The following is a 57,450-nucleotide window of genomic DNA, read 5'->3' as shown; positions in this document are numbered from 1 at the left end:
CTTGGCCGGGTCTACCAGCTTGCCGCGCTTGCGCCGGCGTCGTTTTTCGGTGGCGCAGGTCTGCTCGTAGATCAGGATCGAAACGCCCTTCACCTCGCGCAGCTGTTTCTGCACCGCATCCAGCGCGCTGCGGTCATGGAAGGCCACGCCGTCCGGGAACTGGTCGCGCTGCCGGGTCCATTTCTCGATGGTGTCCGACAGCACCACGATGGTCTGGATGCCTTCGGCGCGCATCTGCCGGGCGATGTCCGGCACGCTCAGCGGGCCGTCCACCGGCTGGCCGCCGGTCATCGCCACCGCGTCGTTGTAGAGGATCTTGTAGGTGATGTTGACCCCGGCGGCGACCGATTGGCGGATCGCCAGCGAGCCGCTGTGGAAATAGGTGCCATCGCCCAGGTTCTGGAACACGTGCGGGGTATCGGTGAAGGCGGCCTGGCCGGCCCAGGTCACCCCTTCGCCCCCCATGTGGGTGAAGGTGTCGGTGCTGCGGTCCATCCAGGTCACCATGTAATGGCACCCGATGCCGCCCAGCGCGCGCGAGCCTTCCGGCACGGTGGTGGAGGTGTTGTGCGGGCAGCCGGAGCAGTAATGCGGCACGCGCGGGAAGTTGGCGCGCGGCAGGGCCAGCTCGGCTTCCTTCTCCTGCATCCACTGCAGGCGTTGTTCGATGGAGTCGTTGTTGAAGAACCTCTGGATGCGCCGGCCGACCACCCCGGCGATGGTGGCCGGGGTCAGCTCGCCGGTGGACGGCAGGATCCACTCGCCTTCCTCATCGTACTTGCCGACGATGGACGGCCGCGGGCCCCAGCTGGCCGGCCAGTTGAAGAACTGCTCCTTCATCTGGCGCTCGATGAAGGCCCGCTTCTCTTCCACCACGATGATGTCTTCCAGTCCCTGCGCGAAGCGGGCGATGCCCTGCGGTTCCAGCGGCCAGGTCATGCCGACCTTGTACACGCGGATGCCGATGTCGGCGCAGGCCGCCTCGTCCAGGCCCAGGTATTCCAGCGCCTGCAGCACGTCCAGGTAGCTCTTGCCGGTGGTGACGATGCCAAGCCGCGCGCGCGGTGAATCCAGCACGGTGCGGTCGATGCCGTTGGCACGCGCGAACGCCTGCGCGGCCTTGACCGCATAGCGGTGCAGGCGCATTTCCTGGTCCAGCGGCGGGTCCGGCCAGCGGATGTTGAGGCCGCCGGCGGGCAGCTCGAAGTCCTCGGGCAGCACGATGCGTCGTGCCAGCGGGTCCACGTCCACCGATGCCGACGATTCCACTGTCTCAGCGATGGTCTTGAAGCCGATCCAGCGCCCGGTGTAGCGGCTCATCGCCCAGCCCAGCACGCCCATGTCCAGGATGTCCTGCACACCGGCCGGGTTCAGCACCGGCATCATCGCGCTGACAAACTCGTCCTCGCTGCCGTGCGGCAGGGTGGAACTGCGGCAGGCATGGTCATCGGCCGCCAGCGCCAGCACGCCGCCCAGGCGCGAGGTGCCGGCTGCGTTGGCGTGCTTGAAGACGTCGCCGCAGCGGTCCACGCCCGGCCCCTTGCCGTACCACATGCCGAACACGCCCTGCACCTTGGCACCCGGGAACAGGTTGGTCTGCTGCGTTCCCCAGACCATGGTCGCGCCGAGATCCTCGTTCAGGCCGGGGGTGAACTTCACCCTGGCCGCGTCCAGATGCTGGCGCGCACGCCACAGTTCCAGGTCGAAGCCGCCCAGCGGGCTGCCGCGGTAGCCGCTGATGAAGCCTGCACTGTCGATGCCGGCGGCGGCGTCGCGCAGCCGCTGCATCAGCGGCAGCCGGACCAGCGCCTGCACACCGCTCAGGTAGATCCGCCCGGTTTCGCGCGCGTACTTGTGGTCGAGCGTGTAGTCGCGGTCGAGCTGGTCGGCAGAATCGGGTGACGTGAGCTGGGCGGTACTGGTCATGGCTGGCCTGGTTCGGATCGGCTGGCGCCGGCTGCGCTGGCGCAGGACCGGAGGGCGCGGATTGTAACAGTGGCCCGGTCGTCGGCCGGTACTCGCTTCTGGTACCGCACTGCGGTTAGGATCAGGAAGTGGGAGGTTGTTGTTGCAACCTGGGGAAAAATCGATGTCACTTGTTAGACAGTTCCTTGCCAGCCTGGTGCTGGTATCGGGGACAGCCGCTGCATGGGCTGCCCCCCTCCTGCCTGCGCCGCAGGAGTTCTATTTCGATCCTGATCCCGCTGCCGTTCCGGTGGTGGTGGTACAGGCCGAGGGCGATGAGCTGGTCAGCCAGCTGCTGCGCCAGCGCGAACGCGGGCGCAAGTCGCTCGAGGCGACCGTGCAGCTGGCCGGTGTGGCCATCGCGCAGGGCCGCACCGAACTTGGCCAGCAGCTCTACACCGAAGCGCTGCAGGCCACCGCGGCCAATTCGCCGTCGGGCCGGATGGTGCGCTGGAACCATGGCTGGGACCTGTTCCGCCAGGGCCAGCCTGAGGCGGCGCTGGAGCAGTGGCATGCCGCCGCCAGCGCGTTGCGCGGCAATCCGTCGTGGATTCCGCCGACCTACGCACTGGCCCTGTGGGAGCTCGGGCAGAAGGAGGAAGCGGTCAAGTGGTATGCCGCCGCCGTCCGCACCGAACCCGGCCAGTGGAGCAGCTCGACGAACTACCCCAGCCTGTTGCCGACGTGGCGCGACAGCGAGCGCGCCACGCTGGCGCAGGTGCAGCAGGCCTGGGCCGCGCAGCCGCCGAAGTGGCCGTGAGCGGGCATGCCGCGCCAGGCCGCCGGATGGCACGCCCGGCGCCGGGCATCAATCGTCGGCGTTGACCGTGCGCGCTGCGGCCCACTCGCGCAGCGCCTGGACCTGTTCGGCCATCAGCACCGACAGCGGGCGGCTGCCGCGGATTTCCGCCATCAGCACGTCGGTATCCAGCGCCCGCTGGTCGGCATGGGCGGCGTACAGGCCGGCGACGATGGCCTGTTCGATCTCCGCGCCGGAAAAACCATCCGCCGCGGCCGCCAGCGCCGGCAGTGCGAAATCATCGGCATTCAACTGACGACGTGCCAGGTGCAGGCGCAGCAGTTCCACGCGGACATCCGGGCCGGGCAGGTCGACGAAGAAAATCTCGTCGAAGCGGCCCTTGCGCAGCAGTTCGGCGGGCAGTTCGTGCACCTGGTTGGCGGTGGCCACGATGAATACCGCTGCCTTGCGCTCGGCCATCCAGGTCAGCAGCGTGCCCAGCACGCGGCGTGATACGCCGCCGTCTTCGCCGCCGGTCGCCAGGCCCTTCTCGATCTCATCGATCCACAGCACGCACGGCGCCAGCTGTTCGGCCGATGCCAATGCCTGGCGCAGGTTGGACTCGGTTTCGCCGTGGTACTTGTTGTACAGCGCGCCGACATCCATGCGCAGCAAGGGAACGCCGAACCCAGCGGCGGTCGCCTTGGCCAGCATCGATTTGCCGCAGCCCTGCACGCCCAGCAGCAGCATGCCGCGCGGCGGATCCAGGCCGGCCGGTGCGGCGCCGGCCAGGAACGCGATCCGGCGCTGGTTGACCCAGCGCTTGAGCCGGTTGGCGCCGGCCACGTCGGCAAAGCGCGCGGTGTCGTACTCGTACATCAGGTGGCCGCTGCGGTTGAGCAGTTCGAACTTCAGCCGCGCCAGCTGCGGCAGGTCGTTGTCACCGAGCGCGCCATCGGCATAGATCAGCTGGCGGGCGATCCGCCGCGCATCGACCAGGCTCAGGCCCTGCAGGTTGCGCAGGATCTTCTTCACCGCCTCGCTGTCGACCTCGACGCGGCGGCCGCCGTGCTCGCGCGCGTAACCGGCCGCTTCCTCGCGCAGCATCTTCAGCAATGCGTTGGCGTCGGGCAGGCGCGGGTTGAACCGCGTCGCCAGCGCTTCCAGTTCGGGTGGCAGGGTCACTTTCGCGCCGATCAGCACCAGCACGTGCGGCTGGCTGTGGCGGCGCTGGATGAGGTCGCGCAGCGCGCGCTGGTGGCTGGCGTAACCCAGGTAGGGATGGAAATCGAGCAGCAGGTAGATGCCGCGCTGGTCGGCCTGCTGGATCATCTGCAGTGCCGCGCTGGCATCGGGCGGGCCGACCGCATCGTCTTCACGTTCCAGGTCGATGCGGCGCAGTCCTTCGGTGATCGACCAGCGATGCAGTGCCCGCCATACCTGCAGCAGGGTCTGCCGGAACAGTTCGATGATCCGACCCTCATCCTGGGTCTCGATCACGATCAGGGGCGTATTGGCGCGTATCAGCGCGCTGAGGTCCTGCAGTTCGCTCATGACGGTTCGATCCTTCGGGGGCGCCACGATAACAAAGCCATCGCCCGAGCGGTTCAGCCGCGCGACTATCACCCTCACCTGCACCGGTGTACGCTCGGGCAACGTTCTCCCGGAAGCGAGGCCTGCATGAAGACCATCCTGGTGGCCGGTTCCAAGGGTGGGGTGGGCAAGACCACCCTCGCCACCCACCTGGCCGCACATGCGGCACTGCAGGGCCGGCGTACGGTGATTGCCGACGCCGACCCGCAGGGCTCCAGTACCCGCTGGGCACAGCGCAGGTCCGAGCTGGAAAGCGCGGTGCTGCCGATCGACGTGCACAAGAAGAAGCAATGGGCGCAGAAGCTCCCCGATGGCACCGACACGGTGATCATCGACGCCCCGGCCGGTGCGCTGGCCGACGATATCCTGCATTTCCTCGACGCCGCCGATGCCGTGGTGGTGCCGGTGCTGCCTTCGGCGCTGGACATCGAGGCCATCGTGGGCTTCCTCAACAGCCTGTCCAAGGTGGCCCGGGTGCACAACCGCAAGCTGCCGGTCGGGCTGGTGCTCAACCGCACAAAGCCGTGGACACAGACCTCCCAGCAGGCCATCCAGATGCTGTCCGACTGGCCCTATCCGGTGGTGGCGCAGCTGCGTGACAGCCAGAGTTACGTGGTGATGACCGGGCTGGGACGCAGCCTGTTCGATTACCGATCCGCCCAGGTCCGCGAACACCAGGCCGACTGGGAACCTCTGCTGAAATGGCTGGACAAGGCATGAGCCGCTTGTACCCCTCATCCAATGGAAGACTCCGATGCGTGAACTGATCCTGCTTCGCCATGCCCACGCCGAACCGGCCAGCACCGGCCAGGCCGATCTTGACCGACCCCTTTCGGCGGTCGGACTTGCCGAGGCCGAAGCGGCTGGCAAGTGGCTCAAGGACAACAACCTGCAGCCTGATTGCGTGCTCTGTTCACCGGCACGCCGTACCCGCGAAACCCTGGAGGCGGTCGTCGGCGTCACCGGCTTCTTCGAACACAAGCTGGAAGACAAGGTGTACGACGCCACGCCCGGCACCCTGATCGGGCTCGTCGACGACCGCAACGACGTCGAACGACTGATGATCGTCGGTCATAATCCCGGCCTGGAACGCCTGGTCGCCCTGTTGAACACGGGCGAGACCAGCGACTACCGTGGCATGCCGCCGGCAGGTATCGCGGTGCTGCAGTTCCCCAAGGAAGCCAGCATCGAGCCCGGCGTCGCCAGCCTCAACGCATTCTGGTGGCCGTGACCCGATGAACGCGTGGCAGAGGGGGCTGCTGCTCGGATTGGCCGTGGTTCCGGGAGCGCTGGCCGCGCAGCCGGCGCCGCCTGCGGCATTGCCGGTGTTGCCGCCAGTGCAGGTCGTTCACCGCGCGCCGCTGGTGCTGGATACACAGCGCTCGCGGCTGGGGTTCGAAGTGCGCAGCCGGCTGGGGCAGCGCATCGAAGGCAGCTTTCCGCATTTCGAAGGCCGCATCGAGGTGCTGTCCGATGGGCGCCACCAGGTTCACCTGAAGATGTACACCCGCTCGGTGGAGATCCCCGGCAAGCCGCGCTACACCGGCTGGATGCGCGGGGAAGAGTTCTTCGATGCCGCCCGCCACCCGGTGGTGGAATTCGATTCGCTTCCCTACGACCCCGCCCGGGTGGACCACGGGGGGGACATCGAAGGTCGCCTGATGCTGCGCGGGGTCAGCCATCCGGAAACGCTGCGGGTGGAAAAGGCGGAATGCGCCAGACCCGGCTATGATTGCGATGTCGTCAGCCGCGGGACCGTCCTGCGGGGCCGCTACGGCATGGACAACTGGCAGCTTGCCCTGAGTGATCGAGTGACCTTCGTACTGCGAGCGCGCCTGAGCGAGGCGCCGAAACCGTGAACCTGATGTGCCGCTGGGTGATGCTGGCAGGCCTGCTGCTGCTCGGCGGCTGCGCGTCGCTGTCCAACAGTGAGCGTGAGCGTGCCGCGCGGATCGCCGTGCAGGCCCGCTCCACCGTCGTGGACTGCGACCGCGCTGATCGCTGCGCACAGGATTCACCGCTGCGCGCGCTGGCCGGGCGTGCCTTCACCGCATCGACCCCCGACCAGCCCCGGCATTACGCCACCATCCTGGACGAGGGCGAAGAGGCGCTGGTGGCGCGGCTGAACCTGCTGCGCAGCGCCACCCGCAGCATCGACCTGCAGACCTACATCTTCGACAAGGACGACAGCGCCCGGCTGGTGATCGACGAACTGCTGGCGGCCAGCCGGCGTGGCGTGAAGGTGCGCCTGCTGATCGACCAGTTGTCGGCGATCTCCGACCTGCAGATCCTCGGCGCGCTGTCATCGGCCCACCAGAATTTCGAACTGCGCGTCTACAACCCGACCTTCGGCAAGGCGCAGCTGAACTACTTCGACTACGCAGGCAGCGTGCTGTGCTGCTTCCGCCGCTTCAACCAGCGCATGCACAACAAGCTGCTGGTGGTCGATGATGCGATCGGCGTGGTGGGCGGGCGCAACTACCAGGACGATTACTACGACTGGGATTCGGAATACAACTTCCGCGACCGCGACGTGCTGGTGGCCGGCCCCGAAGCGCGGGTGATGGCGGCCAACTTCGAAGCATTCTGGAAGGCCCCGCGCAGCGTACCGGCCGAACGCCTGAACGATGTCGGGCGGATCCTGCTCGACAGTGGCCCGCCTTCGCTGCCGCCGGCCGTGTATCGACGGCCCGAGCGGGTCGAGCGGGTGCTGGCCGAAGCCATCGATGATGCGTGGATCACCCGTAGCTTCGTCGACACCGCGCTGCCGGTGGCATCGGTGCGTTACGTCGCCGACCTGCCGCGCAAGCATCGCCGCGAAACCGTCGAGCAGCCTCGCAACGGGCAGCATGTCACCGAACCGCAGCTGGACCGGCTGATCGCCGAGGCACAATCCGAAGTGCTGCTGCAGACGCCGTACCTGGTGTTGTCCAAGCCGGCGCGCAAGCTGTTCGCCGATCTGCGCAGACAGACCGATCCGCCGCGCGTGCTGGTGTCCACCAACAGCCTGGCAGCCACCGACAACCCGATCGTCTACGCGCTGTCCTACAAATACAAGCGGCGCAACATGCGCGAGCTGGGCTTCAATATCTTCGAGTTCAAGCCGTTCCCGCTGGATGCACCGGTGGATTACCGCAACCTGCTGCCGGACCCGATCGCCGGCGACTCCCCGGAAGGCGGTCGCGGCGGGCTGCTGGGCGGCAGTGCGGCCGGCAGCAATGCCCGGCCTCCCGGCAGCGGCGGCCGCAACGACGGCACCGCACGCGACGCGGCCCCGCCGCGCAGCAATCCACGCACCGGCAGTGCCTACCAGAACGCACGCGAACGTCGCCGCGCGGCCGGCAGTGAAGTGGAGCGCGACCTGCTGCGCACCGAGACCCGTCCCTCGTTCCTGGGCAGCAAGGCGGTCAATCGCCCGCTGCCGGTGACCCGCCAGGGCGCACGCATGGGGCTGCACGCCAAGTCGCTGGTGGTGGATCGCCGCATCGGCGTGATCGGTACGCACAACTTCGATCCGCGCAGCGAAAACTACAACACCGAAGGGGCGGTGATCATCGACGACCCGGTGTTCGCCCAGCGCCTGGCCGACAGCATCCTGCGCGACATCGATCCGCAGAATTCCTGGACGGTGGCACCGCGCAGCAAGCCGCCGGTGCTGTCCGGGCTGAACTACAGCATGGGCAAGGCCTCCGAAGCGCTGCCGATCCTGGATTTCTGGCCGTGGCGCTACGCCACCGACTACGAGTTCCAGCCGGGCCCGGCCTGCCCCGAGCCGCTGCCGCGGCAGCATCCGGACTTCCATGCCTGTTACACCGCCGTGGGTGACTTCCCCGAAGTCAACGTCGGCCCGAAATTGTTGCTGGTGCGCATGCTGACCGCCTTCGGCGCCGGCCTGGTACCGATCCTCTGACTGGAGTCGTGCCGTGCCTTCCGTATTCCGCCACGCGGTTTCCCTTGATGCCCTCAACGCGCTGAGCGCCGACACGGTGATATCCCAGCTGGGGATCGTCTTCAGCGCGGTCGGCGATGACTGGCTGCAGGCGACCATGCCGGTGGATGCACGCACCCACCAGCCCTACGGCATCCTGCATGGCGGGGCATCGGTGGTGTTGGCCGAGACCCTGGGCAGCAGTGCCGGCAACCTCTGCGTGGACAACAGCCAGCAGGTCTGCGTCGGGCTGGAGATCAATGCCAACCACGTGCGCGCCAAGCGCGAGGGCGTGGTCACCGGTACCGCGCGCGCGGTGCATGTCGGCCGCAGCACGCAGATCTGGGACATCCGCATCGAAGACGAACAGGCCCGGCTGGTCTGCACTTCGCGGTTGACCCTGGCGGTGGTGGCGGCCGGCCACGGTTGAGCGGCGAACTGCAACCGCGGCACCGCCAGGATGCTGCAGAACACAGCGTTGCCGCCGGCTGGCCCATCCGCGCAGCCGCCTTGGCCACCCCGCGCTGGCAGGCGCTGCGGTGCTCGGGTATCGTTCCCGCATGAATTCCCCCACTCCGGCCACCCGTGGCGGCGTGGCGCGTGTGTGCCGTTACCTGTACCGCGTACCGCTGCTGCTCATCCACCTGCTCGTGTTCCTGCCGCTGATCCTCATCGGCATGCTGCCGCCGTGGGGCGAACTGCGCGTGGGCGATGAACCGCTTGGCTACAAAGTGGTCAACTGGTGGTCGGCCGGCCTGATGTGGATCTTCGGCTTCCGCCTGGTGCGCATCGGCAAACCGCTGCACGGCGCGGTGCTGTTCGTGGCCAACCATGTCAGTTGGGTCGACATCTGCGTGCTGCACAGCCAGCGCATGATGGGTTTCGTCGCCAAGCGCGAAATTGCCGGCTGGCCGGTGGTCGGCTGGCTGGCCGGTCGTGGGCAGACCATCTTCCACCAGCGGGGCAGCACCGAATCGCTGGATGGGGTGATGCAGCAGATGGTCGTGCGCCTGCGCGAAGGCAAGGGCGTGGGTGTGTTCCCGGAGGGCCGCACCCGTGGTGGTCATGAAGTGGGGCCGTTCCACGCGCGCATCTTCCAGGCGGCGGTGGAAACCGGCGTACCGGTGCAGCCGGTGGCGCTGCGCTACGGGGCAGGCGGCGACGCACAGACCGTGGTGGCGTTCGGTCCGCGCGAGAGTTTCTTCGCCAACTTCCTGCGCCTGCTGGGCGAGCCGGCCCGTCGTGCCGAAGTGCATTTCCTGGAGCCGATCGGCGGGCAGGACCTGGAAGGTCGCCGGCGCATCGCCGAAACCTCGCGTACCCGCATCATTGCGGCAATGGCCGGCAGCTGAGCCGACGGTGTCCGTCCCCGCACCCGCGATGTCCTTTGATTCCGGTCCGCCCGGACTGCTGACGGCGGCCGATTACCAGCCGCCGCGCTGGCTGCGCAACGCACACCTGCAGTCGATGCTCAGTTCCAGCCGGCTGCGCCTGCGGCGCGGGCAGGAGCTGCTGGCCGCTACCGGTGCGGCACATCGGGAGCTGATCGTGGATGGCGGGCAGGGCGTGCGCCTGCAGGCCTGGCACAGCGCCATCCAGGCACGCGCGCCGCGCGGCATCGCCCTGCTGCTGCATGGGTGGGAGGGCAGCGCCGAATCCAGCTACATGCGCATGACCGCGGCCCGCATGCTGGCCGAAGGCTTCGACGTGGTCCGGCTGAACTTCCGTGACCACGGCAATACCCACCACCTCAATCCCGGCATCTTCCACTCCAACCGCATCGATGAAGTGGTGCATGCGTCCGCTGACATCGCCCGCCGCTGGCCGCAGCTGCCGCTGGTGGCGGCCGGTTACTCGCTGGGCGGCAACTTCGTGCTGCGGCTGGCCCTGCGCGCGCCGGCGGCCGGCGTGCCGCTGCAACGGGTGGCCTCGGTGTGCCCGGTGCTGGACCCGGGCCTGACCATGGACAGCATCGAAAACGGCCCGGCCATGTATGACTGGTACTTCCGCCGCAAGTGGGCCGGATCGTTGCGGCGCAAGCAGGCGGTCTACCCGGAGCTGAGCGACTGGGATGAACGCGTACTGCGGCTGGACATCCGTGCGCTGACTGCCTGGCTGGTCGAGCACCATACCGATTACGGCTCGCTGCAGGCTTATTTCGATGGCTATTCCATCGCCGGCGAGCGGCTGGCGGAGCTGCAGGTGCCAGCGGACATCCTGATGGCAAAGGATGACCCGGTGATCCCGTACACCACTTTCAACGACTGGCAGCTGCCGCGGTCGGCGCGCCTGCAGACCGCCGAATGGGGCGGCCATTGTGGCTTCCTGGAGAACTGGCGCGGCGATGGATTCTCCGAACGCTGGGTGGCCCAGCACCTGGGACAGGCCGCGCGGGACGGTTGAGCGCGGCCGCGCCTGCACGATCGATCAGGGTCGTTACAATGCGGGTTTGCACTCCAGCCGGACCCGTCATGCAAGATCAGATACTCCAAGCCCTGCGTCTTCGCGACGCCGACCAGGCCGTGCAGCTGGCCACCCGCTGGATCGCCGCCGAGCCGCAACAGCCCCAGGCCTACCGCTGGCACGCGCTGGCGCTGCAGCAGCAGGGCCAGTTGGCGGCTGCCGTTGACAGCCTGCAGCGCGCGCTGGAACTCGCCCCGGACGATGCCGACCTGCACCTGCAGCACGCTGGCCTGCTGCTGGCACTGCACCAGTTCGAAGACGCCGAAGCGGCGCTTGGACGCACCACCGGTTTCAATCCCAACGAACTGTCGGCCTACCTGATGCAGGCGCACCTGGCATTGGCGCGCAACGATGTGGGCGAGGCGGAAAAGCAGCTCAAGCTGGCCTCGCGCGTGGATGCCGGGAATCCCGAGGTGGTGGCGCTGTCGGGCATGTTGGCGCTGCGTCGTGGCGCGCTGGATGAGGCGTTGGCCCAGTTGTCCAGCGCCGTGCGGGCGCTGCCGGATGATCCGCGCATCGTGTATGCACTGGGTACGGCCTACCTGCGCAAGGACATGTTGGCCTTCGCCGAACAGGCATTCCGCCGCGTGCTGGTCCTGAACCCGAAGATGACCGCGCTGCATGGGCTGTTGGTGCAACTGGCACTGCGCCAGGACAACCCTGCCGCAGCGGCCGAGATCATCGAGCAGGCCCTGCAGCAGCCCGGGCAGGACAGCGTGGCGATGCGCCGTTTCGCCGCGCAGATGGCCCTGCAGTCCGGCCAGCCCCTGCAGGCACGCGACCACCTTCGCCCGCTGCTGGCCAGCAACGCGGGCGATCCGCAGTTGCTGCAGCTGCTGTTGATGGCCTGGCAGCGACTGGGCCGCGACGAAGAAGCGCGTACCGAACTGGATGCGGTGTTGGCCGACCACGACCAGCTGCACAATCTGTGGCTGGCCCGCCTGTCGGTGGAAGGCGTGGGCAGCGAAGGCGCCGTGGCCGTGGGCGAACGTTGGCTGGCGGCGATGCCGGCGCACCTGCCGGCGCTGGAAACGCGCATGCGCCTGCATGACATGAACGGCGAACAGGACGCAGCCGAAGCGATGGCAGAGCGCATCCTGGCGCTGGAACCAGGCCGTGTCAGCGGCGCCACGCGGCTGGTGGACGGGCTGGTGCGGCGCGATCCTGCGGCCGCTGCAGCCCGTGTGCAGCAGATGGTGGACGCCGCCGAAGGGCGCGCCAAGGAAGACCTGCGCACCTGGCTGGGCGAAGTGCATGACCGTGGCGGCCAGCCGCGCGAGGCCCTGCGTACCTGGCTGGACCTGCATGCCGACAACGTGGCCAACCGCCTGCCGCTGCCGCCGCAGGCCAAGCCACCGGCCAGCTGGCCGGCTCTGGGCGAGGTCGATCCGGAGCTGGCATCGCGCCCGATGTTCCTGTGGGGCGCACCCGGTTCGAACGTGGAAAAAGTGATGAGCGCGCTCAGCGCGGCCAGTCCGCTGGTGCGCGTTGACCGCTTCAGCGCCACGCCGCCGGACGATGCCTTCCAGAACTACAACACGCTGCAGGATCTGGCTTCGGGCAAGCTGACGCCGCAGGCGCTGGTGGACGGCTGGCGTGCGTGCCTGCCGTCGCGCGGTTTGGCCAACGACACGGTGATCGACTGGTTGCTGTTCTGGGACAATGCCCTGCTGTGGGCGCTGCGTCCGGCGCTGCCGCAGGGGCGTCTGCTGGTGGTGCTGCGCGATCCGCGCGACATGCTGCTGGACTGGATCGCCTATGGCTCCGGCGCACAGCTGGCGATCACCAGCCTGCAGGAAGCCGCCGAATGGCTGTCCCGTGCGCTGACCCAGGTTGCCGTCCTGAGCGAGCAGGATCTGTATCCAAACGTGCTGGTGCGCGTGGACGCAGCGGGCAACGATCCACAGGCGATGGCGCTGCTGCTCAGTGAGGTGATGGGCGTGCAGCTGCCACCGGCACCGAACATCGGTCCGCCGCGCCTGCCGAGCGGCCACTGGCGCAACTACCGCGAGGTCATGGGCGCTGCCATCGACCTGCTGACCCCGGTCGCGGTTCGCCTGGGTTACCCGGAGGAATGAGCCACATGCAACTGACCAGCACCAGCCTGATCAACGGCGCACCGATCACGCGCGAGTTCGCCGCCGGCGATGGCGATGGGTTCGCCCCGGATCGCAATCCGCAGCTGGCGTGGAGCGGGGTGCCGGAGGGCACCCGTTCCTTCGCGCTGATCTGCGTGGATCCGGATGTGCCGACGGTTGCCGACACCGTCGGCCGCCAGGACATGACCATTCCGCGCGACCAGCCGCGCTGTGATTTCGTGCACTGGGTGATGGCCGACATTGCCGCGGACGTGCGCGAGCTTGCCGCCGGCAGCTGCAGCGATGGTTTCGTGGCCAAGGGCAAGACCGCGCCGGCCGGCCCGGCGGGCAGCCGCCAGGGACTGAACGACTTCACCGGATGGTTTGCCGGCAATCCGGACATGGCCGGTGACTATCTTGGCTATGACGGCCCGTATCCGCCGTTCAACGACGAGCGCATGCACCGCTACTTCTTCCGCGTGTTCGCGCTGGACGTGGCGACGCTGGAGCTGCCGACGCCGTTTACCGCCAGCGACGTGCATCGTGCGATGCAGGGCCACGTGCTGGCCGAAGCAGCACTGCACGGCACCTACACGTTGAATCCTTCGCTGTAACAAGCAACATCAAAAGCGGAAGAGCTGCTTGTTGGCGGGGCGGGGTGGCTGTGCAGGACACGCCGTGAATCCATCCATGGAGGCTCGCTTTTCGCATTCATGCGAAAAGACGGTCCTGCACACTGTGAGGCAGGAGCCGAACAGTAGCCTACAGGGACGTACTTGCGGCGTGTCCCGGACAGCCCACCCTCCCGTCGCAAATCACGCAGCCGGCTCCTCGCAGCAGCACGCCGCGAGGGGGTCTCACCCGTTCGCCGTCACTTCTCGACAGCCGACTCCACCACCATGTCCAGCACGTACGCCTGCGAGGATGCATCCGCCGGCGGATTGGCCACCTTGAAGCGGTTCACCCGCAGCACGTTGCGGGTGCCGGCCTCGTGGGTGTAGCCCTCGATGCTGTCGTAGAAATTCTCGAACGCGCCCGGCTGACCCTGCTTCAGTCCCTGATCGTCGAACTGAACTTCGCGCACCTGCAGGCACTGCTTGTCCTTGATCAGCGGATGCGGGCATGGCTTGGTCTGTGCGGCCACTTCCAGGAACACGCGCTCACCCGGGCCACCGAAGCGGGTCTCGGCCGTGGGCTCCGGCGCGAACACCAGCACCTCACCCTGGGCGGTGCGCAGGGTCAGCTCGCCGTTGTCGCCCAGTTCGGCCTTCAGCGGGCCCTGCAGGCGGCTGCCCACGGCCTCGTCCAGTGCCATCAGGTCCGGATCGCAGGCCATCCGCGTGGATGCCAGCTGAGACAGCACCAGGTTGCCATCGGCCAGGGTGTAACCGCCGTTCATGCCATTGCAGGTGTTGGCCACCGATACGCGGCCATCGCTGAAGTCCAGCGTCACCGGCTTGTCGGCGCGTGCGAACAGCGCATCGATGCGCTTGCCTTCGGCACCGGTAGCGTCCTTCAGGCGCCAGTGCTGTCCTTGCAGGCGCTGCACGTCCAGATGCGCGACGGTCTTCTGCGCGGCGGCCGCGGCCGGTGCCGGAGCGAGGTCGTCGGCATTGCCGGCCGGGGCCGGGTTCTGGCTGCAGGCCGCCAGCAATGCCAGCGGCAGGGACAGGATCAGGGTGCGCTTCATGTTGGATTCTCCTTGGATTGCCGGATTCAGAACGGATGCGCGCGCCGGGTGGGGTCATGCGCATCCCACCACCTTCAGTTGCCGGCGGGCAACCACAGCAGCAGTCCCGCGCCGAGCAGGATGCGGTACACCGCGAAGGCGGTGAACTTGTGAGACTTGATGTAGCCCAGCAGCCACTTCACTACGACGAAGCCGGTGACGACCGCGGCAAGGAACGCCACGCTCACGTCGGTCCAGTTCTCGCTGGCCAGCTTGCCTTCCTTGGCCAGTTCCAGGAAGGCATACGCGCTGGCGGCGAACATGGTCGGGATGCCGACCAGGAACACGAACTCGGTGGCCGCGGCACGGCGGCTCAGGCCCAGCAGCATGGCCAGGAAGATCGCCGATGCCGAGCGCGACGTACCCGGGAACACACCGGCCACCACCTGCGCGATGCCCACGCCGATGGCTACTGTCCACGTCACCTGGTCACGATCGGGCAGGCGTGCCGTATAGGCCTCCACCAGCAGCATCCAGATGCCACCGATGATCAGCGCCCATGCAACCGGACTCACTGTCTCCGGCAGTTCCCAGCCGGCCAGGCGCACTGGCAGGCCGACCACCGCAGTCACCAGGAAGGCCGTGCCCAGCTTCATCACGTAGTCGCGGTTCTCACGCTGGTGCAGGCCGGTGGCGAGCGTCCACAGACGCTGGCGGAAGACCAGGGTGATGGCGAGGATCGCGCCCGCCTGGATGATGATGTTGAAGAAGTCCGAGCGCGCGCCCAGCCAATGCTGGGCAATCAGCAGGTGCCCGGTGCTGGAGATGGGCAGGAACTCGGTGACACCTTCTAGGATGCCCAGCAGCAGGGCGGAGAGCAGGTCTGACATGGAGGAGGAATCATCGGATGGCAGCAAAGGTGCCGACGAGGATAGACCATCTGCCTACGCACCAAGGCAGTGCGCGGCGCTGGTAACGCACCACCATGGTGCGTTTCGTTGTGCACCATTCAGGCGCACCCTCATGCAAATCAACGGCTTGTGAGGGTCCAGAAGTTGGCACGGAGATTGCTCTGGTAATCCCAGGCATTCAATTCCAACCGAGGTTCCACCCGATGTCCGTTGAAAACGTTGAGAAGCTGGTCAAGGACAACCAGATCGAGTTCGTCGATCTGCGTTTCGTGGACATGCGTGGCATCGAGCAGCACGTCACCTTCCCGGTCAGCATCATCGAAGCGTCGCTGTTCGAAGAGGGCAAGATGTTCGACGGCAGCTCCATCGCCGGCTGGAAAGGCATCAACGAATCGGACATGGTGCTGCTGCCGGATCCGTCCAGCGCGTACGTGGACCCGTTCTACGCCGACCCGACCATCGTCATCAGCTGCGACATCCTCGACCCGGCCACCATGCAGCCCTACGGCCGTTGCCCGCGCGGCATCGCCAAGCGCGCCGAAGCTTTCCTGAAGTCCAGCGGCATCGCCGAGCAGGCCTTCTTCGGCCCGGAGCCGGAGTTCTTCATCTTCGATTCGGTCCGCTTCGCCAACGACATGGGCAACACCTTCTTCAAGGTCGATTCCGAAGAAGCCGCCTGGAACACCGGCGCCAAGTATGACGGCGCCAACAGCGGCTACCGCCCGGGCGTGAAGGGCGGTTACTTCCCGGTGCCGCCGACCGATTCGCTGCACGACCTGCGCGCGGAAATGTGCAAGACGCTGGAACAGGTCGGCATCGAAGTGGAAGTGCAGCACCACGAAGTGGCCACCGCCGGCCAGTGCGAGATCGGCACCAAGTTCAGCACCCTGGTGCAGAAGGCCGACGAACTGCTGCGCATGAAGTACGTGATCAAGAACGTGGCCCACCGCAACGGCAAGACCGCGACCTTCATGCCCAAGCCGATCGTCGGTGACAACGGCAGCGGCATGCACGTGCACCAGTCGCTGTCCAAGGGCGGCACCAACCTGTTCTCCGGCGATGGCTACGGTGGCCTGAGCCAGCTGGCACTGTGGTACATCGGCGGCATCTTCAAGCACGCCAAGGCGATCAACGCCTTCGCCAACGCCGGCACCAACAGCTACAAGCGGCTGGTCCCGGGCTTCGAAGCACCGGTGATGCTGGCCTACTCGGCACGCAACCGTTCGGCCTCGTGCCGCATCCCGTTCGTGACCAACCCGAAGGCGCGTCGCATTGAAATGCGCTTCCCCGATCCGATCCAGTCCGGCTACCTGACCTTTACCGTGCTGATGATGGCCGGCCTGGACGGCATCAGGAACCAGATCGACCCGGGCGCACCGAGCGACAAGGACCTGTACGACCTGCCGCCGGAAGAAGAGAAGCTGATCCCGCAGGTCTGTTCCTCGCTGGACCAGGCGTTGGAAGCACTCGACAAGGACCGCGAGTTCCTCAAGGCCGGCGGCGTGATGGACGATGATTTCATCGACGGTTACATCGCGCTGAAGATGCAGGAAGTCACCAAGTTCCGTGCGGCCACCCACCCGCTGGAATACCAGTTGTACTACGCCAGCTGAGCACGCGCGGCGGTGGCGGAGGATACCCCTCCCACCTTCGTCATCGCCGCATCTTTTCCGGCTGGGGAGCCGGGACGGATGAGCCTGCAACGCGGTAAAAATCGCTCCACCGTTCAGGGGCAAGCAAGACCGGACGCGCGTCATGGGCCTACCTCCCTCCCGCGTCGCTGGCTGTGTTTGGAGAGAGACACAGCCGCCAGGGCCCAGACCACGTTCGGCGCGACAGCCACGGCCACCCTGCGGGGCGGCCCGTGGTTGCAGACGCCACGGCCTGCATCCGCCGTGGACCCATCCACCATCGGGATATGCGCATGAAACTGATCTCCGCCATCATCCGGCCGTTCAAGCTCGACGAGGTCCGCGAGGCCCTCTCCGATGCGGGCGTGTCCGGCATCACCGTGACCGAAGTGAAAGGTTTCGGTCGCCAGAAGGGCCACACCGAGCTGTACCGCGGCGCCGAGTACGTCGTCGATTTCCTGCCCAAGATCAAGATTGAAACCGTGGTGACCGACGAGCGGACCGACGCGGTGATCGAAGCGATCCAGAACGCAGCGGGCACCGGCAAGATCGGCGACGGCAAGATCTTCGTCACGCCTGTCGAACAGGTCATCCGCATCCGCACCGGCGAAATCGGCGCGGACGCGCTGTAACCCACTCGGAGATCCCTCGCATGAAGATTCGACTGTTCGCCGGGTGGCAAGCCCGGTTCCATCTGGTGTGCCTGCTGATGCTGCTCAGTGCGTTGGCCGTGGGTGCGTTCCCCGGCGCTGCGCATGCCCAGGCGCAGGTCACCCCGGTGCCAACCGAAGAAGTGACCGTCGAGCCGCTGGCCGCCGAGCCGGTCGCCGCACCGGTGGCCGAAGCCGCCGCCGCGCCCACCTTCGACCACGGTGACGTGGCCTGGATGCTGACCTCCACGCTGCTGGTGCTGCTGATGGTGGTGCCGGGCCTGGCGCTGTTCTACGGCGGCCTGGTGCGTTCGAAGAACGTGCTTTCAGTGCTCAGCCAGATCCTGGTGGTGTTCTCGCTGGTGATCATCCTGTGGGTGGCCTACGGCTACAGCGCGGTGTTCAGCGAAGGCAATCCGTTCTTCGGCTCCTTCACCCAGTTCGCCTTCCTGAAGGGCTTCTCGCCCGATTCGGTCGGCAACACGCCGATCGCCGGCCTGCCGGATTATCTGTTCGTTGCCTTCCAGTCCACCTTCGCCGGCATCACCACCGCACTGATCGTCGGCGCCTTCGCCGAACGCATCAAGTTCAAGGCGGTGATCCTGTTCTCGATCCTGTGGTTCACCCTCAGCTACATCCCGATGGCGCACATCGTGTGGGGTGGTGGCTACCTGGCCGAACTGGGCGCGATCGATTTCGCCGGCGGCACCGTCGTGCACATCAACGCCGGCGTGGCCGGCCTGGTCGGCGCGTACTTCGTCGGCAAGCGCATCGGCTACGGCCAGACCGCGCTGAAGCCGCACAACGTGGTGTTCACCTACATCGGCGCGATGCTGCTGTGGGTGGGCTGGTTCGGCTTCAATGCCGGCTCGGCCGCAGCCGCCGACACCGTGGCTTCGCTGGCCTTCCTCAACACGATCCTGGCCACGGCCGCGGCGGTGGTGGGCTGGACCCTGGTGGAAGCGATCACCAAGGGCAAGCCGTCCGCACTCGGCGCTGCATCCGGCGCGGTCGCCGGCCTGGTCGGCATCACGCCGGCCTGCGGCACCGTGGGCCCGATGGGCGCGCTGGTCATCGGTGTGGTCTCCGGTGCGCTCTGCGTGTGGGGCGTCACCGGCCTGAAGCGCCTGCTGAAGGTCGATGACACCGCCGATGTGTTCGGCGTGCATGGCATCGGCGGCATCGTCGGTGCATTGCTCACCGGTGTGTTCAGCGCGCAGTCGCTGGGCGGCACCAAGGCCGACCTGGATATCGGCCACCAGGTATGGGTGCAGTTCGTCAGCGTCGCCTTCACCATCGCCTGGTGCGCCGTGGTGACCGCGCTGATCCTGCTGCTGGTCAAGGCGCTGGTTGGCCTGCGCGTCACCGAAGAGGCCGAGCGTACCGGCCTTGACGTGACCTCGCACGGCGAGTCCGCTTACGAGGTCTGATCGACCTGCCTGCTGCAGAACAACTTGTTGATGGCGCCTGCGTGCGCCGTGACCGGCGGTCCGGGGGCCGCCGGTTTTTTAATGGGTACAATCGGGGCATGACGATGATCCGCCACCTGGCCCTGCTGCTTTCCTGCGCGCTGCTGGCCGCCTGCGCCGGTGCGCCGGTAGAAGAGCGCAATCCGCTGGCGACCTGGGTGCCATCGGCCAATCACAACGCGCGCATGCCGGTGATCATCGTGTTGCACCACACCGACCAGCACTCCGTGCAGCAGAGCCTGGATACGCTGCGCAGCGCCAACAGCGGCGGCAAGGTCAGCGCGCATTACCTGATCGGCGCCGACGGCAGGCGCTACCAGCTGGTCGCCGACGATCGCCGCGCCTGGCACGCTGGCCCGGGCCGGTGGGGCACCATCACCGACCTGAACTCCGCATCGATCGGCATCGAACTGGACAACGACGGCGACACGCCTTTCAGTCAGGCGCAGGTCCAGTCACTGATCGTGCTGCTGCAGGACATCAGCACGCGCCTGCGGATTCCGCCCTCGCAGGTGATCGGCCATGCCGATCTGGCGCCTTCGCGCAAACAGGATCCCAGCCGGTTCTTCCCGTGGCAGCAGCTTGCGCAGGCCGGTTTCGGGGTCTGGCCGCGCGCTGCCGACGGACTGCCGCCGGCCGGCTTCGATGCCTGGCAGGCGCTGGCTGCGTTCGGCTATCCGCTGGACGACCGGGAGGCGGCCGTAAGGGCATTCCACCGGCGCTTCCGCGGCAGCGACGACCTGCCCCCGCTGCTGGACGCCGAAGATGCGCGCATCCTGCATTCGCTTCTGCTGCAGCAATAACCAGCGCTCTGAGGCACACTCAGCGCCCTTTTTTCAGATTTCGGGCTGCTGGCCCGGGCAGGACAGTTCATGAACACCCACAAGAAGTATTACAAGCACCCGGCCGAATCGGACCTGGGCAAGGGCAACGTGCTGATGGAAGCCCGCGGCGAAAAGATCCTGCGCCAGGTCGAAGTGTACGGATTGCGCGCGGTGTGGTCCGATGCCACCGGGCAGAGCGATGACCGCTTCCTGCTGGCCGACCAGCCGCTGTCCTTCTTCGATTTCGATGAAGATGACGAGATCAGCGCCCGCGAATTCGAGAGTGCCTGGAAAAAGGCGCGGGACGCCTCGGGCACGCCCTGAACCGCGCCCCCCGATTGTCTGATTGGTGACGGCGGCATGCGCTGATGGGGGCAGCGTCGCCGCCTTGCGAGGCTGGTGGCAGGCAAACGATGCCTGAGACCCCGGACTGCCACCATGCCCTCTCCCGCCGCGCGCTCGCGTTACCTTGGCGTCGCGCTTTTCATCGCATTCCCGCCGGCTGCCGTGCTGGCGGCGGACCAGTCCTTCCTGGTCCACTCCGATACGCAGTACGAGTGGTTCGACGACGGCAAGAATCCGACCCCCGGCCCCACGCTGACGGCACAGACCAAGGCGATCGCGTTATGGCTGTCCCGGCACCCGCCGGGAACGCCTGTCTTCCTCAACGGAGACGTCACGGCTTACGGGCACGGCAAGGAATGGAAATTCATGCTCGCCGACCTCGGTCACCGCCTTGTACCGGATCGATACTGGGGACTGGGAAACCATGACTATGACAACAACATAAGGCAGCCGGATGACTCAGGGTGCTTCAACAATGGGTGCGCGCGCGACTCCATCTACCACCTCGACGCAGCCACGAAAAACTGGGGGCTGGATTCCTTCGATTACCGAACGCATGACGACGGCCTTTTTCGATATCACACTGGCAGCCTCGCCTACAGCAAGACAATCGGCGACATCAAATTCATACAGCTGCACAACCACTATTACTATTCGGTCGAGTTCAAAAGCGAAGTATTCCCGCGGGACTACCTCTTCAAGATCACCCAATCGCTGGACTGGCTGGAGCAGGAACTCAAAAAGGCCAAGGCAGCAGGCCGGTTCATTGTCATCAACATGCACCGCCCACCCATGGGTTACGGCGAAGGTGCCCAGGCAGATGCGGCGCGGGCGCGATTCGCAAAACTGGTAACTGATCATCGCGTGCTTGCGATTTTCCATGGGCATACGCATTCAGCGGGTGTGCGGGAGATGATCGCAGACACGACCAACGTCTTCGATTCCGGCGCGTCCTTCCGGAAGACATTCTTGACTGCGGATATCGATCTCGACGAGAACGCGCTCAGGGTGCACCAGGCCACCGACAACAGGGTATCCAAGCAACCGCTGCGCACGATCGAGCTGGTGAAGGTGTTCGCGCCTGAGGTCGTGGTCAGGCCCACTCCGGCCGGCAAAATCGCCGCGAGCTTCCATTTTGGTGACACGCGACGGGACAAGCCGGTAGGCTGGATCAAAGTCCAGCTCAGTGGTGAGCAATCGCCGCGCGAAGGACGGCCCGGCCAGCAGCTGACCGACCTTGAACCCATGAAAGACTACGGCTACGTGCTTTCCGCCCATGCCGATCGTGACGGTGAGGAACTGGCCACCTTCACTGGCACGTTCAACAGTGGATCCAGCAATCATCCTCCGACCAATCTGTGCCTTGAGGAATGGGACGTGGACAGGGAAAGCATCACATTGCGATGGGAGCGGCCGCTTACCTTTCCGACGCCAGCGTACAGCTTCGTCGAGGGGGCGAGCGTGGACAGTGGTGCGACCTATAGATTCCGCGGACCGAACGACAGCAACCAAGCGAGCACCCGGCAGAAGATTTTCTATACGTCGAACGGCATAACGGACCCGATGCGGGTGGACTACTCGGTCTATTACTGGTCCGCGTCGCACGGCCACACACCTGCTGCGGTGCTTCATGGCAAGGACTTCTTTACGGGTGCAGCCTGCCCGCCGGAATGAGCGTGGTCCGCCGACGGGCGCATCACCGGTGATGCGTTTGTCTATCGAACGGCGGCCACGTCCATCAATCCGCAGTTTTGCACTACATTGGTGCAATGACTGTTTCCCCGCCGCCACCCCTCGTTGAACAGCTCGGTACACCGGTTGCCTGGGCCGATGCCGAGGGGCGCATCACCGGCTGCAACCCGGCGTTTGCGCGCTGGCTGGGGGTCAGCGGGCGTCGACTGGTCGGCCAGCCGCTGGTGGCGTTGGAGGCACAGGGCGATGCACTCGCCCATTTCCTGGCCCGCGACGAGCGCGACAGCCTGCGCCTGCACCGGTTGGCGCTTGCGCTGCCCGGCGAAGGCGCCCGCTTTGCCGAAGGCTGGATGAGCCGGCTGGACGACGGCGGCTGGTTGCTGGAAGCGCACCCGGTGGATGAATTTCCCGGGCTGGACCCGACCCAGGCCCTGCCCAGCGCGCTCAGCGCGGCGCTGAAAGGACTCGCCCACGAGTTGCGCAACCCGCTGGCCGGATTGAAGGGTGCGGCCCAGTTGCTGGCGCGCCGGATAGCCCAGCGCGATGCCGACGAGCGCGAACTGGTGGACCTGATCGGCACCGAAATCGAACGCCTCAACAGCCTGCTCGACCAGCTGCTGACGCCCGCACCGGCCGCCCCGCACGCCGCGCTGAACATCCACGCTGCGCTGGAGCAGGTGCTGCGCCTGGCAGAAAGCGAAGCCGGCTGGGCGGTCAGGTTGCAGCGCGATTACGATCCCAGCATTCCGGAATTCAATGGCGATGCCGACCGCCTCAGCCAGGCCGTTTGGAACCTGGTGCGCAACGCCATCCAGGCCGGGGCGGGCGGCATCACCCTGCGCACGCGGGTGGAGCACGGCGTGCGCATCGCCGAGCAGCTTCACCCGCTGGCACTGCGGCTGGAAATCGCCGACGACGGCCGCGGGGTACCCGAAGAGCTTGCCGAACACCTGTTCCTGCCGCTGGTGAGTGGCCGCGCCGAGGGCACCGGACTGGGCCTGGCGCTGGCCCAGCAGGTGGCGCGCGAACACCGCGGTACGCTGACCTATCGCTCGCGGCCAGGCCATACCGTATTCACCCTGCTGCTGCCGATCCGCGGCGGCGCCCCCCATGAGGTCGTGGCCCATGACTGACGCCCCGCATCCCGCCCACCCCGGCCAACGGGTCTGGGTGGTCGACGATGACCGCGCCGTGCGCTTCGTGCTGTCCACCGCGCTGCGCGATGCCGGTTACCAGGTGGAAGGTTTCGACAGTGCTGCCGCCGCGCTCGACGCGCTCACCCGCCAACCGGTGCCGGTGCTGCTGTTCACCGATGTGCGGATGCCCGGCGACGATGGCCTGGTGCTGCTGGACAAACTGAAGGCAGCCCACCCGCAGCTGCCGGTGATCGTGATGTCCGCCTATACCGACGTCGCCAGCACCGCCGGTGCCTTCCGCGGCGGCGCGCACGAGTTCCTGTCCAAGCCGTTCGACCTGGACGATGCGGTGGCGCTGGCGCGGCGCGCGCTGCCGGGCGCCGAAGCCCTGCTGCCCGACGATCCAGACCCGGGCGATCCCGGCCAAGTGGACCAGACGCCACAGCTGGTGGGGGATACCCCGCCGATGCGGGCCCTGTTCCGCGCCATCGGCAAGCTGGCGCAGGCGCCGCTGGCGGTATTGATCACCGGCGAAACCGGCACCGGCAAGGAGCTGGTGGCCAGTGCGCTGCACCGCGAATCGCCGCGGTCGCGTGCACCATTCGTTGCGCTGAATACCGCGGCCATTCCGGCCGAACTGCTGGAAAGCGAACTGTTCGGCCATGAAGCCGGCGCCTTCACCGGCGCACAGCGGCGCCATGTCGGCCGCTTCGAGCAGGCGGACGGCGGCACGCTGTTCCTGGATGAAATCGGCGACATGCCGCTGGCCTTGCAGACGCGCCTGCTGCGCGTGCTGGCGCAGGGCGAATTCTTCCGCGTGGGTGGCCGCGAGTTGATCCATGTCGACGTGCGCGTGGTCGCCGCCACCCACCAGGACCTGGAAGGGCTGGTGGCGGAGGGGCGTTTCCGCGCCGACCTGCTGCACCGGCTGGACGTGGTGCGCCTGCAGCTGCCGCCGCTGCGCGAACGCCGCGACGACATCGCCCAGCTCGCCACCACGTTCCTGTCCGCGGCATCGCACAAGCTTGATGGCCCGGCCAAGCGGCTGACCGCGGCCGCGCTTCAGGCCCTGCGCGAGCACGACTGGCCGGGCAACGTGCGCGAACTGGAAAACGTGTGCTGGCGGATGGCGGCGCTGGCAGCCAGCGATACCATCGGCGCGGCCGACGTGGAGATGGCGCTGAACCGGGGAGCCGCGCGCAGTGGCCCGCGCGCCGGCCAAGCCGATCCCGGGCAGTGGGAAGCGCTGCTTTCGCAGTGGGCGCGGCAGCGGCTGGCCGAAGGGGCCGAAGGCCTGCATGCACAGGTCCGCGAGCGCGTGGACCATGCATTGCTGGAAGCCGCCCTGCAGATCACCCATGGTCGTCGCGCCGAAGCGGCCGCGCGGCTGGGGCTGGGCCGAAATACGTTGACCCGCAAGCTGGGCGCCGGCCGCCGGCGTGGCAGCCATTGAACCGAAATCCAAAGCTGCCTGTGCACGCTCGACACCTGGCGTTGATGTGTCGTGGACAGGCAGGCCCGTAACGTGCATTGCAAGGAGTCCACGATGTCCTCGATCCGCCTGATCCTGCCGGCTGCTGCCGGCGTGTTGTTGGTTGCCTGCGGTACCACGCCACCGCCGCCCGCTGCGCCGCCGGTGGCGGTGAGCGTGGTGAGTACCGCGCAGATGGCCGAGAGCAATCTGTCGCCCGCTTCGGCCAGCATCGTCAGCGGTCGCCTCGCCCTGGTGCCCGAAGCCGGTGGCGTGCACGTGACCGGCGTGATCGGCGGACTGCAGCCGCTGCAGCAGCCGGCGTTCCACGTGCACGAGCGCGGTGACTGCAGCGCCGTGGATGCCAGCAGCGCGGGCAATCATTTCAACCCGACCCAGCAGCCGCATGGCGCGCCGGGCAGCGGGCCGCACCACCTTGGCGACATGCCCAACCTGCGCGCCGATGCGCAGGGCCGCGCCAACGTCGATATCCACCTGCGAGGCGTCACCCTTGGCGGTGGCGCCGCCAACGACATCGCCGGACGTGCACTGATCGTGCACGCCCAGTCCGACGATCATCGCAGCCAGCCTGCCGGCAATGCCGGCGCACGCATCGCCTGCGGCCTCATCCGCATCACCAAGTAGCCCTTGGGCTGCGGGCCGTGCACCCATCCAATGGAGAACCACCTGATGCGCCTGATCCACACTTCGCTGTTCGTTGCCGTTGCCGCCCTTGGCCTGAGCGCCTGCAACAAGCAGCCGGAAAACGCCGCCGACACCGTCGCCCCGGCCACCCCGGCCGAAGCGACCGCAGCCACCACCCCGGCCGAAGCTCCGCCGCCGATGACCGGCCCGACCGCAGCTGCCGGCGCCACCGCCGTCGCCGAACTGGCACCGACCCAAGGCAATGAAACCAAGGGCTCGGTCAGCTTCAAGCTGGTCGACGGCCGCGTCCACGTCACCGGCCAGGTCAGTGGCCTGAAGCCGGGCAGCGAGCACGGCTTCCACATCCACGAAAAGGGCGACTGCAGCGCACCGGACGGCGCCAGCGCGGGCGGCCACTTCAACCCGGGCACCCAGGACCACGGCAGCGTGGCCAGCGACCCGCACCACGGCGGCGACATGCCCAACATCACCGCCAACGCCGAAGGCGTAGCCACCATCGACGCCCCGGTCTCCACCAACGTCAACATCGGCAAGGGCGACGACTTTGACATCATCGGCCGCGGCCTGATCGTCCACGCTGACGCCGACGACTACAAGACCCAGCCCACCGGCAACGCCGGCGCCCGCCTGGCCTGCGCAGTAATCAAAGCCCCGTAACAGATCAGCTGCACGCAAACAGGAACGCCGGCGAAAGCCGGCGTTCTGCTTTCAACTCCCCCACCGCCGCCGGCACATGAACCCGTCAGAAGAGGCGATGGTCCGGGTCAGGCAGGACCGTCTGTTGCCATGGATGGCAACAGCGAGCCCCCAAGGACGGGTTCACGGCGTGTCCTGCATGCCCCGGACCATCGCCTCACCCGACAAAATCAAAGCGCCGAGCCGCCGAAATTCATCGTTCCAACAACGCCCGCGCATCCTGCCCCGCCTCGCAATGCACGAACAACACCGGCACCCCATGCGCCTCCAACACCGCCGCCATCTGCCGCTGTCGCATCAGGTACTGCTCATACACGCCCTTCAACTGCTCGCAGTCATTGCGCCCGTGCGCGTAGTACGCGCACCAGCCTGCCGGATCGAACAGCGCCATCCGCGCCTCGCCCTGCGTATAACGCAGCAACGGCTCCGGCGCGGCATCCAGCCACTCATCCTGCTCCGGTGCCATGATCGCCGTCTCGATCAGCGGCCATAGAATCGCCAGGCCCTGGTTGTCGTACTGCATCGACATCATCGCGGCGAGATCGTTCACGGTGAAATAGCGTGCATGTTCCACGCGTGCACCAAACGCCTTCTGCGCCAGCAGCGCGGTATCGGCGTGGGCCATGCCCTCGGCCAGCAGCACCGTTTCCAGCGCATCGGATACCGCCGCCGTGGTGGCCGCATCCGTGCCGGTCAGCAGGAACGGCAGCACGCGCAGGCCACCGCCTTTCAGCGTGGCATCGGCCTGGAACGGCAACGGCACATCGCCGTTGGCGTCGGCGCCGAAGGCCAGCAGGCGCGGGCCCTGGCTGCGACCCGGTGCGCGCATCTGCAGCTCTTCCAGGCGGCGGTGGATCGGCCAGCCCGGACGCAGCACTTCGGCCGGGTCGAAATGCGCCGCGGCGAACACCAGGTCCAGCTCGCTGGCCTGTGGCACCAGCTTGGCCAGGTCGCGGCCGATGCGCTCGGCCAGTTCGCCGGATTGGTCGGCGGTCAGTGCGGCCTGCGTGGGCGATTGCCCATCGGCGAGCTCAAGGGCCAGCACGCCGATGGCGTTCATGGCGGGGTCGGTTTTGCTCATGGTTTCACGGTTGGCCCATCACAGGGCGGCAGCTACACTTGGGACCATTATGCCTGCCATGTCGTGCAGGCCATGTTGCAGACACCCTATCCCATGCCAGGTATGTCCATGCCCAACGCCCGACCCGTCGCCATCCTCGGTGGCGTCCGTATTCCGTTCTGCCGCCAGAACACCGCATATTCGGATGTCGGCAACCTTGGCATGTCGGTGCGTACGCTCGGCGCCCTTGTCGAACGGTTCGGCCTGCATGGCCAGCAGCTCGGCGAAGTCGCGATGGGGGCGGTGATCAAGCACTCCAGCGATTGGAACCTCGGCCGTGAAGCCGCCCTGTCCTCGGGGCTGTCCGCGCTGACGCCCGGCATCACCATGCAGCGTGCCTGCGGCACCTCGCTGGACACCATCATCGCGGTGGCCAACAAGATCGCCTTGGGCCAGATCGAATCCGGCATCGGCGGCGGTTCGGATACCACCTCCGACGTGCCGATCGTCTATGGCAAGAAGCTGCGTGCCCGCCTGCTGGCGGCCAACCGGGCCAAGAGCCCCGGCGACAAGATCCGCGCGCTGACCCGCGGTTTCAAGTTCTCTGAATTCAAGCCCGAGTTCCCCGGGGTGGCCGAGCCGCGCACCGGCAAGAGCATGGGCGACCACTGCGAAGACATGGCCAAGGAATGGAACATCTCGCGTGATTCGCAGGATGAGTGGGCGGTTTCCTCGCACCGTAAGCTGGCTGCAGCGTACGAGCGTGGCTTTTTCAACGACCTGATCGCCCCGTTCCGCGGCGTGGAGCGCGACAACATCCTGCGCGCCGACACCTCGCTGGAAAAACTGGCCACGCTCAAGCCGGCCTTCGACAAGGTCTCCGGCCGCGGCACGTTGACCGCCGCCAACTCCACCCCGCTGACCGATGGCGCCTCGGCGGTGCTGCTGGCCAGCGAAGAATGGGCGCGTGCGCACGGCCACGAACCGCTCGCCTACCTGCGTGACTCTCAGGTCGCAGCGGTCGATTTCGTGCACGGTGAGGGCCTGTTGATGGCTCCGACCGTGGCCGTACCCGAGATGCTCAAGCGCAACGGCCTGACCCTGCAGGATTTCGACATCTACGAAATCCATGAAGCGTTCGCCGCGCAGGTGCTGTGCACGCTGCGCGCCTGGGAAAGCGAAGACTACTGCCGCAACCGCTTGGGCCTGGATGCTCCGCTGGGCCGCATCGATCCGGAAAAGATCAACCCGCTGGGTTCGTCGCTGGCCACCGGCCATCCCTTCGCGGCAACCGGTGCGCGGGTGATCGCCACGGCGGCCAAGCAGCTGGCCGAGCGCGGCGGTGGCCGTGCGCTGGTGTCGATCTGCACCGCCGGCGGCATGGGCGTGGTGGCGATCGTCGAACGCTGAGGGGCGTGATCCCGGTAGCGCCGAGCCATGCTCGGCGAGCCGGGAGCCGCGTACGCCGAGCAGGGCTCGACGCTACCTGGATGCTACGGAACGCGCGGGAAACCGTTGTCGTCGCGCGGTTCACCGGCGTCGTACACCGGCGGCACCGGCGCCATCACCTGCTCTTCCACCGTCGCGCGCGGGGCCACCACCACGGCCGGCTCCGGGCGTACCAGCGCGATGCTGTCTTCGCCGCGCTGCTCGCGCAGTGCGTTGGCCAGGCATTGTGCGGCCAGCGTGGTCTCACCGCGGGCGAGCAACGATGCGCCCAGCGCCTCCCACGCCGATGCACCGGCGCCAGCGGCAATCGCCTCGTGCAGCAGCACTTCGGCCTCTTCGTTGCGGCCCTGTGCCAGCGCCACGCGACCCTGTGCCAGCAGCAACGCGGGCGAACCGTCGTGCACCCGGCGCCAGCGCACCAGGTTGGATTCGCGGGTCGCCAGCCGCGATGCCGGCAGGGCGCCGTAGAGCTCCACCAGCTCATCGCTCCAGCGCTGGTCCAGCGCCTGTTCCAGCGCCAGCAGGGCCGGCTCGTCCCAGTCCAGCGCCACCGCACGTGCGGCATAGGCGGACACCACCGCAGGGTCGGCACGCAGGGTCTTCGGCGTGGTCTCCCACTGCGCGGCGAGTGCATTGACGTCGGCCGCTTCCAGCAGCGCCTGTGCCGCCAGCCGGGCTTCCAGCGTGGTCAGGGCATCGGCGGGCAGCACCTTGCTCTGGCGCAGTGCACCCAACTGACCGTACGCCTCGTGTGCACGGCCGGCGCGGGCCAGCGCTTCACTGCGCAGCCACAGTCCGCGCGGCGGCAGTGGCTGCAGGTTGGCCGCATCCAGGGTGTTGATCGCATCCACCGGCAGATCGACGGCGAGCAGTTGTTCGGCGCGCAGCAGCGCCAGGCTGGTGGCATCGGCCGCGCCCAGGCGCTGCAGGTAGGTCTGGCTGGCGGTGTCGTCACCGCGCGCACGCGCACTGCGCGCCGCGTTGGCCAGCGCCACGCCGGTCACTTCCTGGTCCTGGGCCGCGCCGTCGAACAGCTTCTCCGCGCGCTGCCAATGGCCGTGTTCATAGGCCTGCAGGCCATCCACCAGGCGCACGCGGCCCTGCTTGCGGCGATAGCGGCCCCATGCACGGAACGGTGAAGCGATCAGGCTCCACAGCAGCCACAGCACCAGCAGCGTCACCAGCACCAGCAACGCGACCTGCGGCAGGGTGCTTCGGTAATCGGTACCGCCGTAGCGGAAGATCACTTCGCCATACTGGCTGAGCGTGTTGGCGCCCAGCCACTGCGCGCCGACTACGCCCAGCGCCACGGCCAACAGCAGCACGATCAGGGATTGCAAGGGCTTCATAACGGGGTCTCTCCATCGCGCAAAGTACGCAGTTGTTGCAGGGTGCTGCCCAGTTCCGGTGCGCTCAGGCGCAGCGGCGCCGAGCGCAATGCACGCAGTTCAGCACGCTGCCTGCGCAGGTCCGGTGAATCCGGCCACAGCCGGGTCATCCCGTGTTCAATCCGGTCCAGCGCCTGCTGCAGGGCCGTGCTGTCGCCGCGTTCCACCGCAGCGCGGGCGAGGGTCAGCTCCACCTGCAGCGCGTCGGCACCGGCCACGCGCTGGGCATCGGTCAGCGGGCCACTGAGGCGGCTGGGGGTGATCTGCACGAACGGGGCCAATGCGACCTCCCACCACGGTCGTTCGCGTGCGGTGCTGGTCGGCGACGCCGGGGCCTGCAGCGGCAGGGTCTGCAACGCCTGCGCGAAGGTCGCCAGGCGCAGCCGGGCATCGGCCCGCGGCCCGTTGCCGGCAGCATCAAGCACGTTGCGTTCCTGCAGCAGCGCCTGGCGCAGATTCAGCCCGCTGGCGGCCGGCAGGTCTTCCAGCTGGGTGGCGGCAAGTGCATACAGCCTGCGCGCGCCGGCCAGGTCATCGGCGCCATCCAGCCGCTGTGCGGCCTGGGTCAGCAGCAGTTCGGCCTCGTCCGCATGCAGCGCATGGCTGTCCTGGCGGGCGCTTTCGGCGAGCCGCGCCAGGTTCTCTTCGATCAAGGCGCTGCGCTGGCCCAGGCCCAGCACTTCATCACGCAGCACCCGGTTGGTGCTGGCCGCGTCCTGCAGCCGGGCGCTGGACGCGCGCTGGTCGCGACGCAGCGCTTCCACGCTGTCCAGCAGGCCCTGCAGCCGGACCGCATCGGCCTGCGACTGCAGGCGGGCACGCTCCTGCCATTGCTGCACGGCATGCCATCCCCAGCCGCTGGCGGCGACCAGCAGCAGGACAAGGACCAGCGGGACGATCCAGCGCAGCGACCGCTGCGGCGGGGTGGGTGGGGGAGTTTCAGTCATCAGGATAGCATCCCTGTTGCATGCGCCAGCGGCAAGCAGCACAGACAGGGGGTGGGGCCGAGCCATGCTTGGCGGATGTCACCTTGGACCTCGGCATGACCGCCGCTGCGCTCGCCGAGGGTGGCTCGGCGCTACGGGGTCTGCTTCACATCAGCGTGCAGGGCCAGCGCGGCGGTGGCCATCTGGGCGGGAGTCGGTCCGGCGGCCACCCGCACCGGGGCCAGCCCCAACGCCCGTGCCTGCACTGCCAGCCGTTCGCTGGCGACCACCACCGCCATGTCGGCCTGCCAGCGCGCCTGCCACGCCGGCGACAGCTGCGCCCAGACACGCTCCATGGCTTCGCCACTGCTGACCGCCAGCACCCACGGCCGTGGTGATCGCGACAACCGGGCCAGCGTCCGCGCCGGCAGCTGCACTGGCACGCGGCGGTAGACGTCGGCGCGCAGCAGCCGGGCACCGCGCGCCTGCAGATCGGCAGCAATCAATCCGCGTCCGCCGGGTGCCGTGACCAAGCCTATGGTCATTCCCTGCACATCGGACAGTACGGGCAACGCCAGCAGACCCTCGCTGTCCATCCGCGACGGCGCGATGGCATGCTCGATTCCGTGCGCACGCAGGGCGCGCAGCGTGCCTTCACCCACCGCCAGCCAAGGCCGTTCGGGAGCATTCAGGAAACCATCGCCGCAGGAGGCGGCCGCGGCCACCGCGCCGGGGCTGGTGAAGATCACCGCGGCGGCCTGCAATGCCGTGCACAAGGCGCGAGCCCCTGCGGCATCAGGGCAGCGCTGCAGCCGCCACGGCGACAAGGCGACCGTCTGCGCCCCTGAATGGGCCACGGCGGCACGCAGCGCCGCGTGATGCCCCTTCGGGCGCAGCGACACCAATGTCCAACCACACGGTTTCGCATGTTCATCCATTGCCTGCATTATGCGGGCCCGCGTTGTTGCAGGTGTAACCACCGATGTCCGTCGAACCCGTTTCCTCCTCGCTGCTGGTCCTGCAACAGGTGCTCGACAGCATGCCGCCGGTGCGGGCTATGCAATTGCGCCTGGAAAGCTACACCGATGGCCAGCTGCAGCTGACCGCGCCCCTGGCGGTCAACGTCAATGACAAGGGCAACGCCTTCGGTGGCAGCCTGGCCTCGGCCATGACCCTGTCCGGCTGGGCCCTGGTGACCCTGCGCCTGCGGCTGGCCGGCTTCGAAGCGGAGGTGTACGTGGCCGACAGCCAGCTGCGCTACCGCGCCCCGGTGTACGGCGACCTGCATGCACAGGCGCAGATCGACCCGGACAGTGACTGGGACACCTTCCTGTCCACGTTCAAGCAGCGCGGCAAGGCGCGGATCGGCGTGGTCGCGGTGCAGCCCGGGACCGATGGCAAGCCGGCCGCTGAACTGAGCGGTCGTTTCGTTGCCTTCGCCAAAGGGTAGGATGGCAGGCTGATGCCTTGGGGAACAGACCGTTGAAGCACCTGCACATGCGCCGCCTGATCCAGTTGTTGATGCTGTCCAGCCTGCTGGTCGCCTCGTCCATGACGATGGCCGCCGATTTCAGCCGCAAACAGCGCACGATGCTGGAAGAGACCCAGAACGCCTACGGATCCACCATCCGCTGGGGCAGCATGGAAGACGCCGTCGGCTATCTCGACCCCGAACGGCGCAAGACCAACCCGCCCACCGAATTCGAGCTCAACCGCTATTCGCAGCTGCGCGTTTCGGCCTACCGCGAACGCAGCACCGCGTCCCTGCCGGATGGCACGGTGGAGCGCCGTGTGGAAATCGGCGTGATCAACATCAACACCCAGGCCGAGCGCCTGGTGACTGTGGTGGAGCGCTGGCGCTGGGATCCCGAAGGCAAGCGCTGGTGGCAGTTCAATGGCCTGCCGGACCTGTGGCAGGGGCATTGAGGCCCGCTGTGGCCGATCGCCGGCGGCCGGGCTGACGCCGGAAATCGCCGCTGGAATCCCGCGCCCATCGCCTTGTGCGACAATCGGCGCCCGCTTATCGACCCGTGACCTGCGTGAATTACGAAGAGTTGGTGGCCTTTGCAGGCCGAAACCCCATGCTGTCGGCCGCCCTGGTGGGCCTGACCGCCGCGATCATCGTCACTGAAATCCGCCGTCTGTTCCGTGGCTACAAGTCGCTCAAGCCTGCCGAGCTGGTGCAGCTGATGAACGCCGGCGACGCCGTGGTGGTGGACCTGTCTGCCAGCAGCGACTTCGAGAAGGGCCACATCGCAGGCAGCAGGAACGTGCAGGCCAGCCAGTTCGGCCCGGAGCACAAGCTGGTGGCTGCGGCCAAGCAGCGCCCGGTGGTGCTGGTATGCCGTGCCGGCACCGCATCCGAAGCCGCTGCCAAGACGCTGAAGAAAGCCGGTTTCGAGCAGGTTTCCGTGCTCGACGGTGGCTTGCCGGCGTGGCAGCAGGCAGAACTTCCGCTGGTCAAGGGCCGTCATTGACCTGATGGCGCAGGCAGGGGTTGTGCACTGCATGACCCGCCCCCATCGCTGTTGATGCAACATACCGATCAAACATAACGTTCAACGAATAATCTGGAGCAACAGGAAATGTCCGAAGAAAACACCAACGGCGCCGTCGCGCCGGTCGACGCCGCCAACGGCCCCGCGTTCACCGTCGAAAAGATCTACGTCAAGGACGTTTCCTTCGAATCGCCGAATGCTCCGAGCATCTTCAACGACCAGGTGCAGCCGGAACTGCAGCTCAACCTGAACCAGCAGGTTCAGCGCCTGGGCGAGAACGCCTTCGAAGTCGTGCTGGCCGTTACCCTGACCTGCAAGGCCGAAGACCGCACCGCGTACGTGGCCGAAGTGAAGCAGGCCGGCGTGTTCGGCCTGGTTGGCCTGGACCCGCAGTCGATCGACGTGCTGCTCGGCACCCAGTGCCCGAACATCCTGTTCCCGTACGTGCGTTCGCTGGTCAGCGACCTGATCCAGGCTGGCGGCTTCCCGCCGTTCTTCCTGCAGCCGATCAACTTCGAAGGCCTGTACGCGGAAACCCTGCGCCAGCGCCAGGAGCAGGGTGAAGCGTCTTCGCTCGCCAACTCCGAGCCGGCCGGCAACGCCTGATCGGCGTTCTGACCCCGCGCATGAGCGATAACGCTGACAAAGTAGCCGTACTCGGCGCCGGTTCCTGGGGAACCGCGCTGGCCAGCCTGCTCGCCCGGCATGGTCTTCGGACCGTGCTGTGGGGACGCGACGCGGCGATGGTGGAAGCCATCGACCAGCGCCACGAGAACACCCGTTACCTGCCGGGCATCCCGCTGCCGGAGTCGCTGCGTGCGACCACCGACATGGCGCAGGCCGTGGAAGGCGCCGCGTGGATCCTGGTCGTGACGCCGTCGCATGCGTTCAACGAAACGGTGACCGCGCTGGCGCCGCTGCGTCCGGCCGGTGCCGGCGTGGCATGGGCGACCAAGGGCTTTGAACCCGGCTCGGGCCGCTTCCTGCATGAAGTAGCGCGCGAAATCCTCGGCGATGACGTGCCGCTGGCCGTGGTCACCGGGCCGTCGTTCGCCAAGGAAGTCACCCAGGGCCTGCCCACCGCGATCACCGTGCACGGCGACGTGCCCGAGTTCGCCCAGGCCGTGGCTGAAGCCATGCACGGTCCCGCCTTCCGCGCCTACACCGGCGATGACATGCTGGGAGCCGAGTTGGGCGGTGCGATGAAGAACGTGCTGGCCGTGGCCACCGGCGTTGCCGATGGCATGCAGCTGGGCCTGAACGCACGTGCCGGCCTGATCACCCGTGGCCTCAACGAGATGCTGCGCCTGGCCGCGGCCATCGGTGCCAAGCCGGAAACCCTGATGGGCCTGGCCGGACTGGGCGACCTGGTGCTGACCTGCACCGGCGACCTGTCGCGCAACCGTCGCCTGGGTCTCGCCCTGGGTCGCGGGCAGACGCTGCAGGATGCCATCCGCGAAATCGGACAGGTGGTGGAATCGGTGCAGACCGCTGACGAAGTGATGCGCCAGGCGCGTCGTTACGGCATCGACCTGCCGATCTCCGATGGCGTCCGTGCCGTGCTGCACGGCGAACAGACCCCCTCCGAAGGCCTGCGCACCCTGTTGGCGCGTGAGCAGAAGCCGGAGTATCCGGACACGCTGTTCAAGTGACCCGAGCAGGGCTCGCCTGATCTGACCTGACGAACCCCGGCCAACGCCGGGGTTTTTCTTTGCCGGTAGTGCCAAGCCATGCACGGCGACTGCTTGCGGAAAGTTAAAGAGTGGGCGGGATTTTTTTACCTTTTCGTCTCAAAAGTTAAAAAGCCAACCGCTCGATTTCCATACCGGTGCGTCAGGCTCATCAAAGCCAAAAAAAAGAGCCCGACCAAAGGCCGGGCTCCGTGGGCGTGTGGGAGAGAGGTCACACGCCGTTTCGCACTTACCACCACACCATTCTTTCAACTACGTATTACGCACTAACGACAGGCGTTCTTACCAGGTGAAGCGCGGACCGACGAACCACTCGCGGTCACCGGCCTTGGCCAGCTTCACTTCGCCACTCAGGCCCCAGTTCTGGTTGAACTTGGCGGTGGCGCCGACGCGGCCGTAGAACTCGCCGTCCGGATTGATGCCGTGCTTCTCGCTGAAATCTTCGTAGCCGGCCAGCGCATAGCCTTCGATCATCGGGGTGAACGCAGTACGCACGCCGACTTCGGTCGAATAGCCATTGAAGTCCAGGCCACGCTTCGGATCGAACTTCTGGTACGCGACGCGGGCCACCAGGTCGGTGGTCGGCGCGATGCCGTAGTTGTAGCCGACACCCAGGCGCCACTGATCGACGTCAGCGTTGCTGCGCTCGGTTTCCTGCGCGCTGTAATCACCAAAGATGTGGAAGTTCGGATGCACCGCGACCGAACCCTTGACACCCCAACCGTCGGCATCGCCGCCACGGGCGTCGGTGTTCACGTAACCGCCTTCCACGTAGTTGTAGGACAGGCCATCAGCGGCGGAGGCCGCGAACGGCATGGCAACCACGAGACCCAGGGCCAGCAGGGAAATCTTGTTCATCGGGACACTCACACCTTTCTTGTTTTGGTAGATCGGACGAGCCTGAAAAACCCGTTCGACAGGTGTGAATTATCCGTTTGCCACCGCAATCGCTCCTGAATATTGAACTGACTGGTACATGAACTTGGTCCCCGTTCAGGGAACTAAGGCACTGGCTTGTGGGGCGAACACACCCGGAGCAGCGGCCTGGTAGCTACTGCGGGCAGCGTCGGCTGGACCACCGCGATGCGCAGGCACTGTTGGACGGCGAGGAAGCGCGTGCGTTGGTCTGGCGCCGCATGGAGGAGGCTGCGCGGCCATTGATGACGCTGCGAATCCACACATGACGCTGGCGGCACCTTCGTAGCCCCGCGCCATCCCGATTATTCATCATAAGGAATCGAGGCGACAGACAGTAATTCCGTATAGGGAATTATTACGGTGGATTTTCAAGAACGGCGACAACAGGCGTCCCCGTGAGGCCCAACAACTGGATATCGGCCATTTCGCCCAGTTCTACGGGCTGCACGAGCAGGCGTCTGCGTTGATCCGACCCGATGGATATCTTGCCGGGACGTTCGCCCACGATGAGCTCGCCGCGCTTCAGGACCACCTGGACCGATACTGCTGCCACCAAGCAGGTCTGTTTCGTGATCAGTGAGCCCGCTTGGTCTCTTTCACGTCAGCTGATCTATATTCGGCCCCAACAGGCCGCACGCCGCGGCCGGGGCGGGAGATTTCCATGACAAGCGCACGACTGCTGGGCGTTGCATTGACCACGGCGGCACTGCTGGCCGTGGCCCCGGCCTGGGCCGACCCGCCGCATCACGCCAAGGGCAAAGGCCCCCCTGCCCATGCCGGTGGACCGCACAACCGTGAAGCGCCGCCGCCCGGCTGGCAGAAGAAGGCGTGGCGGCGGGGTGAGCGCCTGCAATGGGCGGAGGTGGATCGTCGCTACTGGGTCGACGATTACGCCCACTACCGGCTGCGCGATCCCGGGCGCGGGGAGCGTTGGGTCCGGCAGTCCGACAGCGAGTATCTGCTGGTGGAAATCGCCACCGGCTTGATCATCGACGCCCTGCATCGGTGATCCAACACGCATGAGCGACGAGGCGGCTGGCCGGATCGACGCATCGCTCCGCCCAGCGCCAGGCAGTTCCCTGAAGACACCATCGGCGCGCTCTTTCCGCAACGGCTGCGTTGGCGGATACCGCGCTGGATCCCGCTCGGAGAACCAAGATGAAACGTCTTGCCACGGGTCTATCCGTCCTGCTTCTGTCCGGCTGTGCGGGCTCCGCGCCCAACCCGGTTTCCGCGCCCGCCGCGATGGCCACCGCGCAGGATGCCGCCGACGTCATCTACTTCGGCGGTGACGTCGTCACGGTGAACGACGCGCAACCCACGGCAGAGGCGGTGGCGATCAAGGACGGCAGGATCCTTGCCGTTGGCCGCCTGCAGGACCTGGTCGCCCGCGCACAGGGCACCGGCACGCAGCTGATCGACATGGCAGGAACCACGATGCTGCCGGGTTTCATCGACCCGCACAGCCACTTCCTCAACGCCATGACGATGGAGGACCAGGCCAACGTCACCGCCCCGCCGGTGGGTCCGGCCAGCACGGCCGCCGAGATCGTCGCTGAACTCCAGCGCTTCGCGAAAGCGAAATCCAAGGCGCCCGGTGACCTGGTCATGGGCTATGGGTACGACGAGAACCTGCTTCCCGGCGACCACCCGCTGACCCGCGATGACCTGGATCCGGCGTTCCCGGACACTCCCGTGGTCGTCGTGCACGTGTCCACCCATGGCGCGGTGCTCAACTCGGCCGCGCTGAAGAAGTTCGGTATCACGGCCGCCACGCCCACGCCGCCCGGCGGTATCATCGCGCGCCGGCCCGGCACCCGCGAGCCGACCGGGCTGCTGATGGAAACGGCCTGGATCTCCCTGCACGAACAGATGCCCGTTGCTTCGCAGGAACAGGAGCCGCGCCAGCTCCGCTATGCGCAGGACCTGTACGCCGCCGCAGGGGTCACCACCGCCCAGGACGGCGCCACGATGGCTGCACAGGTGGAGGTGCTGAAGCGCGCGGCGGACCGCGGTGAGCTCTTCATCGACATCATCTCCTACCCCTTCATCGGCGAACTGGAGAAGGTCCTGCAGGCACACCCCGCCAGGACATTCGGTCACTACGACAAGCGCTTCAAGCTGGGGGGCTGCAAGATCATGGCCGACGGTTCGCCGCAGGGCAGGACGGCCTACTTCACCACGCCGTACCTGACCGGCGGCCCCGGCGGCGAAACAGACTGGAAAGGGGAGCCCACCTTTCCGCGGGACATCCTCGATGGCATGTTCAGGACCTGCTATGACCAGGGGCTTCAGGTCATCGCCCACGCAAACGGCGACGCTGCCATCGACACCGTCCTCGGCGCGCATGCGGCCGCCACCGCCGGCACCGCACCCAAGGACCGTCGCACGGTGGTCATCCATTCCCAGTTCGTCCGCCGGGACCAGCTGCAGCAGTACGTGGACCATCAGCTGATTCCCTCGTTCTATACCGAACACACCTTCTTCTTCGGGCAGGCGCACATCAAGAACAGAGGGATCGCGCAGGCATCGTTCATCAGCCCGATGAAGACGGCCATCGCGATGGGGCTCAAGCCGACCAATCACACCGATTTCAGCGTCGCGCCGATCGATCAGATGATGGTGGTGTGGTCAGCAGTGAATCGCCGACTACGAAGCGGAGACATCCTGGGGCCCGATGAACGGATCAGTCCCTTGGACGCACTCAAGGCGATCACGCTCCATGCCGCCCACGCGTACTTCGAAGAAGCGGAAAAGGGTTCGATCGAACCGGGAAAACTGGCCGACCTGGTGATTCTTGACGGCAACCCGCTCACGGTCGACCCGGGCGCGATCAAGGACATCAAGGTGGTCGAGACCATCAAGGAGGGCAGGACGATCTACCGGGCGGGATCATGACCGATCTCCGGGCATCGCCAGCCCCGAACGTGGGTAACACCTGCAACGCTGCACCAGTACCATGACGGAAAAAAAAGGGATCTTGCATGCTCGAGACAGGAAGTGCGCGAAGCAGCCGGGAATGGGTCACCCGCAAGTTCCCCGATCACTCCCAATGGCCGCGCGTAAAGCGTCTGCTGCACCTTGGCGGGATGGTCTGCGTGCTGCATGGCGTGGCATGGGCGGCCTACTACGGCAGTCATGGCATGCTCGTGCTGGCCTGCGTGCTGTGTGCGCTGATCCTGGTGGGTGTGGGGTGCTTTGTCATCGCCAACCGGCGCGACCGGCTGCCGATCGTGCTCATCGCGCACGTACTGCTGCTGATGACCATCTTCGTCAGCCTGGCGGAAACGCCTACCCTGGCGGCGGCACGTTCCACCCACCTGTTCCTGCTGCCGATTGGTGCGGCGACCTTCTTCCTGTTCCGCAGCGAAGGCGTCTACCTGCGCTGGATCCTGCCGACGCTGTGCGTGGTCGCGCTGGCCTGGCTGGCGATCAGCCCGGCCAGCCTGGGTGCCGGCCTGGAACTGCTCTCCGACACCGTGCGCCGGGTCCGCCATGGCCTCAATACGGTGACGGCCATGGCGTTGACCGTCGGGGTGCTGGCGATCTTCCGCGAAGACTTCAGCACCCAGATGGACCAGTATGCCGCGCTGGTGCGTGGCATCGCGCAGCGCGAACTGCGCGGCTACCTGCAGCCGCAGGTGGCGCTCAACGGCCAGGTCGTGGGTGCCGAGCTGCTGCTGCGCTGGGACCGGCCCGGGCACGGGCTGCAGTCGCCCGCCAATTTCATTCCGCTGGCCGAGCAGACCGGGCTGATCCACGAAATCGGGCTGATGGCGCTGCGCCGTGCGTGCGTGCAGCTGGCCGCATGGGCCACGCTGCCGGGCGTCAGTACGTGGGTACTGTCGGTGAACGTGAGTCCGCTGCAGCTGGCCTCGGACAGCTTCGTCAACGACGTGCGCGCGATCTTGCGTGGCACCGGGGCGCCGGCCAACCGGCTGCGCCTGGAGATCACCGAATCCGCTCTCGCCCACGACCACGCGCAGATCGCTTCCACGATGAACGCCCTGCGCGAGGACGGCGTCTCCTGGTCGCTGGATGACTTCGGCACCGGCTTTTCGTCGCTGTCGCTGCTGCAGGTATTGCCGCTGGATGAGCTGAAGATCGACCAGACGTTCGTAAGCGGGATGGGCGGGGACGCCAGCCATCGCGAACTGGTGCGCAAGATCATCGAGATCGCCGCCATCCTGGGGGTGTCCACCGTGGCAGAAGGCGTGGAAACCGAGCAGCAGCGCGCGTGGCTGGCCAGCATGGGTTGCCGGGTGTTCCAAGGCTATCTGTTCGGCCGGCCAGTGCCGGCCGATGACTTCCATGCCGCGCATGTGGCGCCGCTCGTGTGAGCGGCGCTACCCGGCTGGGGTTCGCAGCATGCCCTTGGTAGCGCCGAGCCATGCTCGGCGGGGGCATCGTGACGCGGCAACGAACGGCCGCCGAGCATGGCTCGGCGCTACCGGTATCCCGGCTGGCGGGCGCTGGCCGACCACGAGCGCACGCCCAGCATCGCCAAGCCGATGAACACCACGTACAGCGCGGCGGTCACGTGCAGTGACTTGAACAGGTACACGCCGATATAGATCACATCGACGAAGATCCATAGCCACCACGCTGCTACGTGCCGGCGCGCCTGCCACCACTGCGCGACCAGGCTCAGCGCCGCCAGCAGCGCATCCAGCCACGGAATCGCCGCGTCGGTGAGGGTGTGCATGCCGGCACCGAGCGCCAGCCCGAAGGCCACGCCGATGCCAAGATCGCGTACTACATGACGCGCCGGCAACGGCACGATGCTCACCCGGCCATCGGCCTGCGCGCTGTGCCGCCAGCTCATCCAGCCGTACACCAGGAAACCACCGAACACGACCTGCAGCAGCGTGTCCGAATACAGGCGCGCCTCGGCGAACACCAGCGCATACAGCGCCACCGAGGCCAGCCCGATCGGCCAGCCGATCAACCGCCGCCGGGTCATCAGCCACACACCGGCGATGCTGAGCGCCGCGGCCGACCATTCCAGCAGTTCGGCGTTCATAGCGCGATGGTGACCGACAGGCGCGCCTGCCGTGGTGCGCCGGCGAACAGGTAGTAATCGCCGGCGCTGCTGCCGGTATCACGCCAGTAGAATTTGTCGAACACGTTGTCCACTGACAGCCGCCAGGTGACCGGCTGCTGGCGCAGCGTGTGCTGGTAGCGCAGGCCCAGGTCGACCACGCTGTAGCTGGGCGCGCGCACGCTGCCATCCACCGTGGCGGTGTTGGATGAGGCATAGCGCCAACCGCCGGTGATGCCCACACCGGCGACGAACGGCAGCGCGTAGTCCAGCTGCACGGCGGCCCGCGTCTTTGGCACGTTGACCAGCTGGTGACCCTCATAGGCGGCGGTGGCGGTATCGCGTGCACGTGCCTGCAGCACGCTGGCACTGGCCGTAACCAGCAGCTGTCCGGTAATGCGTCCGTTGGCGGTCAGCTCCAGCCCGGTGTGGGTCTGCTGGCCTTCCTGCACGAACGTGTATCCGGCATCGCTGTCATCGGCACGGGCGTACTGGAAAGGCTGGCTGGTGCGGAAGAGCGCGGCCCCCAGGGTCAGCGCATCGGTGGCGCCGTACTTGATGCCCACTTCCAGCTGGCGCGACAGCACCGGCGGCAGGAACTCGCCGTCGTTGGAGGTCCAGAACGGGGCCTCCTGCCCCAGCGAAATGCCGCGCACGTAGCTGACGTAGGCGTTCACTTGATCGGTCGCGTTCCAGATCAGCGCGGTCTGCGGCAGGAAGCGTGAGATCCGGCTGTGCCGTTCCGGGTTGCCGCGCTTGTCGTAGGCACGTTCGTCCAGCCGCACCATGCGCCCACCGGCCAGCCACTGCCAGTCATCGCCGAAGCGCATGCGGTCCAGCACGAACAGGCCATCCTGGCGGCTGTCCAGTCGACGCACGGAGGCACCGGGCTGCAACGGGGAAGGCGCGAACACCGGTACCTGCGGGTCATGGATGTTGGCGGTGCCGACGTACCCGTTGACGTTCTGCCGCTTGTCCACCGTGCGCCGGAAGGTATCGGCGCCGATGCTCAACTGATGGGTGACGCGGCCGGTGTCGACGCTGCCGCGCAGTTCGGCGCGCAGTTCCTGGTTGACCCGGGTGTCGTCCGGGCTGCGGTAATCGTAGATGTCATAGTCGCCGTTGGGCGCGAAGTAGTTGCCCGGCACGCTGCCGTCGGCGCACTGCGCGGCGTAATAGCAACCGTAGGCGAAGGCCACGTTGTCATCGATCACCGAACGGCTGTGGCTGGCCGACACCCGCGATTGCCAGCGCGGCCCCAGCTCAAAGGTATGCAGGGCGGTCAGGTTGGTACTGGCGATGCCGACCGGCTGCTGCCACGGCTGGTAACCGAGCATCTTCGAGCGGTCCACGCCGCGCGGCAGCTCGGTTGCGCCCAGCAGCTGGAAGCCCGATGCCGAGCGCTGTGCGCTGGTCTGGTAGTTGGCATCCACTTCCAGCTTGCCGCGTTCGCCGATCAACCAGTCCGCGGCCAGCGAATAGAAGTTGCGCCGCCCGTCGGCGTGGTCGATGTAGGACGCGCTGTCTTCCCATGCGGCGTTGACGCGCACGCCGAAGCGCGGGGTCAGCCAGTGGCCCACGTCCACCGCGGTGTAACGGGTGCCTTCCGAATCGGTACCCAGGGTGACGGTGCGCACTTCGGCGGTGCGCTTGCCGACGTAGTTGATGATGCCGCCCGGCGCCATCACGCCGGCAGCCAGCCCGGCTTCGCCCTTCAGGATTTCCACCTGCTGGATGTTCTCCAGCGCGATGCGCTGCTCACCGGTGGTGGCCAGGCCATTGAAGCGGTAGCCGGTGGCGGTATCCAGCGCAAAGCCGCGGATGGCGATGTTCTGGTAGTAGCCGACCGGCGCGTAGCTGTCGCCCAGCGAGGCATCGTTGGCGGCCACTTCGCTCAGCGTGCGCACCTGGCGGCTGTCCAGCAGGGTGCGGTCCAGCACGTTCACCGAGGCCGGGGTGTCCTTCCAGCTGGCCGCACCGAAGCTGCTCGACGGCGTGGTGGCGGCCGGAGCCTGCTGGGCCTGCACCCGCACGGCAGCCAGTTCGGTCGGTGAGCGATCGGGGACATCGGCAAAGGCATCGGCAGCGTGCAGCGGCAGCACGGCACAGAGGGCAATGGTCATCAGCGTGGGGCGCAGGCAGCGGTTCATTCGATTCGTCATCAACAGGAAGAAAGACGAAGCGACGGCGCGCGCGCAGTGACCCGATGGGTCCATGTGCTTGCAGCTCAAAGCTCCCTACGCCGGTGCAAACCGGATCAGGTTCCAAGGGACTCTCTCAGCCTGGTCAACCCAGGCACCCCCGCTTCAGGCGCTCATTTCACACCAAAACGGCTGAAGAAGCGAATCAGCCGCTCAGGCGGCGCCGCGCAGGGTGGCCAGCAGGCCCTGGCCGGCGGGCGTGCGGAACCAGTCGGCGTGGCCAAGCAGGAAGGTCCGGTAGGCCACGTCGGCGTTGGCGCGGGAGCCGGTGATGGCGTGGAAATACTCAACTTCAGACAGCGCGAAATCCAGGTGCACCACGGGCAGCAGGTCGGCCAGCAGCCGGACCTGGTCGGACGACAGCGCACGCGCATCGCGGTAGCCGACCAGCAGCGCCAGTGCGATGTCACCGCGCACCGCCTGCGCGCTACGGTCCAGTTGCAGCCACGCGATGGCATTGCGCTCGATGGCCGTGGCCAGGTCGTACAGCGCGCTGGTGGGTGAGGCCAGCCCGAAATCGAGCACGCTGCTGACCGTGGTGACGCCGCTGCCGGTCTGCCACAGCAGGTTGGACACATGCCAGTCGTTGTGTCCCCACAGGCGAGGCTCGGCGGCCAGCCGCGTGGCGAGCCCCATGTGCCAGGGCAGGATCGCGCGCTGCAGCTCGGCCTGCCACGGCGTGTCGGCCAGGTAAGCGGCCAGCTCGGGACGGTCGGGCAACTGCGCGATGAGCGCCGCGATCGGGTCCTCGGCGCGGATCAGATCATCGCGGGCCACCAACAGGTGCGTGGCCCGCTGCGGTGCGTGGAAGCTCTCCGAAGCGGTGTGCAGCAGGGCCAGCATGCGGCCGGCCTGCCAGGCCTGCTCCACGCTGGACGGTGGCGTCCACGAGGGCACATCGCGGTACAGGTCCTGGCCGGTGCCTTCGGCATGCACTTCGAAGGTCCAGTCGCCGTGCTCGAGTGCGGTCGCGCCATTCTGATCGGCAATGACCTGCACCACCGGCAGGCCCTGCGCGGCCAGATGGGCGATGAAGCGATGTTCTTCGGACACCACCGCGGCGCTGCGCACGCTGCAGTGGTGGCGCTTGATGAAGAACCGTCCGTGTGGGCCCTGCACGAGCGCGGCCGCGGAAAACGGCCGCGGGCTGTGCCACAGCAACCGGCAGTCACCCTGCAGCTCCACGAAATGCTGCTGCAGCCACGTGATCTCGCCGGCGCTGATCGCAGGCCAGTCGGCTGGGACCTCGTCGTTGTCGAGACCTTGGACGTGGTGGGCGGGAGTGGTCATGGGCAGGCTTCAGCAGGGACGACATGGTACTCCGACGACGCGGCTGCGCTCTGCGATGTCATGTCCACGTCATTCCCCCTGCCAATACTCCGGCGGACCCCACCCCATGAACCGACCCGATGCCTGCTCCCCGACTCCGCCGTTTGCCCCGCGCCTCCCTGCTCAGTGTGATGCTGCTGCCCGCCCTGCACGCCTATGCCAATGACGCAGCGCCTGTAGACGATGCGCGCACGCTCGACCAGGTGCAGGTGATCGGCCAGGCCACCAGCTATGCCAAGACGTCGGTCAGCAAGGAAACCATCAACCGGCAGACCATCCTGAGCAGCGTCAACAACGCGCTCAACGAGCTGCCCGGCGTGGTCGTCAGCGAGGCCGATGCCACCGGTTCGTCGGTGTGGGGCACGCAGATCAGCATGCGCGGTTTCGTCACCAATCGCGATACGCAGCAGATCGGCACCACCATCGATGGGCTGCCCAACGGCGGGTCCGGCTATGGCGGTGGTTCGCTGGCCAACCGCTACATCGACACCCTGGACCTGGAAACGGTGGAGGTCAGCCAGGGCACGGCGGATATCTCATCGCGTTCCAACGAAGCGCTGGGCGGAACGCTGAATTTCCTCACCAGCGATCCGCTGCAGGAACAGCGCGTGCGCTTCGTCGTTGGCGGCGGTGACAACGATGCACGCAAGTATTACGCACGCTTCGATACCGGCCTGCTGGCCGGCCACACCCGCGCCTGGATCAGCGCTTCGTCGGCCGAGGTACGTGACTGGATCGACGGTAGTGGACGCACCAGCAACGACCACGTGGCGGCCAAGTTCGTCACCGAACTGGATCGCTGGACGCTGACGGGGTATGCCTCCTACAACGATGCCAACGAACCGGAATACACCAGCGTTTCGCCGGCCAGCTTCGCCACCAACCCCGAACGTGATGGCCTGGTCGGCAACCTGACCGGCATCCCGAACCTGGACCAGAACTTCCGCTCCGGCTCGCGCGCGCTGCGCGAAAACACCTTCGGCTACCTGCGCGCGGCGTTCGATGGCGGCAATGGTTTCAAGGCCAGCGTGGCTGGCTACGCGCACAAAATGGAAGGGCGGGGCGACTGGCTGCCGCCCTATCTGGTGCAGGCGCGCGAAGATGGCGGGGGAAATCCGGAGTCCGAGTACCGTGGCGGCGACACCGTGTACGGCGGGTCCGCGCTGGGCCAGTTCTATTTCGTCAATCCCGATGGCAGCGCCGCGCAGGTGATCCCAGGATGCACGCCGCGTGCCGGATTCACCGCCGACTACGATCCCAACTGCTACGCCGCAGGCGTGCAGGGCGTTCAATCCTATCGCCACTCGCACTACGACAACGATCGTGCCGGCTTCACCGCCGACGTGGAATGGAAGCAGGATTTCGGCCGCATCGACAACACCGTGCGCGGTGGCGTGTGGGTGGAGAACGTGGACCGCAGGGTGCGCCGCGACTGGCACCGTCTGCTCAATGTCGGTACCGATATCTCATTCGACAATGTGCCGTACTGGGTGCAGTTCGAAGACCGTTACAAGGTCGACGAGCAGATGTACTACGTCGAAGACGTGGCCCGCTTCGGTCCGTTCAGTACACGCATTGGCGTCAAGCAGTTCTTCGTCGACCAGAAGCGCCAGCGCACGATCGGCGCGGCGGAGAACGTGCGTTCGGATTCGAAGTCCGATCCGCTGCTGTCCGCCGGTGCCACCTGGACGCTGCCGGTGCAGGGCCTGGAAGCGTTCGCCGGTTACTCGCAGAATTTCGCCGCCATTCCGTCCGGCGTGCTCGGCGAGACCGACGCACAGCGCTTCGCGCGGGTGGAGCCGGAAACCGCGGACAACATCGAACTGGGCCTGCGCGTCAGCCGCTGGCCGCTGACCGGCTCCATCACCCTGTACAACATCAAATTCGACAACCGCATCGTCTATCTGCCCGCGCGACTGGCCGACGGTATTGATTACCTGGACGAAACCGATGGCGTCTACGAGAACTTCGGTGGGGTGGAAAGCACCGGCGTGGAAGCCGCGCTCGGTTACGGCTGGGACAACGGTTGGCGCATCAACGGGGCCTACACCTACAACCGCTCTGAATACCTGGGCAGCGGCAACGCCGCGCGCGATGCCGAACTGGGCATCGTCGACGGCGCCGATGTGATCGGTCAGCCGCGCCATATCCTGGTGATGTCGGCCGACTGGCAGGGTGAAAGCTGGAACTTCGGTGTGTCCGGCCGCTACCTGGGCGAGCGTTACCTGGATGCGTCCAATGTCAACAAGCTGCCGTCAGCCACGGTGTTCAACGCCAACATCGGCTTCGATCTGCAGGACCTGTCGCCCAAGCTGAAGGGCGTGGGCGCCAGCTTCGTGGTCAGCAACCTCACCGACCGCCGCTACCTGTCCGGCGTGGATGGCAGCGATACTGCGTTCATCGGTGCGCCGCGCACCGTGGGCTTCTCGGTACGGGTAGATCTGTGAGCGAACAGCCGCACACGCCGCACGACATCGGCCGCCGCCGCCTGCTGCAGGGCGGCGTAGCGGCCGGCATCGCCGCGTTGCTGCCGAGCATCGCGCGCGCGGCGGCGATCGCCCCGGACGCGCGCACGCGCAGCCTGCAGGACCTGCAGCACATCGTGGTGCTGATGCAGGAAAACCGCTCGTTCGACCATTACTTCGGCACCCTCCCGGGCGTGCGTGGTTTCGGTGACCGTTTCGTGCCGCCGGCGCCCCCTCTGGGGCCTGGCCAGCCGGCGCGCACGCTGTGGCTGCAGCCCAATGCCGCCGGTACCCACGGCATCGCGCCGTTCCCGCTGGATACCGCCGCGCACTTCGGCCACATGCGGGTGGAGGGCACCCCGCACACCTGGCCCGATGCACAGAAGGCGTGGGACCACGGGCGCATGGCGCACTGGCCTGCGGCCAAGCAGGACCACGCGATGGGCTATTACCAGCGTGCCGACCTGCCGTTCCAGTTCGCCCTGGCCGAGGCCTTCACCGTCTGCGATGCCTACCACTGCGCGATGCAGGCCGGCACCAACCCCAACCGGCTGTTCCTGTGGACCGGCCACAACGATCCGCACGCCCTTGGCGGCGGGCCCGCGGTGGCCAACTCGCACGACAACTTCCCGGAGCTGGGCGGCCACCCCGCGTCCTACACCTGGACCACCTACGTCGAGCGGCTGCAGCAGGCAGGCGTGGACTGGCGCATCTACCAGGACATGGCCGACAACTTCACCGACAACCCGCTGGCGGGCTTCGAAGCATTCCGACTGGCCTGGCGGAACGCACCCGGCCATGACACCGAACTGCGCGAACGCGCGGTCAGCACGCGCGGACTGGACCAGCTGCGCAAGGACGTGCTGGACGGGCGCCTGCCGCAGGTCAGCTTCCTGATTGCCGATGCCGCCGGCAGCGAGCACCCCGGGCCCTCCAGCCCGGCCCAGGGCGCGGCCTATACCGCGCAGGTACTGGACGCCCTGACCGCCGATCCGGCGGTCTGGAGCCGCACTGCGCTGCTGGTGATGTTCGACGAGAACGATGGCTTCTTCGACCACATGCCGCCGCCGGCGCCGCCCTCGGCCGACACCACGATGGCGGGTGGATGGGCCGGCGCTTCGGTGGTGGACACTGAAGGCGAATACCACCGGCATCCTTCGCCGGGCAATGAGAAGCAGGACGAAGCCGTGCTGCGTGGCCGCCCCTATGGGCTGGGGCCGCGCGTGCCGATGTACGTCATTTCCCCCTGGAGCCGCGGTGGCTGGGTGGATTCGCAGGTTTACGACCACACCTCGGTGATCCGCCTGATCGAGCGCCGCTTCGGCGTGGCCGCGCCGGATATCTCAGCGTGGCGGCGCGCGGTGTGTGGCGACCTGACCGCGGCGTTCGACTTTTCGCAGATCGACAACCGCCCGTTCGCGCACGCATTGCCGGCCACGGCCGCAACCGCCGCGCGCGCCGCCGCCTTGCCCGCGCGTACCGTGCCGGTACCTCCGCAGGCCTTGGAGCTGGCGCGCCAGGAGCCCGGCGTGCGCCCCTCCCGCGCGCTGCCCTACCGCCCCGGCGTGGCCATCCAGACCGACCCGCAGGCCGCCGAAATCCGCCTGACGCTGGCCTGCGAGGGGGCTGCCACCGTGCTGCACGTCTACGACCTGCTGCGCCTGGATGCGCTGCCGCGTCGCTACACCGTAGGCCCGGGCAAGCAGCTGCAGGGCAGCTGGCCGCTGCATGCAGAACAGGGCTACGACCTGTGGGTGCTCGGCTCCAACGGCTTCCATCGGCGTTTCCGCGGCAGCGCCCAGGCGCCGATGCCGGTCGAAACGGAGATCGAGCGTGTCGCAGATGGCATGGTCCTGCAGCTGCGCAACCCCGGTTCGGCGCCCGTGTCGGTGGCGGTGCGCGGGGCGGCCTATCCGGGCCTGATGCCGGAGCGATCACTTTCGCTGGATGCCGGTGAAGCGGCGCGCATCACCTGGCCGGCGGCTCCAACGGGCGCCTGGTACGACCTGCAGGTGCAGCAGCCGGGTGCCCGCCAGCGGCTGGCCGGGCGCGTGGAAAACGGCCTGCCCGGCAGCAGTGATCCGGCCTTGGGCACTGCACCGCTGCGGTTCGAGGTGGGATGAAAACGGTGCGGAATTACAGTTGGCCGTTGCGCAGGTAATCGAACAACTGCGCATCGCTGTTCAACCCCAGCTTCAGCATCGCATCGCCCTTCTGGCGGCTGATGGTGCTGGCACTGCGATGCAGCAGCGTGGCGATCTCCTTTACCGTCATGCCCTTGCCGAGCAGGCGCAGTACCTCCACTTCGCGCGGTGACAGCGGGCGGCCTTCGCCTTCCACCATCGCGCTGCTGCCTGCTGCTTCCACGCGTTCCTTCAATGACAGGCTGACGTAGGGCAGGCCACGGTGGACCGTGCGGATGGCGATGGGCAGTTCGTCCATCGACGATCCCTTGTCCACCAGCCCCAGCACGCCGGCGTCGCGCACCATGCGCAGGATCGCCAGGTTGCTGGACACGCTGAGCATCAGCACCGGCAACAACGGATAGCGTCGACGGATCATGCTGATCATCGCAAAGCCATCCGGCACGGTGCTGTCCGGCATCGAGTAGTCGGTGACCAGTACATCGCAGGGATGGGTGGACAGGTAGGCCAGCAGGTCCTGCGCGGTGGCGGCTTCGGCCACGACTTCGCCGACGCCGCTGCCGTGGATGACCGACCGGGCGCCGATGCGAACCACGGGGTGGTCGTCAGCGATGATGATGCGAAGCGTCATGCTCTAGTATGGCCCCGGGTGACATGGGTTGGGTGGAAAGCAGGCATCGACGATATCCCTATTCTAAGGAGAGCGAACCTGGTGCGCACGATCCTGGCTCACTGTCGAGGATGCGGCATGGGCATCCTGCTGTCGCTGTTGCCTGCGGTGGCATGGGCCGCGCCCCCCGCGTCGCGGGCCGAGGCACCGTCACCTGCACGGCCCCACGCGGTTCTGTCGGTGGGGGTCTACGACAGCGGCTGGCCGCCGTTCGAGTTCGTCGAAGGGGACAGGGTACGCGGGCTGGGCCCGGACACGCTGGCCGATCTTGCGAGGCGGATGGGCGTGAGGCTGGACTACCGTCGCTATCCGGACTGGGCGCAGGTGCTGGAAGCCGCCTGCCGGGGCGATATCGACGTGGTGATGAACGTATCGCCGAGCACGTCCACGGACCGGTGCCTGGCCTACAGCATGCCGTATGCGACCGCGCCGTTGGCCGTGGTGGGGCGCAGCGATGACCTGCGCGCGTCCAATGATCCGGACCTGGCCGGCCTGCGCGTAGTGAGCGAGCAGGGCTTCCTGACCCAGGCGCAGATCCGCACCCGCTTTCCCGCCGCGCGCCAGTTGCTTGCAGCGCACACGCTGGATGCGCTGCGGATGGTGGCGCGGCAGGAGGCGGATGTGTTCATCGGCAACGCCTACGTCGCCAGCCAGCTGATCAATGACTCGGCGTTGCAAGGCATCACCCTGTTGCGTCCGATCGACATGGAGCTGGATACACTGCACTTCGGCGTGCCGCCGTCCCGGCCGCAGCTGGTGGAAGCGCTGGACCAGGCGATGTCGCAGCAGCCGGCATCGGTGCGTGCAGGCATTGCCGCGCGCTGGTTGCGCGTGCCGGTGTGGTCTGCGCCGGCGCGGCAGGCACTGGACCAGGTAGAGCGTCGGGCATTGTCCACGCCGCTGCGTACCGGCTTTGCGCCCAATGCCGCACCGCTCTCCTTCACCGATGCCGAGGGCCGGCCTTCCGGGCTTGCCAGTGACTACCTGCAGCGGCTGCGGCAGGCCGGTGCCACGCTCACCCCCGAACCCAGCCACGACTGGTTCGACCTGCGCGAGAAAATGCGCCGTGGCCGCATCGATGCGGTGATGGGCGTGCCCAACGATTCCCGTTACCTGGGCGAGGGCTGGGTGTTCAGCCAACCCTTCATCAGCGTGCCCAATGTCATCGTGACCGGGGCCGGCAGCGGCAGCGTGCTGGACATGGACGACCTGGCCGGCAAACGCGTTCTGTTGTCCGATCCCGAACGGCTGCGCCTGCCGGTGCTGCAACGTGCGCCGGAGGCGCGCATCCTCGCCGCGCGCAGCGCGGAACAGGCCCTGCAGCGGCTGCTCGATGGCGAAGCACAGGCCTACATCGGCAATCTGGCGATCGTCGACCGGCTGCTGCGCGAACGCTTCCCCGGCCAGTTGCAGGTGACTGCACCGGCGGGCTTCGACGATGACCTGTCATTGGCGGTCAAACGCGAGCACGCCGGGCTGGCAACACGGTTTGATCGCCTGCTGCAGGAAATGGGCCCACGCGAGCGCGAGGCGCTGCGCAACGACTGGCTGGCGGTGGCCTACCAGGGCGGCATCGACTGGCGAAAGATGGCGCGCTGGGGCATTCCGATCACCCTGGTGCTGTTGACCGCGCTGCTGGTGCACCTGCTGGGCTACTGGCGGCTGCAGCGGGAAGTGACCAGCCGTCGGCGACTGGAAAAGCGCCTGGCCGACGTCACCGGCAACCTGCCCGCAGTGGTGTACCAGATGCGCCGCGCGGCCGATGGCGGTCTTGATTTCCCCTACGTCGCCGGCGACATGCAGCCGCTGTTCGGTATCGACCACGACAAGGCGATGGCCTCCGGGCAGGCGGTGCTGGACGCGATCGATGCGCGTGACGTAGCCGACGTGCAGGCCGCCATCGAACGGGCGGCGCGCGATTTCCTGCCCTTCGAGCTCGAGTTCCGCACCGTCGGCATGCCGCAATCGCCGCGCTGGGTACGCAGCCAGGCCCAGCCGTACGCGGCCGATGCCGGGATGGTCACCTGGAGTGGATACTGGGTGGACATCAGTGAGGCGCGCGCGCAGGCCGACGCATTGGAAGCGGCGATGGCCGCGGCCGAGCAGGCGGCCGAGGCGAAGGCCCGCTTCCTGGCGACCATGAGCCACGAAATCCGCACGCCGATGAGCGGCGTGCTGGGGATGCTGGAGATGCTTGCCCATACGGCTCTGCAACCCGCCCAGCGCACGCAACTGGAGGAAGCGGAATCGGCCGCGCAGTCGCTGCGGCAGATGCTGGACGACATCCTCGACTACGCCAAGATGGATGCCGGTGCACTGCGCCTGGATCCGTTGCCATTGCCGTTGCGCCCGCTGCTGGAATCGCTGCAGCAGCGCTACGCCAGGCAGGCCGCGGCCAAGGGCCTCGGCCTGCGGCTGGAACTCGACGTGCGGCTCGCGGCCACCCACGAGGTGGACGGACTGCGCCTGCGACAGGTACTGGAGAACCTGCTGGACAATGCCATCGCCTTCACCAGCGAAGGGGAGGTGGTGCTGCGCGCGGAGGTGCTGGAAGGAAGTTCGCCGAGCCTGCAGGAACTGCGCCTGCAGGTCATCGACAGCGGCATCGGGATGCAGCCACGACAAGTGCAGGCGTTGTTCCAGCCATTCACCGAGGTAGACCCCGCCGCGCCGCACCACCAGGGTGGCATCGGCCTGGGACTGACGCTCTGCCAGCGTCTGGTGCAGCTGATGGGCGGCCGCCTGCTGGTGCACAGCGTGGCGGGAAAGGGAACCGAGGTCGACGTGCTGCTGCCGCTGCCGGTGGCCAGCGATGATGACCTGGTGGCCAGTGCGCCGGGGCCGGGCAGCGTCCCGCCGCTGCCGGTGCACCTGCGCACGGCGCGGGTCCTGGTGGTGGAAGACCACCCCACCGCGCAGGCGATGATGGCCTGGCGCCTGCAGCAACTTGGTGTATCGCACGCGGTGGCGGGCGATGGCCGGGAAGGGCTGGAACTGCTGGCCGCCTCCGCCTTCGACATGGTGATCAGTGATTGCCGCATGCCGGTCATGGATGGCTATGCGTTCACCCGCCTGCTGCGCGAGCGCGAACAACGCCAGGGCGTTGGGCGCCTGCCCGTGGTGGCTTTGACGGCCAGCCTGCTGGAGCAGGACCTGCGGCGTTGCCGTGAAGCGGGCATGGATGAAGTGCTGACCAAGCCGTTGTCGCTGGCCCAGCTGAGGCAGTGCCTGCTGCGCTGGTTGCCGGCCTCGCCGGTGGGCGCGGCCGGCGCCTAGCGCGCGTTCTGCTGCAGGTATTCGATGACCAGCCGGCGCCGCTCCGGATCCGGGAACGCGTTGTACATGCGCGTGCCCGGCACGCTGGCGCCCGGTGAACGCAGGAAGGCGTCCAGCGTCTGTTCGCTCCACACGATGTCCGCTGCACGCATGCCATCGGAGTACGCATACCCGGCCAGGCTGCCTGCGCGCCGTCCGAACACGCCGTGCAGGTTGGGGCCATAGCGGTGGATGCCACCGGCGTGCACGGTATGGCAGCCGGCGCAGATGGCGAAGGCGCGCTCGCGTTCCAGCGCGGCGGCCTGCTCCGGATCCTGCGGCGCAGGCACGCCACAGGCGCTCAACGCGACGATGCTGGCCAACAACAGCAGGATCCGCATCGTCGCATCACATGCCGGCGTAGTTCGGGCCGCCGCCACCCTGCGGGGTCACCCACACGATGTTCTGGGTCGGGTCCTTGATGTCGCAGGTCTTGCAGTGCACGCAGTTCTGCGCGTTGATCTGCAGGCGCTGATCGCCCTCGCTGCCGACGAATTCGTACACCCCGGCCGGGCAGTAGCGCGCTTCGGGTCCGGCGTACTCGGCCAGGTTGACCTCTACCGGAATACGGGCGTCCTTCAGCGTCAGGTGGCTGGGCTGGTCTTCGGCATGGTGGGTGCTGCTCAGGAACACCGAGCTGAGCTTGTCGAAGGTCAGCACGCCATCCGGCTTGGGATAGTCGATCCTGGTGTGCTGTGCCGCCGGCTCCAGGCAGGCGTGGTCCGGGGTGCTGTGGCGCAGCGTCCACGGCGCGTTGCGGATGCCCAGCTTGGGCAGCAGCCACTGCTCGATCCCGGTCATCAGCGTGGCCACCGCCTGGCCCTTCTTGAACCACTGCTTGAAGTTCTTGGACTGCTGCAGCTCGGCATGCAGCCAGCTGGATTCGAACGCCTGCGGATAGGCACTGAGCTCATCGTGCTGGCGGCCCGCGGCGAGTGCATCGAAGGCGGCGTCGGCGGCCAGCATGCCGGTCTTCAGCGCCGCGTGGCTGCCCTTGATGCGGCTGGCGTTGAGGTAGCCGGCTTCGCAGCCGACCAGCGCTCCGCCCGGGAACACGGTTTTCGGCAGCGACAGCAGGCCACCGGCGGTGATCGCCCGTGCGCCGTAGCCGATGCGCTTGCCGCCTTCCAGGTGCGTGCGGATCGCCGGGTGGGTCTTGAAGCGCTGGAACTCTTCGAACGGGCTCAACCAAGGGTTCCTGTAGTCCAGACCCACTACGTAGCCGATGGACACCTTGCCCCCTTCGGCGTGGTACAGGAACGCGCCACCGTAGGTGCTGCCGTCCAGTGGCCAGCCCGCCGCGTGCACCACCAGGCCCGGCTCGTGCTTGGCCGGGTCGATCTGCCACAGCTCCTTGATGCCGATGCCGTACGCCTGCGGATCGCGGCCTTCATCCAGCTTGAAGCGGTTGATCAGCTGGCGGCCGAGGTGGCCACGCGAGCCTTCGGCGAAGACGGTGTACCTGGCGAGCAGTTCCATGCCGCGCTCGTAATTGGGGCCATGGCGGCCATCCTTCTCGATGCCCATGTCGCCGGTGGCCACGCCGATGACTTCACCGTTCGCCCCGTACAGCACTTCGGCAGCGGCGAAGCCGGGGAAGATCGCCACCTCCAGCGCTTCGGCCTGCTGGGCCAGCCAGCGGCCCACTTCGCCCAGGCTGACGATGTAGTTGCCTTCGTTGTGGAAGCACTCCGGCAACAGCGGCTTGGGCGTGGTGCGCGCGCCGGTTTCACTGAGGAACAGGAACTCGTCGCGGGTGACTTTCTGCTTCAACGGCGCGCCGCGCTCGGCCCAGTCCGGGAACAGCTCGGCCAGTGCACGCGGATCCATCACCGCGCCGGACAGCAGGTGCGCGCCCGGTTCGGAGCCCTTCTCCAGCACGCACACCGACAGTTCGCTGCCGGCTTCAATGGCGCGCTGGCGCAGGCGGATGGCCGTGGCCAGGCCGGCGGGGCCGGCGCCGACGACGACGACATCGAATTCCATCACTTCGCGTGGGGGCAGTTCGGTGGCTTCTGCGCTCATGGATGACCTGACTCTTGGGTAGACCGCCCTGCTGCAGGGGCGGTGGTTGCCTTGGAATAACGCACGTGCTGCCACGGCGAAACGGGTGTTTGAATCCATCAGGTTAACGGCTGGCCGACGGATCGGCCAGTTGCCCGGCGCGATGTGGGCTGCATCAATGGCAAGCGGCGCGCTGCGGGCCCGGGATGCTGCAATGCAGCAGGTGTGTCACGTCGCGTGCGAACCGTTGACATCGTCCGGTATAGCGCGCATCGCCTCCAATGTTCGCCTTCATCGTTTGTGTCGAACAATGCGCGTTCTGAGCAGGCCATCGCCCACTGAAACAGCCACTTATTCCTACGCTGTAGCGGACCGTGGGATGAGAGGAATGCGCGATGTCACGCCGGCAGGTCCGCGACGCATCAGGGTTCTACGCGGTGCCTGGCCGCGTAGATCAGAGGGCGGCGCGGCAGGCCCCGGTACGGTGTGGCCACCTGACGTCGGCGCACCTTGCCCTGGTCTGGGTGCTGGCACGCGTGGCGGATTGCCTGGCCGGTGCCGGCATGACCTGCCTGCTTCTGGTTTTCTCCCCGCAGAAGCTCGACCAGGGCAAGTTGGGCGAGCTGGATCGTCAGTTGGCCGGGCAGCAGGCAGGTCTCAACGCGCTGACGGTGGAGGAATACCTCGGCGCGCGCGCGCGCTTCGACCCCCGTGCCCGCGATCCCCAGGTTGCGCGACGTGCGCGCAGCTCATGGCGGAGCAAACTGGCCGCTGCGCATGGTGAGGCGCTTGCCGGGCAAGGCATCGCCCCGGCCGAAGCCGGCGAGCGCGCCGGACTGCTGGCTGATCAGCAGATGCGCAGCCTGCATGCGCTGCATAATCCGGACCGGGTCGTGGGCGGGCACGATCTGATCGGCGACTTCGGCGACGGCCAGGTCAACTGCACCATCGGCCGCCAATGGACGCTGGCACGCAGGGGAGAGATCTCGCCCGTAAAACAGCTGGATGCTGCCGCATCACGGGTGCCGGAGTGGCTGCGCGGAAGCACGCGGATGAACGGGCAGCTGGTACGGGAAGCGCCCGCCGTCCTCGACGCCGCACTGTGCCACCACCACAATGACCTCGATTCCGGCCCACCTGGTGCACCCGATGCGACTTGATCCCTGCGACCTGTTCGATGTGCGTTCCCTGCTCAGCGAAGAAGAGCGCGCCGTGCAGGACAGCGTGGCGCGCTTCGTCGACCAGCGCGTGCTGCCGATCATCGGCGACTGCTTCGACCAGGCGCGTTTTCCCGCTGAACTGGTGCCGGAGATCGCAGCACTGGGCCTGCTCGGCGCGACCCTGCCGGTGGAATACGGCGGTGGGGGCATGGACGCGGTGGCCTATGGGCTGATCTGCCAGGAACTGGAGCGCGGCGATTCAGGCCTGCGTAGTTTCGTGTCGGTACAGAGCTCGCTGTGCATGCATCCGATCTTCGCCTACGGCAGCCAAGCGCAACGCCTGCGCTGGTTGCCGGCGATGGCCCGCGGTGACGTCATCGGCTGCTTCGGCCTGACCGAAGCGCATGGTGGATCGGATCCTTCCAGCATGAAGACACGTGCGGTGCGCGACGGTGACCAATGGCGGCTGGACGGCAGCAAGATGTGGATCACCAATGCGCCCATCGCCGACCTGGCCATTGTCTGGGCGCAGACCGAAGACGGTGTACAGGGCTTCGTACTGGAGCGCGGGATGGAGGGATTCAGCGTGCAGGACATCGGCCGCAAGATGAGCCTGCGTGCATCGTCCACGGGCGCCTTGTTCTTCGACCAGGTCCGGGTGCCGGAGGCCAACCGGCTGGCGGGGGTGGTGGGCATGAAGGGGCCGCTGGGCTGCCTGAACCAGGCGCGGTTCGGCATCAGCTGGGGGCCGATCGGCGCGGCCAGTGCCTGCCTGCGCGAGGCGCTGGCCTACGCCGGCGAACGCGAACTGTTCGGCCGGCCGCTGGCGGCCACGCAGAGCGCGCAGATCAAGCTGGCCGACATGGCCCGGCGGATCACCGGTGCGCAGCTGCTGGCCCTGCAGCTGGGCCGGCTGAAGGAGGCAGGCCGGCTGCAGCCGCAGCAGGTCAGCCTGGCCAAGTGGAACAACTGCCGGATGGCGATCGACATCGCGCGTGAGTGCCGTGACCTGCTGGGCGCGGCGGGGATCACCACCGAGCATGCCGCGATACGGCATGCGCTCAACCTGGAATCGGTGATCACGTATGAAGGTACCGAGACGGTGCACCAGCTGGTGATAGGCCGCGAACTGACCGGCATCAACGCGTTCTGAGGGTATTTTTTTCGCTTGCGCGCGGCATTCGAGCAACGGCAACGGCAAAAGCTTCAGGGCTGCTGGTTTGGCGGGGGGGGGGGGGGGGGGGGGGGGGGGGGGGGGGGGGGGG

Annotated in this window: 50 protein-coding genes and 1 riboswitch (1 of these 51 only partly in view); of the genes, 34 read left to right on the top strand and 16 right to left on the bottom strand. The window is 67.1% G+C overall.

The features are described from left to right. Positions 1-1,926: the 5' portion of an indolepyruvate ferredoxin oxidoreductase family protein gene (locus tag H9654_RS03520; RefSeq protein WP_191769070.1), read on the bottom strand. Its footprint begins 1,764 nt before the window's first position; only the first 1,926 of its 3,690 coding nucleotides appear in the window; it begins with the start codon at positions 1,924-1,926; its stop codon lies beyond the left edge, outside the window. Between the two features lie 163 nt (positions 1,927-2,089). Between H9654_RS03520 and H9654_RS03515 the strand changes: the two genes are divergently transcribed. Then, positions 2,090-2,725, top strand: a complete 636-nt coding sequence (locus H9654_RS03515) for a tetratricopeptide repeat protein (RefSeq protein WP_191769068.1) — start codon at positions 2,090-2,092, stop codon at positions 2,723-2,725. A 48-nt stretch (positions 2,726-2,773) separates the two neighbouring features. On the opposite strand, the gene H9654_RS03510 is transcribed toward H9654_RS03515, so the two are convergent. Beyond that, positions 2,774-4,258, bottom strand: coding sequence for an AAA family ATPase (locus H9654_RS03510; RefSeq protein ID WP_191769066.1), 1,485 nt, complete (start codon positions 4,256-4,258; stop codon positions 2,774-2,776). Positions 4,259-4,384: 126 nt separating this feature from the next. On the opposite strand from H9654_RS03510, the gene H9654_RS03505 reads away from it, so the two are divergent. From H9654_RS03505 to H9654_RS03465, 9 genes are all read left to right on the top strand, one after another. Continuing rightward, positions 4,385-5,017 carry a ParA family protein gene (locus H9654_RS03505; RefSeq protein WP_042612208.1) on the top strand — a complete coding sequence of 211 codons (633 nt, stop codon included), beginning with the start codon at positions 4,385-4,387 and terminating at the stop codon, positions 5,015-5,017. A 34-nt stretch (positions 5,018-5,051) separates the two neighbouring features. Beyond that, on the top strand, positions 5,052-5,528 hold the full coding sequence (locus H9654_RS03500) for a SixA phosphatase family protein (RefSeq protein WP_042612209.1): 477 nt from the start codon (positions 5,052-5,054) through the stop codon (positions 5,526-5,528). A gap of 4 nt (positions 5,529-5,532) precedes the next feature. Next, on the top strand, positions 5,533-6,156 hold the full coding sequence (locus H9654_RS03495; RefSeq protein WP_182656536.1) for a YceI family protein: 624 nt from the start codon (positions 5,533-5,535) through the stop codon (positions 6,154-6,156). A gap of 5 nt (positions 6,157-6,161) precedes the next feature. After that, positions 6,162-8,207, top strand: a complete 2,046-nt coding sequence (locus H9654_RS03490; RefSeq protein ID WP_225211866.1) for a phospholipase D family protein — start codon at positions 6,162-6,164, stop codon at positions 8,205-8,207. A 13-nt stretch (positions 8,208-8,220) separates the two neighbouring features. Next, a complete protein-coding gene (locus H9654_RS03485; protein ID WP_191769062.1) occupies positions 8,221-8,655 on the top strand; it encodes a hotdog fold thioesterase in 435 nt (144 codons plus the stop codon). A gap of 130 nt (positions 8,656-8,785) precedes the next feature. Then, the gene (locus H9654_RS03480; protein WP_182656534.1) at positions 8,786-9,577 is read left to right on the top strand and encodes a lysophospholipid acyltransferase family protein; all 792 of its coding nucleotides are present in this window, start codon (positions 8,786-8,788) and stop codon (positions 9,575-9,577) included. Between the two features lie 28 nt (positions 9,578-9,605). Further along, entirely contained in the window at positions 9,606-10,628 is a 1,023-nt protein-coding gene (locus H9654_RS03475) for a YheT family hydrolase (RefSeq protein ID WP_191769060.1), read from the top strand. Between the two features lie 68 nt (positions 10,629-10,696). After that, positions 10,697-12,766 (top strand): tetratricopeptide repeat protein, encoded by a 2,070-nt coding sequence (locus H9654_RS03470; protein WP_191769058.1) that lies wholly within the window; start codon positions 10,697-10,699, stop codon positions 12,764-12,766. A 5-nt stretch (positions 12,767-12,771) separates the two neighbouring features. After that, positions 12,772-13,380, top strand: coding sequence for a YbhB/YbcL family Raf kinase inhibitor-like protein (locus H9654_RS03465; protein WP_191769056.1), 609 nt, complete (start codon positions 12,772-12,774; stop codon positions 13,378-13,380). Positions 13,381-13,637: 257 nt separating this feature from the next. Here H9654_RS03465 and H9654_RS03460 read toward each other — a convergent pair whose 3' ends face one another. Together H9654_RS03460 and H9654_RS03455 are read right to left on the bottom strand one after the other, a co-directional pair. Next, positions 13,638-14,456, bottom strand: coding sequence for an META and DUF4377 domain-containing protein (locus H9654_RS03460; RefSeq protein WP_191769054.1), 819 nt, complete (start codon positions 14,454-14,456; stop codon positions 13,638-13,640). A 74-nt stretch (positions 14,457-14,530) separates the two neighbouring features. Then, complete coding sequence (locus tag H9654_RS03455; RefSeq protein ID WP_191769052.1) at positions 14,531-15,325, bottom strand: undecaprenyl-diphosphate phosphatase; 795 nt, start codon at positions 15,323-15,325, stop codon at positions 14,531-14,533. A gap of 224 nt (positions 15,326-15,549) precedes the next feature. Here H9654_RS03455 and glnA point away from each other — a divergent pair, with 224 nt between their 5' ends. The 10 genes from glnA (at position 15,550) to H9654_RS03405 (ending at position 25,887) form a co-directional block, all read left to right on the top strand. Further along, on the top strand, positions 15,550-16,959 hold the full coding sequence (glnA, locus tag H9654_RS03450) for a type I glutamate--ammonia ligase (RefSeq protein ID WP_042614703.1): 1,410 nt from the start codon (positions 15,550-15,552) through the stop codon (positions 16,957-16,959). A 311-nt stretch (positions 16,960-17,270) separates the two neighbouring features. Then, complete coding sequence (locus H9654_RS03445) at positions 17,271-17,609, top strand: P-II family nitrogen regulator (RefSeq protein ID WP_042614733.1); 339 nt, start codon at positions 17,271-17,273, stop codon at positions 17,607-17,609. A gap of 20 nt (positions 17,610-17,629) precedes the next feature. Continuing rightward, on the top strand, positions 17,630-19,057 hold the full coding sequence (locus tag H9654_RS03440) for an ammonium transporter (RefSeq protein WP_101101608.1): 1,428 nt from the start codon (positions 17,630-17,632) through the stop codon (positions 19,055-19,057). A gap of 98 nt (positions 19,058-19,155) precedes the next feature. Beyond that, complete coding sequence (locus H9654_RS03435; protein ID WP_191769050.1) at positions 19,156-19,899, top strand: N-acetylmuramoyl-L-alanine amidase; 744 nt, start codon at positions 19,156-19,158, stop codon at positions 19,897-19,899. Between the two features lie 69 nt (positions 19,900-19,968). Next, the gene (locus H9654_RS03430; RefSeq protein ID WP_191769048.1) at positions 19,969-20,244 is read left to right on the top strand and encodes a hypothetical protein; all 276 of its coding nucleotides are present in this window, start codon (positions 19,969-19,971) and stop codon (positions 20,242-20,244) included. 114 nt (positions 20,245-20,358) lie between these two features. Next, complete coding sequence (locus H9654_RS03425; protein ID WP_191769047.1) at positions 20,359-21,939, top strand: metallophosphoesterase; 1,581 nt, start codon at positions 20,359-20,361, stop codon at positions 21,937-21,939. A 95-nt stretch (positions 21,940-22,034) separates the two neighbouring features. Continuing rightward, positions 22,035-23,090 carry a two-component system sensor histidine kinase NtrB gene (locus H9654_RS03420; protein WP_191769046.1) on the top strand — a complete coding sequence of 352 codons (1,056 nt, stop codon included), beginning with the start codon at positions 22,035-22,037 and terminating at the stop codon, positions 23,088-23,090. Beyond that, complete coding sequence (ntrC, locus tag H9654_RS03415; protein WP_191769045.1) at positions 23,083-24,546, top strand: nitrogen regulation protein NR(I); 1,464 nt, start codon at positions 23,083-23,085, stop codon at positions 24,544-24,546. The genes H9654_RS03420 and ntrC overlap by 8 nt, the downstream gene beginning before the upstream one ends. 93 nt (positions 24,547-24,639) lie before the next feature. Then, on the top strand, positions 24,640-25,209 hold the full coding sequence (locus tag H9654_RS03410; protein WP_191769044.1) for a superoxide dismutase family protein: 570 nt from the start codon (positions 24,640-24,642) through the stop codon (positions 25,207-25,209). A gap of 45 nt (positions 25,210-25,254) precedes the next feature. After that, entirely contained in the window at positions 25,255-25,887 is a 633-nt protein-coding gene (locus tag H9654_RS03405) for a superoxide dismutase family protein (protein WP_191769043.1), read from the top strand. A gap of 232 nt (positions 25,888-26,119) precedes the next feature. Here H9654_RS03405 and H9654_RS03400 read toward each other — a convergent pair whose 3' ends face one another. Beyond that, entirely contained in the window at positions 26,120-27,007 is an 888-nt protein-coding gene (locus H9654_RS03400) for a hypothetical protein (RefSeq protein WP_191769042.1), read from the bottom strand. A 93-nt stretch (positions 27,008-27,100) separates the two neighbouring features. Here H9654_RS03400 and H9654_RS03395 point away from each other — a divergent pair, with 93 nt between their 5' ends. Then, positions 27,101-28,396 carry an acetyl-CoA C-acetyltransferase gene (locus tag H9654_RS03395; RefSeq protein WP_101101594.1) on the top strand — a complete coding sequence of 432 codons (1,296 nt, stop codon included), beginning with the start codon at positions 27,101-27,103 and terminating at the stop codon, positions 28,394-28,396. Positions 28,397-28,479: 83 nt separating this feature from the next. Here H9654_RS03395 and H9654_RS03390 read toward each other — a convergent pair whose 3' ends face one another. From H9654_RS03390 to H9654_RS03380, 3 genes are all read right to left on the bottom strand, one after another. Beyond that, positions 28,480-29,784, bottom strand: coding sequence for a heme biosynthesis protein HemY (locus tag H9654_RS03390; RefSeq protein ID WP_191769041.1), 1,305 nt, complete (start codon positions 29,782-29,784; stop codon positions 28,480-28,482). Then, positions 29,781-30,770 carry a uroporphyrinogen-III C-methyltransferase gene (locus H9654_RS03385; RefSeq protein WP_191769040.1) on the bottom strand — a complete coding sequence of 330 codons (990 nt, stop codon included), beginning with the start codon at positions 30,768-30,770 and terminating at the stop codon, positions 29,781-29,783. The genes H9654_RS03390 and H9654_RS03385 overlap by 4 nt, the downstream gene beginning before the upstream one ends. A gap of 131 nt (positions 30,771-30,901) precedes the next feature. Further along, complete coding sequence (locus H9654_RS03380) at positions 30,902-31,696, bottom strand: uroporphyrinogen-III synthase (RefSeq protein ID WP_191769039.1); 795 nt, start codon at positions 31,694-31,696, stop codon at positions 30,902-30,904. Between the two features lie 35 nt (positions 31,697-31,731). Here H9654_RS03380 and H9654_RS03375 point away from each other — a divergent pair, with 35 nt between their 5' ends. From H9654_RS03375 to H9654_RS03355, 5 genes are all read left to right on the top strand, one after another. Beyond that, positions 31,732-32,199 carry a YiiD C-terminal domain-containing protein gene (locus tag H9654_RS03375; protein ID WP_191769038.1) on the top strand — a complete coding sequence of 156 codons (468 nt, stop codon included), beginning with the start codon at positions 31,732-31,734 and terminating at the stop codon, positions 32,197-32,199. 47 nt (positions 32,200-32,246) lie between these two features. Continuing rightward, a complete protein-coding gene (locus tag H9654_RS03370) occupies positions 32,247-32,675 on the top strand; it encodes a hypothetical protein (RefSeq protein WP_101101584.1) in 429 nt (142 codons plus the stop codon). Between the two features lie 113 nt (positions 32,676-32,788). Next, entirely contained in the window at positions 32,789-33,226 is a 438-nt protein-coding gene (locus H9654_RS03365; RefSeq protein WP_191769037.1) for a rhodanese-like domain-containing protein, read from the top strand. Positions 33,227-33,334: 108 nt separating this feature from the next. Then, a complete protein-coding gene (secB, locus tag H9654_RS03360) occupies positions 33,335-33,853 on the top strand; it encodes a protein-export chaperone SecB (protein WP_042614716.1) in 519 nt (172 codons plus the stop codon). 20 nt (positions 33,854-33,873) lie between these two features. After that, positions 33,874-34,899 carry an NAD(P)H-dependent glycerol-3-phosphate dehydrogenase gene (locus H9654_RS03355; RefSeq protein WP_101101582.1) on the top strand — a complete coding sequence of 342 codons (1,026 nt, stop codon included), beginning with the start codon at positions 33,874-33,876 and terminating at the stop codon, positions 34,897-34,899. A 321-nt stretch (positions 34,900-35,220) separates the two neighbouring features. Here H9654_RS03355 and H9654_RS03350 read toward each other — a convergent pair whose 3' ends face one another. Next, positions 35,221-35,796 (bottom strand): OmpO family porin, encoded by a 576-nt coding sequence (locus tag H9654_RS03350; RefSeq protein WP_182656519.1) that lies wholly within the window; start codon positions 35,794-35,796, stop codon positions 35,221-35,223. A 415-nt stretch (positions 35,797-36,211) separates the two neighbouring features. Then, positions 36,212-36,409, bottom strand: a complete 198-nt coding sequence (locus H9654_RS03345; RefSeq protein ID WP_191769036.1) for a hypothetical protein — start codon at positions 36,407-36,409, stop codon at positions 36,212-36,214. Between the two features lie 108 nt (positions 36,410-36,517). Here H9654_RS03345 and H9654_RS03340 point away from each other — a divergent pair, with 108 nt between their 5' ends. The 3 genes from H9654_RS03340 to H9654_RS03330 all read left to right on the top strand — a co-directional run bounded on the left by H9654_RS03340 (position 36,518) and on the right by H9654_RS03330 (position 40,196). Beyond that, positions 36,518-36,865 (top strand): RcnB family protein, encoded by a 348-nt coding sequence (locus tag H9654_RS03340; RefSeq protein ID WP_191769035.1) that lies wholly within the window; start codon positions 36,518-36,520, stop codon positions 36,863-36,865. 149 nt (positions 36,866-37,014) lie between these two features. Then, the gene (locus H9654_RS03335) at positions 37,015-38,754 is read left to right on the top strand and encodes an amidohydrolase (RefSeq protein ID WP_225211850.1); all 1,740 of its coding nucleotides are present in this window, start codon (positions 37,015-37,017) and stop codon (positions 38,752-38,754) included. A gap of 86 nt (positions 38,755-38,840) precedes the next feature. Beyond that, a complete protein-coding gene (locus H9654_RS03330; protein ID WP_191769034.1) occupies positions 38,841-40,196 on the top strand; it encodes a putative bifunctional diguanylate cyclase/phosphodiesterase in 1,356 nt (451 codons plus the stop codon). 107 nt (positions 40,197-40,303) lie between these two features. On the opposite strand, the gene pnuC is transcribed toward H9654_RS03330, so the two are convergent. The 3 genes from pnuC to H9654_RS03315 all read right to left on the bottom strand — a co-directional run bounded on the left by pnuC (position 40,304) and on the right by H9654_RS03315 (position 44,388). Further along, a complete protein-coding gene (pnuC, locus tag H9654_RS03325) occupies positions 40,304-40,879 on the bottom strand; it encodes a nicotinamide riboside transporter PnuC (protein ID WP_191769033.1) in 576 nt (191 codons plus the stop codon). After that, a complete protein-coding gene (locus H9654_RS03320; protein WP_191769032.1) occupies positions 40,876-43,047 on the bottom strand; it encodes a TonB-dependent siderophore receptor in 2,172 nt (723 codons plus the stop codon). Before H9654_RS03320 ends, pnuC begins: the two co-directional genes overlap by 4 nt. A gap of 67 nt (positions 43,048-43,114) precedes the next feature. Further along, positions 43,115-43,210: riboswitch (TPP riboswitch) on the bottom strand. 41 nt (positions 43,211-43,251) lie between these two features. After that, positions 43,252-44,388 carry a phosphotransferase enzyme family protein gene (locus H9654_RS03315; RefSeq protein WP_191769031.1) on the bottom strand — a complete coding sequence of 379 codons (1,137 nt, stop codon included), beginning with the start codon at positions 44,386-44,388 and terminating at the stop codon, positions 43,252-43,254. 119 nt (positions 44,389-44,507) lie between these two features. Between H9654_RS03315 and H9654_RS03310 the strand changes: the two genes are divergently transcribed. Both H9654_RS03310 and H9654_RS03305 read left to right on the top strand, forming a co-directional pair. Then, on the top strand, positions 44,508-46,874 hold the full coding sequence (locus H9654_RS03310) for a TonB-dependent receptor (RefSeq protein WP_191769030.1): 2,367 nt from the start codon (positions 44,508-44,510) through the stop codon (positions 46,872-46,874). Beyond that, positions 46,871-49,015, top strand: a complete 2,145-nt coding sequence (locus H9654_RS03305; RefSeq protein WP_191769027.1) for a phosphocholine-specific phospholipase C — start codon at positions 46,871-46,873, stop codon at positions 49,013-49,015. The genes H9654_RS03310 and H9654_RS03305 overlap by 4 nt, the downstream gene beginning before the upstream one ends. 13 nt (positions 49,016-49,028) lie before the next feature. Here H9654_RS03305 and H9654_RS03300 read toward each other — a convergent pair whose 3' ends face one another. After that, positions 49,029-49,667, bottom strand: coding sequence for a response regulator (locus tag H9654_RS03300; RefSeq protein WP_191769025.1), 639 nt, complete (start codon positions 49,665-49,667; stop codon positions 49,029-49,031). 117 nt (positions 49,668-49,784) lie between these two features. Between H9654_RS03300 and H9654_RS03295 the strand changes: the two genes are divergently transcribed. Beyond that, positions 49,785-52,982, top strand: a complete 3,198-nt coding sequence (locus H9654_RS03295; RefSeq protein ID WP_191769023.1) for an ATP-binding protein — start codon at positions 49,785-49,787, stop codon at positions 52,980-52,982. On the opposite strand, the gene H9654_RS03290 is transcribed toward H9654_RS03295, so the two are convergent. Together H9654_RS03290 and H9654_RS03285 are read right to left on the bottom strand one after the other, a co-directional pair. Next, positions 52,979-53,362: a c-type cytochrome gene (locus H9654_RS03290; RefSeq protein ID WP_191769021.1), complete on the bottom strand. Its 384-nt coding sequence runs from the start codon at positions 53,360-53,362 to the stop codon at positions 52,979-52,981. The genes H9654_RS03295 and H9654_RS03290 overlap by 4 nt on opposite strands. Before the next feature lie 7 nt (positions 53,363-53,369). Next, positions 53,370-55,046 carry an electron transfer flavoprotein-ubiquinone oxidoreductase gene (locus H9654_RS03285; RefSeq protein WP_191769019.1) on the bottom strand — a complete coding sequence of 559 codons (1,677 nt, stop codon included), beginning with the start codon at positions 55,044-55,046 and terminating at the stop codon, positions 53,370-53,372. Positions 55,047-55,588: 542 nt separating this feature from the next. Here H9654_RS03285 and H9654_RS03280 point away from each other — a divergent pair. Continuing rightward, positions 55,589-56,185, top strand: coding sequence for a polymorphic toxin type 15 domain-containing protein (locus H9654_RS03280; RefSeq protein WP_191769017.1), 597 nt, complete (start codon positions 55,589-55,591; stop codon positions 56,183-56,185). Beyond that, entirely contained in the window at positions 56,175-57,338 is a 1,164-nt protein-coding gene (locus H9654_RS03275) for an acyl-CoA dehydrogenase family protein (protein ID WP_191769015.1), read from the top strand. Before H9654_RS03280 ends, H9654_RS03275 begins: the two co-directional genes overlap by 11 nt. Positions 57,339-57,450 lie beyond the last annotated feature (112 nt).

It is taken from the genome of Stenotrophomonas lacuserhaii, from assembly GCF_014836545.1.
GTDB classification, from domain to species: Bacteria; Pseudomonadota; Gammaproteobacteria; order Xanthomonadales; family Xanthomonadaceae; genus Stenotrophomonas; species Stenotrophomonas lacuserhaii.
Note: the sequence above shows the minus strand (reverse complement) of the source record. Positions and strands in the feature narration are given on the sequence as shown.

Coding starts and splice junctions, on each gene's coding strand:
- H9654_RS03320 (WP_191769032.1), bottom strand. CDS start 43,047: ATGAACCGCTGCCTGCGCCCCACGCTGATGACCATTGCCCTCTGTGCC.
- H9654_RS03395 (WP_101101594.1), top strand. CDS start 27,101: ATGCCAGGTATGTCCATGCCCAACGCCCGACCCGTCGCCATCCTCGGT.
- H9654_RS03335 (WP_225211850.1), top strand. CDS start 37,015: ATGAAACGTCTTGCCACGGGTCTATCCGTCCTGCTTCTGTCCGGCTGT.
- H9654_RS03490 (WP_225211866.1), top strand. CDS start 6,162: ATGTGCCGCTGGGTGATGCTGGCAGGCCTGCTGCTGCTCGGCGGCTGC.
- H9654_RS03370 (WP_101101584.1), top strand. CDS start 32,247: ATGCGCCGCCTGATCCAGTTGTTGATGCTGTCCAGCCTGCTGGTCGCC.
- H9654_RS03475 (WP_191769060.1), top strand. CDS start 9,606: ATGTCCTTTGATTCCGGTCCGCCCGGACTGCTGACGGCGGCCGATTAC.
- H9654_RS03295 (WP_191769023.1), top strand. CDS start 49,785: ATGGGCATCCTGCTGTCGCTGTTGCCTGCGGTGGCATGGGCCGCGCCC.
- H9654_RS03355 (WP_101101582.1), top strand. CDS start 33,874: ATGAGCGATAACGCTGACAAAGTAGCCGTACTCGGCGCCGGTTCCTGG.
- H9654_RS03330 (WP_191769034.1), top strand. CDS start 38,841: ATGCTCGAGACAGGAAGTGCGCGAAGCAGCCGGGAATGGGTCACCCGC.
- H9654_RS03425 (WP_191769047.1), top strand. CDS start 20,359: ATGCCCTCTCCCGCCGCGCGCTCGCGTTACCTTGGCGTCGCGCTTTTC.
- H9654_RS03445 (WP_042614733.1), top strand. CDS start 17,271: ATGAAACTGATCTCCGCCATCATCCGGCCGTTCAAGCTCGACGAGGTC.
- H9654_RS03435 (WP_191769050.1), top strand. CDS start 19,156: ATGACGATGATCCGCCACCTGGCCCTGCTGCTTTCCTGCGCGCTGCTG.
- H9654_RS03470 (WP_191769058.1), top strand. CDS start 10,697: ATGCAAGATCAGATACTCCAAGCCCTGCGTCTTCGCGACGCCGACCAG.
- glnA (WP_042614703.1), top strand. CDS start 15,550: ATGTCCGTTGAAAACGTTGAGAAGCTGGTCAAGGACAACCAGATCGAG.
- H9654_RS03460 (WP_191769054.1), bottom strand. CDS start 14,456: ATGAAGCGCACCCTGATCCTGTCCCTGCCGCTGGCATTGCTGGCGGCC.
- H9654_RS03510 (WP_191769066.1), bottom strand. CDS start 4,258: ATGAGCGAACTGCAGGACCTCAGCGCGCTGATACGCGCCAATACGCCC.
- H9654_RS03400 (WP_191769042.1), bottom strand. CDS start 27,007: ATGAGCAAAACCGACCCCGCCATGAACGCCATCGGCGTGCTGGCCCTT.
- H9654_RS03290 (WP_191769021.1), bottom strand. CDS start 53,362: ATGCGGATCCTGCTGTTGTTGGCCAGCATCGTCGCGTTGAGCGCCTGT.
- H9654_RS03340 (WP_191769035.1), top strand. CDS start 36,518: ATGACAAGCGCACGACTGCTGGGCGTTGCATTGACCACGGCGGCACTG.
- H9654_RS03455 (WP_191769052.1), bottom strand. CDS start 15,325: ATGTCAGACCTGCTCTCCGCCCTGCTGCTGGGCATCCTAGAAGGTGTC.
- H9654_RS03495 (WP_182656536.1), top strand. CDS start 5,533: ATGAACGCGTGGCAGAGGGGGCTGCTGCTCGGATTGGCCGTGGTTCCG.
- ntrC (WP_191769045.1), top strand. CDS start 23,083: ATGACTGACGCCCCGCATCCCGCCCACCCCGGCCAACGGGTCTGGGTG.
- H9654_RS03285 (WP_191769019.1), bottom strand. CDS start 55,046: ATGAGCGCAGAAGCCACCGAACTGCCCCCACGCGAAGTGATGGAATTC.
- H9654_RS03390 (WP_191769041.1), bottom strand. CDS start 29,784: ATGAAGCCCTTGCAATCCCTGATCGTGCTGCTGTTGGCCGTGGCGCTG.
- H9654_RS03385 (WP_191769040.1), bottom strand. CDS start 30,770: ATGACTGAAACTCCCCCACCCACCCCGCCGCAGCGGTCGCTGCGCTGG.
- H9654_RS03300 (WP_191769025.1), bottom strand. CDS start 49,667: ATGACGCTTCGCATCATCATCGCTGACGACCACCCCGTGGTTCGCATC.
- H9654_RS03505 (WP_042612208.1), top strand. CDS start 4,385: ATGAAGACCATCCTGGTGGCCGGTTCCAAGGGTGGGGTGGGCAAGACC.
- H9654_RS03275 (WP_191769015.1), top strand. CDS start 56,175: ATGCGACTTGATCCCTGCGACCTGTTCGATGTGCGTTCCCTGCTCAGC.
- H9654_RS03515 (WP_191769068.1), top strand. CDS start 2,090: ATGTCACTTGTTAGACAGTTCCTTGCCAGCCTGGTGCTGGTATCGGGG.
- pnuC (WP_191769033.1), bottom strand. CDS start 40,879: ATGAACGCCGAACTGCTGGAATGGTCGGCCGCGGCGCTCAGCATCGCC.
- H9654_RS03420 (WP_191769046.1), top strand. CDS start 22,035: ATGACTGTTTCCCCGCCGCCACCCCTCGTTGAACAGCTCGGTACACCG.
- secB (WP_042614716.1), top strand. CDS start 33,335: ATGTCCGAAGAAAACACCAACGGCGCCGTCGCGCCGGTCGACGCCGCC.
- H9654_RS03500 (WP_042612209.1), top strand. CDS start 5,052: ATGCGTGAACTGATCCTGCTTCGCCATGCCCACGCCGAACCGGCCAGC.
- H9654_RS03480 (WP_182656534.1), top strand. CDS start 8,786: ATGAATTCCCCCACTCCGGCCACCCGTGGCGGCGTGGCGCGTGTGTGC.
- H9654_RS03410 (WP_191769044.1), top strand. CDS start 24,640: ATGTCCTCGATCCGCCTGATCCTGCCGGCTGCTGCCGGCGTGTTGTTG.
- H9654_RS03465 (WP_191769056.1), top strand. CDS start 12,772: ATGCAACTGACCAGCACCAGCCTGATCAACGGCGCACCGATCACGCGC.
- H9654_RS03405 (WP_191769043.1), top strand. CDS start 25,255: ATGCGCCTGATCCACACTTCGCTGTTCGTTGCCGTTGCCGCCCTTGGC.
- H9654_RS03310 (WP_191769030.1), top strand. CDS start 44,508: ATGCCTGCTCCCCGACTCCGCCGTTTGCCCCGCGCCTCCCTGCTCAGT.
- H9654_RS03350 (WP_182656519.1), bottom strand. CDS start 35,796: ATGAACAAGATTTCCCTGCTGGCCCTGGGTCTCGTGGTTGCCATGCCG.
- H9654_RS03440 (WP_101101608.1), top strand. CDS start 17,630: ATGAAGATTCGACTGTTCGCCGGGTGGCAAGCCCGGTTCCATCTGGTG.
- H9654_RS03375 (WP_191769038.1), top strand. CDS start 31,732: ATGTCCGTCGAACCCGTTTCCTCCTCGCTGCTGGTCCTGCAACAGGTG.
- H9654_RS03380 (WP_191769039.1), bottom strand. CDS start 31,696: ATGCAGGCAATGGATGAACATGCGAAACCGTGTGGTTGGACATTGGTG.
- H9654_RS03315 (WP_191769031.1), bottom strand. CDS start 44,388: ATGACCACTCCCGCCCACCACGTCCAAGGTCTCGACAACGACGAGGTC.
- H9654_RS03280 (WP_191769017.1), top strand. CDS start 55,589: ATGACCTGCCTGCTTCTGGTTTTCTCCCCGCAGAAGCTCGACCAGGGC.
- H9654_RS03430 (WP_191769048.1), top strand. CDS start 19,969: ATGAACACCCACAAGAAGTATTACAAGCACCCGGCCGAATCGGACCTG.